This window comes from Brucella pituitosa (assembly GCF_003049685.1).
In the GTDB taxonomy this organism is placed as follows: Bacteria; Pseudomonadota; Alphaproteobacteria; order Rhizobiales; family Rhizobiaceae; genus Brucella; species Brucella pituitosa.
Window position 1 is genome coordinate 634,387 of the sequence record NZ_PYSY02000002.1, and the last position, 57,671, is coordinate 692,057.

The following is a 57,671-nucleotide window of genomic DNA, read 5'->3' on the forward strand; positions in this document are numbered from 1 at the left end:
AAATGGCGTTCGATGTAATATTGCGCGATCGACAGCACCGTCATGATGATCAGATACCAGACGGTTGCGACCATCAGCAGGGGAATAACTTCGAGGTTGCGGCGGTAGATGACCTGCACCGTGTAGAAGAGTTCCGGCAGCGCAAGCACGTAGACCATCGATGTGCCTTTAGCGAGACCAATGATCTCGTTGAAGCCCGTTGGAAGGATCGTACGCATGGCCTGCGGAAGCACGATGCGGAAGGCTTGTCTGCGTCGTGGCAAGCCGAGAGCGGCAGCAGCTTCGAGCTGACCCTGATCGACGGACAGAATACCGCCGCGGATGATTTCGGACGAGAACGCAGCCTGATTGAGACTCAAGCCCAGAAGGGCGGCAGCGAACGGACTGAGGATCTGAACGGTTGGATATTCGGCAAAAGTGATATCCGTGTAAGGAACACCAAGCCTAACAGTTTCATATAGATAGCCGAGATTGTTCAGAACAAGAAGCAGGACGATCAGTGGAATGGATCGCAGCAGCCAGATATAGGCCCAGGAAAGACCGGATAGTAGCGGCGAGCGTGAAACGCGCGCCAGTGCAAGGGCTGTGCCCAACGCAAAACCGAGAACTGTTGCGAGCGCCGTCAGCCACAAAGTCCGCATCAATCCTACAAGGACGGGCTCAGACAGAAACCATTCAGCAAAGACCGGCCAACCCCATTTCGGATTTGTCAAAACAGACTGGATAACCGCGATAATCAGTCCTGCGGCAAAGATTGTTCCAATCACGCGCGCCGGATAACGCGCCGGAACGATCTTGTAGTGCTTGAAGTCGCCCGGACTTACGCGGGAAGTATCTTCCCTATCTGTCCCTACAAAATCTGTAGCAATTGCCATGATCAACGTCGCTCCGAAATATCATTTAACTTATGATCCAATACAGACGCGTCTGCCATGGAAGTCACTGAACTCGATATTCGGAGAAGAGAGGATAAGTTTCAAAACAAATAAGTCTATTTAAACACTGTTGAATGGATGTTTTTTCCATTATTCGCGATCATCTGTCACGCATTGACTTAACCTGAAGCTGCCTTTTTCAATTCATTATCGACAGTGTGAAAATCGACTTCATGAATATTATGAAGGCTCTTCTCAAAAGGAAGTGTCCCATAAATTTCCGGATCAGCGGACACATCAAAGAGCGCCGTATATCCGTTTCTTAAGTAAAGCTCTTTGGCTTCCGGCTGCCGGAAACCGGTGGTCAGATAAACGCGCTTGTAACCCTGACGATGCGCCTGCGCTTCCAGCTCTTCAAGCACCCTTTTGGCCAACCCCTGTCGGCGCAAATTGCTATGCGTCCAGATGCGCTTGAATTCGGCTGTAACATCGTCATAGCGCATGAATGCACCGCCACCGATTGTCAGGCCATCACGGAGCAGCAGCAGGAAATTGCCGTGCGGAGGCGCGAAGGCTTCCGGCGGATATTTGTTCATTTCCGCAGCCGCACCTTCGTCACTGAAATAATTACCGTAGCGCGTGTCATACTCGATTGTCAGCGCCTCGATCAGCGGCACTGCACGAATGTCAGTCGTTGAAGTGTAGAGAAATTCATCCGCCATGATATGGACTTCCGTATCAGTTGAGAGAAGCTTCGGTCAGACGCACCCAGAACAGGGCTGCTGGCAGTAAGATATTATCGTTGAAATTATAGTCAGGACTATGCAAACCGGCGCTGTCGCCATTACCGATGAAGAAATACGTCCCCGGTTTCTGTTCGAGCATGAAGGCAAAATCCTCACTGGCCGTGCGCGGTCGGAAATCTTCGATGACAGTGCCGCTGGAGAAAGTGCCGAGCGCGACCTGTCGTGCAAAATCCGTCTCGGCTTTTGCGTTGATCAGCGCAGGAAAGCCCCACTGATAATTGACATCAGCAACAGCACCAAAACTTTCGGCCTGAGAACGCGCGACAGCTTCAATCCGCCGCCGCAACTCTTCACGTACAGTTTGCGAGAACGAGCGAATGGTAATGCCAAGATCGACATGCGCTGGAATGACATTCAACGCATCGCCGCCATGAATGGAGGCCACCGTCACCACACCCATATCAAGCGGATCGAGATTGCGCGCGACCACCGTTTGCAGGGCCAGAACAATGGATGAAGCAACCACAACCGGATCGACCGACTTGTGCGGCTCCGCACCGTGACCACCACGCCCGTTTACGCGAATTCTTGCACGGTCTACCGATGCCATCGCGGGGCCGGTCACAAAACCAAATTTTCCTGCGGGCACACCCGGCCAGTTATGCAGCCCATAAACGGCATCGCACGGAAAGCGCTCAAAGAGGCCGTCTTCGATCATGCGTCGGGCACCTGCCCCGATCTCCTCAGCAGGCTGGAAAATGAGATGCACAGTGCCGGAAAAACGACCGGACTGGGCGAGATAGCGAGCCGCTGCCAGCAGAATGGTCGTATGTCCGTCATGGCCACATGCGTGCATCACACCGGAATTACTGCTTGCATAATCGAGCCCGGTATCCTCGATGATCGGCAGGGCGTCCATGTCCGCCCTGATGCCGATGGTCTTGCTGGAGTTGCCACGCTTCAATGTGCCAACGACGCCAGAACCGCCAACGCCGGTTGTAACGTCGTAGCCCCACTGACTGAGATGGTCCGCCACCAGAGCAGAGGTCCGTGTCTCCTTGAACGCCAGCTCCGGATGGGTATGAATGTCGCGACGCAAAGCGATAAACTCGTCGATAAACGAGGCAAGACCTGCCTCGATTTCCAGTTTCCGGTTTGCATCTGGCGACCGTTGAATATTCATGCCGCACCCTTTCGGTGACTTCCGGCATCATTGTTTTCAACGGGCTTCGCATAACGGCTCTGCGGATGCTCCAACCCAAGATTTCTGCGCAGCGTATCGTGTTTCAGGCTGCCTTCATGATATCCGCGTTCTTCCAGAATTGGCAGAACATGGGCAATGAAATCATCCAGCCCTTCGGCAATCACCGGGAAACCAAGGATGAAACCGTCAGCAGCCTTCTGCTCTTTCCAGAGAATGATTTCGTCAGCAATCTTCTCTGCCGTGCCGATGAAGGACGTGCGTGGTGTGGCTACATTCAAGGCCACTTCACGCAAGGTCAGCTTATTCTCAGACGCGTCACGCTTGATCCGATCCGTTGTCGAACGGAAGCTGTTCTTGCCGACATCGCCAAGATCAGGGAACGGCGCATCGAGATCATAGGCGGTAAAATCATGATGATCAAAGAAACGACCGAGATAAGAGAGCGCCTCATTCACGCTCACCAGATTACGGATCGCCTGATATTTCTCTTCGGCCTCTGCATCGGTTCGCCCGACTATGGGACCAATGCCGGGATAAATGCCGACATCATCCTGCGAACGCCCATGCGCAACAGCGCTAGCTTTGATCTGCGCATAAAATGTCTGGCTGTCCTTGATGGTGCCCGCATTGGTGAACACGGCGTCCGCGTGTTTACCCGCAAGTCCGACACCCGCCTCGGAAGCACCGGCCTGAAAGATGACAGGCTGGCCCTGAGGGGAGCGCTGGATATTAAGCGGCCCTTCAACCGAGAAAAAGCGCCCCTTATGGTCGAGCCGATGGAACCCTTCAGGCTTGTAAAACTGCCCGCTCTCACGATCACGAACGAAGGCGTCTTCATCCCATGAATCCCAAAGGCCTTTGGTCACGTCGAGGTATTCATCGGCGATTTCATAACGCAGAGCGTGCTCGGGATGCGGTTTGCCATAGTTGCGGCCTGACCCTTCGAGCGGCGATGTCACCACGTTCCAGCCCGCACGCCCGCCTGAGATGAGATCAAGCGATGCGAACTGTCGTGCAACCGTAAATGGATCGCTATAGGACGTCGAAACCGTGCCTGCCAGACCAATGCGCTTCGTGTTCGCTGCGAGCGCCGAAAGCACGGTCAAAGGCTCAAAGCGATTGAGAAAATGCGGAATGGAAATCTCGTTGATATAGAGCCCGTCTGCGATGAAGGCGAAGCTGATGCCAGCCTCTTCGGACTTGCGTGCCGCATCAATGAAAAACTGGAGGTTCACACTGGCATCTGCCGGCCCGGATGGATGTTTCCAGGCATTCATATGTCCGCCTGCACCCTGCAACATCACACCGAATCTAATCTGCTTGGAACTCATTTGAGGTACTCCCTATAGCCAGTGGCTTTGATCAGGCGGCAATAGCCAGACGTTCGCCTGCGAGGCTTTCGATGGCAGCTAATCTTTGCTCATGTGAAACGGCGGGGAACTCGAGCACAAACTCGGTCACCCCATATTGCGCATGCAGCTCATCGAGCTTCTGCTTCACCTGTTTTGCTGAGCCTGCGAGCACATTTGGATGCTTTTCTTCAATGCGATAATCAGTCTCTCCAGCCTGACGCGCAAACTCGGCGGCGGCTTCCGGAGTGCCTACTGAAACCGATGTTCCAGAGGAGAGATGAACCTTGAAGATCTTGATTTTCGAGACTGCGGCATCAACCGCGTCTTGGCTCTCGGCAACCACTGCACCAAGCGCCAGCACCGGCACTTTTCCAGTCACATTGCGATAGGCGTCGAAGGTCTTTTGCAAATTGGCAGTATCGCCGTTCAAATGACCGGCATAGACAAAATCCCAGCCGGAATGTGCGGCAAGCAACGCGCTTTCAGGGCTTGCACCTAGCACAAATTTTTCCGCAGACGCCTGTGGTTTGGGGGTTGCGGCCAGTCCTTCAAACGGACCGGAAGCGATCTTGTCACCACCAAGAAATGCGCTGAGCTGTTCAAGCTTGCTGTTAAAATCGAGCCGCTTTTCGCTGCCTGTTTCCTGCTGCAAGGCCTTGGTTGACAATGGAAGTCCGCCCGGAGCCTTGCCGACACCGAGATCAACGCGGCCGCGCCCAAGGGCGGCTAGAAGGTTGAAGTTTTCGGCAACTTTGTAGGGGCTGTAATGCTGAAGCATCACGCCGCCAGAACCAATTCTGATCCGCTTTGTCGATGCCAGAAGATAGGAAACAAGCACCTCGGGCGAAGGTCCGGCCAGCTCATCCGCGTGATGATGCTCCGCAACCCAAAAGCGTTTGTAGCCCGCTTGCTCCGCAGCCTGAGCATAAGACACAGTATTCGCAAGGGCGGTTTCCGCATTACCAGCCTGTGCTACCGGGCTCTTGTCGAGAAGGCTTAACTGATAGGGCATTGGCGCATCCATTTTCGCTGAGCATCAGATTTTTGAGGCGGAGCCTTCTGTGCAGCGCGCACGAGCACAGACCAGCCGAGCATAGTTTCTCGACTTCGCGACAAAATCTCAAAGATCAGGCGACTGAAATATGCAGTGTTGAGGCAAATTTATTCTTTGTGGATGGAATATGTTGAAATGGACAGCTTGGTGACTGTCGCTCCACCGGTCTTGATAAAAATGATAGATAGACTCTCGCAGCGGCTAAAATGCACTGCCGCTGCGATCCATTCTCGTGTCGAACTCAGAGATAACGGCGTGGGTTGGCTGCCAGATAGAAAGTATTGATCAGCGTGTTGATGTCGAACACCGGTAAACCGGATTCAGCAGCCACATAGGACGAAAACGGGCACATATTTGTGCATTCAAACAAGATCGCGCCCGGATTTTCACAGCTCACCATGAACTCCCGCGTCATTTCCAGCATCTCTTCCTTCAGCACTTCTGTGTCGAGATAATCGCGGCCTTCGATATAGGTTTGCGGAAATTCAGCATTCTGCTTCATGCCCTGCACCTGCACAGGAATAACCTCAGATGACCAGCCAACACCTTTGAAATGTGCGTCATTCATATGATGCGCGCGCTCGGTAAAGACGCCGATGACTTTGCCAGGAGCCAGCATTGCATGAATAATCGGTGCCTGCATCAAGGACGAAGTGAAGACCGGAATGTTGACCGCTGCTGCGATATCTTTCTGAAACGGCCCAAGAAAGCCGCAACTCGTGGTAATGGCGCGAACGCCTTCCGCTTCCAGCTCGCGCGCGGCTTCGATAAAAGGCTCAATCAGCTTGGGATCAGGATTATTGCCCATAATGCGTGTGGCATGAGCACCTTTCACCGTCTTGTAGCGAACGGGAAAATCATAGGACAGGGCATTGCCAATATCGCCAGCCGGACGAGGGAAAATCGTATCCAGCATAAGAACGCCGATCTGCTGGCCATAATTGGTGTAGCCACCTTTGAGCATCATTGTTTTATTCCTTTGGATTAAGAAAACTAGTGACCGAAGCGAGAAGGCGAGAAGACGCGAGCGCTTTCGGAAGGTAGGTTGTTGATTTCATCGAACACCATATCGGCGGTCTTGGGGGCTGCAGCGATCCCGATATGACCATGACCGAAAGCTGCTATAATTCCGGGATGGCGTGTGAGTTTTCCAATCACCGGAATCCCATCGGCAGGCGATGGCCGGTGCCCCATCCAAAGTTTCATATGCTGCAAATCATGCTTTGCCAGATTGGGATAACTCGCCAGCGCGTGTTTCAGCAGCACTTCTGAACGTCTCCAGTCGGGAGCTTTCTCTACAGTTGCCAGTTCAACCTGACCGGAAAGCCGCAATCCCATATTGGTCGGCGTATTGCCCATTCTCCCGGTGCTCGGCATGATCGGGATATCGAAGGGGACCTCTGTCATCGGCAGGGTTACGTGATAGCCGCGCTCGCTCTGCATAGGCACATGCATGCCGAGATCGTGCATAATACGCCCCGAATGGATGCCTGCTGCCAGCACAATATGATCGGCGGCAATACTCTCATCATTATCGAGCACAACACGCGGCGAAACACTGGTGAGAATTCTCACGATATTCCTTCGGATGAAGCGAACACCTGCCTTTTCAGCCTGCGCTGCGATACCTGCGACATAACCTCCAGTATCGAGACAATGTGCGCCTTCTGTCACATGTATGGCAAAGCGATAGTTGCTCCCAAGCGCCGGGATACGTTCACGCAGTTCCGCTTCCTGCCACTCGTCGAACAGGATGCCGTTATCGCGACGCAGCTTCCAGCTAAGTGCTTCGACCTCAAATGCAGCCCTGTCAGGATAGGCGTAAAGCAAACCCTTCTGCACAATGAGGTGTTCCTGCCCGGTCTTGCTGGCCAGCTCAAGATGCCGTTTTGGTCCGTCATTGAGCAACCAGTTGAGCTTGGCCGCAGTTTTCGTCACGCGTGATTTGGTTGCGCCTGCAAGCAAAAACCGCATCAACCACGGCGTCAGTCTTGGAACCGATTTCCAATCAAGGGTCAGCGGCCCATTGCGATCAAGCAGAAAGCCCGGCACCTGCCGCCATAGTCCCGGCATACTCATTGGAATGATCGAAGCTGGGCTGATCCAGCCACCATTCCCGTAGCTTGCACTTTGCTCACCACCCGGCTGTGAGCCATCACACAGCGTAACCTTCAGGCCTGCCTCAGCAAGCCGCAAGGCGGTTGTGGAGCCGATAATGCCAGCCCCAACGACAATAACATTGCCTGTCATGACATTTATCCGTTCTGCACGTGCATTTATGCGAGGCCGCCATGGAAATGGCTTAAGAACTCACGGGTTGCAGCTTCGCGCGGTTCATTGATCACCTGACGAGCATCGCCGGTTTCAACGACGTAACCGTCCTGCATAAAGATGACTTTGTCAGCGACATCGCGCGCGAAAGCCATTTCATGGGTGACAAGGATCATCGTCATGCCCTGCTCGGCCAGTTGCCGGATGACCGCCAGAACTTCACCGACCAGCGCCGGATCGAGTGCCGATGTCGCTTCATCAAACAGCATCACGTCGGGACGCATTGCGAGTGCTCTCGCAATCGCCACACGCTGTTTCTGACCGCCGGAAAGCTGCTCAGGTCTGGCGTCGGCACGAGCTGCAAGCCCAACCTTCTCCAGCAGTTCCATAGCCAGTTGACGCGCTGCCCTTTTGTCCTGCTTGAGAACAGTGACCGGCCCGATCATCACGTTATCGAGGACACTCATATGCGGAAACAGGTTGAAGTTCTGGAACACCATCCCGGTATTGGCGCGGAATGCCGCGAGATATTTGTCTTTAAGCGACACGTTCCCGGACGAGAAATCTATCTTCTGCTCACCAATTGCGATGTAACCCCCATCGGGCAGCGAAAGCAGATTGAGACTGCGCAACAGCGTTGATTTGCCGGAGCCGCTTGGTCCGATAAGCGCTACTACCTGTCCTCGCTCGACAGTGAGGCTGATATTGCGCAGCACCTCGATGTCGCCGAAAGACTTTTTCAGCCCACGCACTTCAATCATCGGTTCAGCACTCATGGCTTATCTCCACAATGACGGTTCGCTCAATACGGTTCATCATTTCAGCCTGCCTTCCAGCCCATGGGCGAGCCGCGTCAGAGGGAAGAGAACGGCGAGATAAAGCACTGCAATCAGGGTGTAGGTTTCAAGCGGCCGGTAGGTAGCCGAGGTGACAAGCTGGCCCTGATAAAGAAGATCAGGCACAGCTAGAACCGATAAAAGCGATGTGTTTTTCAGCTGAAGCACAGACTGGTTGACCAGCGGCGGCACCATGCGGCGCAGTGCCTGTGGCAGAATGATCTTGCCCATCAGCTGACCGCGGCGCATACCGATTGCACGTCCTGCATCCCACTGCCCCGCATCAATGGAAACGATGCCGCCACGGATGATTTCTGCATAAAAGGCCGCGCCATAGAAGGTAAGCGTAATGAAAGCCGCCATGGCCGGCGAAATTTCAAATCCGATCAGCATCGGGAGTGCGTAGTAGCACCAGACCAGCTGCACCAGCACTGGTGTGCAACGAAATATCTCAACGACCGTCATGATGGGGACGGTGATAATCTTGTTGCCTGAAAGCCTACCCAGAGCAAAAACCGTTCCAACGAATATGCCCGAGAGTACGGTTATAATCGTGAAACCGACGGTGTAGGCCAGGCCCTGAAGGAATAAACCCCGATACTGCCAGAGGCCGGAAAAGTCCCATTGATAGTCCATTAATTCACTCTTTCTGACATCCCGGTAAAGGCGCGGGAAGACGTTGAGCTGAACAGCCAATGTCCAAGCGACAGAACATCGAACACAGGCAAGCCGCATGTTTTTGCAACGGCTTGAGCGAATGGCGGCATGTTCGTGCATTCAAGAACAACAGCACCAAGGTCAGGTTCGCGCGACTTCAACTCTCGCGCCGCATGTGTGATTTCAGCTTCAAGCGCAGCGCAATCATAAGTTCCACTGCCTTCAATCAGTTCACGAAATGCGCCGCCGTCTGGCATGCCAATCCGTGGCGTCCTGATGTCGGCACCACAAGCAGCAAAGATCGCATCATCGAGGCTCGCTTCATCATAGGTGATCACACCCACTTTGCGTTGCGGTCCGATCAGTGTGCTTACCATCGACAACTGAAGCAGGCTGGAAGTGGCAATCGGCACCGAAAGCTTTGCACTCAGCGCGCTTTGGTGGCGTGCCATGAAACCGCAAGACGTCACCAGCGCGCTACAGCCTTCAGCAATCAAGGCTTCACCCGCAATGACGAAGTCTTCGATCAGTCCGGAGCCACCCTGACGAATGATCTTATCAGGCGATGCTCCTGTTACCTTTTTGAAACGCACTGGCATCTCCCAGGATGCCGGATTGCCGACATCTCCAGGCGGACGCGGAAAGCCGGTGTCAAGCATGATGACACCGAGTGATTTTTGCTCGAGCTGCATGATGGTGGACGCGTCAGAACTTCAGAGTTGGCGGCAGGTCAGATGGCTGCACGCCAACAAGCGAAAGGCTGCTGACGATCCACTCATTGACCTTGCCCTCCTCGCGACGCTTTTTGAGCCAAACATCAACGTAGTCGCGGAATTCGCCCTTTTCGTCTTTACGCACACCAATCGTCGTTGGCTGGCTATCCAGCGGCTCCGGAACAAAAACCTTAAATTTGCTGCCAAGCTTGTGCGCCGTTACCACAGACATCAGCGCAACCTGCACAATCGCATCTGCCCGGCCAGACTGTAGTGCGATAACTGTTTCATCCGCACCCTTGAGCGCAACGAGCGTGCAATTGGGTAAGGTTTTGCGGGCGAAAAGATCCTGGGTTGATCCGAGATCAACCGTGACGCGGATTTCCGGCTTGTTCAATTCTTCCCAATTTTTGATCTCGCGGTCCGCACTGGTGATGACGGTGAAGACGTTATCCATCATGGCTTCGGTGAAATCGACGGATTTCGCGCGCTCAGGATTGTTGCTGAGGGCAAACATGATGTCGATTTTGCCGCCCTGAAGGTCCATGACGGAATTACCCCAGGTGGTTTCGACCATTTCGAGCGGAACGCCAATATATTCAGCCAAGTCTCTGCCCATGGAAACGCAGAAGCCATCCCATTCACCAGTGGCGAGATTTTTCTGATAATAAGGTGGCGTGCCATTAAATACACCGATGCGCAGAGCGCCCCGGTCCTTGATGGATTTCAGTGTCGCACCTTCTTCGACAGCCCACGAAAAGCCGGGGGCAAGCATGACGGCAGCACCACCCAAAAGCGTTGTCTGGATAAACTTACGTCTATTCATTGTTGTTTCCCTCTTTTTGAATCGAGCATTACTGTGCGCTTGAATGCGACAGACTGCTTTCTCTATTAAACTTATTGGAAAGTACCACCGAGTAACTGACGTTCTCGATACCTTCGATTTGTGCCAGCTCCTCGATGAGTGCTTCCAGATCTTCGAGAAACCCGACATGAACCCGGCACAATATGTTGGCCGGGCCACTAATAGCATCAGCGGTCAGGATTTCCGGATAGGCGCGCAAGGCTGTAAACAGGCGCTGCACAATCCGTTGTGAGGCCGTGATGAACAAATAGGCGGAAATGCTGTTATCATCCTTCGCCCGGCGAACGATAGCCCGATATCCCAATATGACGCCGCGACGCTCCAAACGGCCTATCCGCTCCTGAACACTTGATCGGGCAAGACCCACGCGCCGCGCCAGTTCGCTCGCCGGGAGACGTGCGTTTTCCTCCAGGATACTGACCAGATTTCGGTCGATACTATCACCGTAGTCCATCGTGTTCCCTTATGTTTATTTTTAATGAGAATGCGGCGCTTTCTCATCAAATAAAAGCATTGAAAATTGGATTAAGCATGACTTAAACTCATGATTAAACTCAGAGGTATCCAATGCGCCGCTTTCTTCCATCTCTTTCGGCTCTGCACGCTTTCGATGCTTCGGTACGCTATCTGAGCTTCACGCGCGCATCGGAAAATCTTGGGATGACCCAAAGCGGAGTGAGCCGCCAGATACAGAATCTTGAATCTTTTCTTGGGCTTAAACTGTTTGAACGCGCTGGACCGCGACTGGTTCTGACCGAAGAGGGGCAGAACTATTACGAGGAAGTTTCGCGCATTCTGGCAAAGCTTGAAGAAGTGTCGATGGATGCAGTCCGTGGGTATAAAACGCAAAGCCTGCTCAAAGTGGGCTTGCCGCCAACACTGATGCGGAAATGGGCGCCGGGTATTATCAGCACCTTTGCGAGATCTCATCCGCAAATATGGTTTGAGGTGTTTCCCTGCTCACATGATCTTGACTGGGGGAAGTCCGATCTCGATCTTGCCGTACTGCGCGGCATCGGCAATTGGGCCAATGTGCGTAGCCATTTGCTTTTCGATGAAGAGCTCGTCGTGATCGGATCGCCTGACATTGTGCCCCAAAACGGACTGTCCGGAGATGTCGAATTGCTCGATTTCCCACTGATCCAGAACTCAAACAGACCCAGCCTGTGGCTGCATTGGCTGCGCGGCGCGGGTATCCATTACAACAAGCGCATTTTTGGTCCGCGTCTACCAACGCATGACGTTATTATCGAATGCGCCGTGGCGGGTATGGGGCTCGCCATCGCGCCCAGAATTTTCGTACAGGAAGAATTGCGTTCCGGAAAACTCAAACTGGCACTTGAGCGCGTGCAGACATCTGGCGAGAGCTATTTTCTTTGCTCAGCGCAGGCGCGTCAGGGTTCGAAAAATGTCCGTCTGTTCCGCGATTGGTTTATCACTGAAGCAAAACGCCACAGACATTCTCTGCCTGTGGCGCCGTAAACTACGGTGTTCAAAAACGGCTTAGACGTATGAGCGTTCAACCGGCTTCAGATTGAGCGGGTCTTCGCCGCGCTTCAAAAGCCATGAATAGACCGGCGGCACACGGTCAGCGATCGATTCAACATGAATATCGACAAAGCAAGGACCGTCCTTCCACGCGAAAGCTTCGGCCAAGGCTATATCAACCTCCGCAGCGGTTTTGGCAGTCCACGCTTTCAGGCCGTAGGCTTCGGCAATGGCTTGCCCCTTTGGCGCAAGAAAATCGACGCCAAAACATTGATTGTGCCCCTTCAACCTGTGCAAACCTTTGATCCAGCCAAATGTCGCGTTGTTGAACAGGATCAGAATGGCCGGCACCTGCAAGCGCACCAGCGTTTCAAGCTCGCCTACCGTCATGCCGAAAGAACCATCACCGAACAGTCCGATGGGACGCTTGTCCGGATCGGCACGCCATGCACCCACTGTGGCTGGAAGTGCTGATCCAAGACCACCAAAAGCACGCGGAATAGCAAACCGTGTTTCCTGATCGTTGATCTTGAGAAAGCGTGTCATATAGGGCGTTGGTGTACCTGCATCAGAGTAAATCAGGGCTGGCTGTCCCGATTGACTCAATGCATCATTGAAGGAACGAACAACCCGTTCAGGACGCAACGGCACACGCTCATCGTTCAAAGCTTCCTCAGCATGTTCCCAGAATATGCGCCTGCGAGCATTCAATTCCTCGATCCAGCCATCGTGCTTTTTCGGTTCAATCGTCAGCTCGATCTGCAGTAATTCTTCAAGAACCAGCAATGCATCGCCCTGAATGGAGAGCAAATTCTCATAGTTGTTGGCCATGATTTCAGGCGAAATATCGATCTGTGCAAGGCGCCGATTGAGCGTGATTTTGGGAAAGGTCCAGCCAATAGTCACGACAGAGCCGATGCGTGATCCGACAAACAGGGTAAAATCAGAATGTTCCAAAGCCCAATTGGCATGGGGATGATAACCATTGTCGCCGATCACCCCGATGGCCAGACGATGATCGTCATCAATCGCTCCCTGCCCCGTCATCGTTGTGCACATTGGAATGTTGTATTTCTCGGCCAGCCTCGAAATCTGATCGCCCGCTCTGGCACGATTGACGCCGCCACCGGCAACGATCAGAGGTCGTTCTGCTTTCGCAATCAGTTCGAGCAGTTCATGCAGCTTCTGTTTTGGCGGCAGTGTCGGGAAAGCCGGGAAGGTTTTGCACTCTTCTTCAATGTGCAGTGAAATGCGTGCAGGATCGACCTCAGCGAGAAGCATGTCCTCGGGGATCTGGAGATGCACCGCACCCGGTTTTCCGGAACAGGCGACGCGAAACGCACGACGGATGATTTCCGGCAATTTCTCCGCTGACTTCACCTGAACGGACAGCTTGGTCACAGGCTCAAACAGTTTGGCGCAATCGAGCTCAGTGAGAACACCGCGCCCTTCTCCCGGCAAAGGAATATCAATGGTCAGGAGGATTACAGGTATCGACGATCCATTCGATTCAGCGACAGGCGGCAGCGAATACATAGCGCCTGCACCCGACGGACACTCAAAGACACCGGGCTTATTGGTAAAACGACCATAGGCATCCGCCATATAACCGGCAGAGCGTTCATCACGCGCCATGATATGACGAATTTCGCCTTCTCGCTGTTGCAGAGCTTCATAAAGAGGCACGTTGGTATCGCCCGGCACCCCGAAGATTGTCTCCACACCATAGCCAATCAACATTTGGACCAAAATATCTGCGCCGCGCATTCTTTACTCCTTTGGAATCGTGTTGGCGCAGCTTAGGAGCAATTAATTGCGGGCTGGACCGGCGGATCGGCGGCTTTATCGTATGAGCGCCGACGAAACGCAGGCATTCAACGGCGATACCGCACTTTTACAGCGGTTCCATCGGACAAGTTGGCGTGATATTTACGAGGTTATATTCCTGCGCCCCTAAGCAGATTGAGCCGCGATTTACGCTTCTTTGGTGGCTCTGGTTCCTGAAACCGTAGCGAACGAGCCAAAGCACTCAACAAGTCCGTCTGCGAAATTAGCCCCTGAACGACATTATCCTGATCCGTTACGATAACGGCATGGGAACGGCCATCTGTCAGCAGCGGCACCAGTTTCACAACCGGTTCGTCTCTCTGGGCTGTTACAGCCTCAATCATCAGCGAACTGACATTTGCCGCAGATTGGCCCAACTCGCGCAACCCCACAGTACCAAGCAGTTTTCCCTGCTCGCCAACCACAGGCAAGGTGCGGATATTGTGCTCAAGCAACAAGCGCCGCGCTTCGTCTGTGCTGTCGTGCTCCGCAATGCTGATAACATCGCGCGACATGATATCTTTGGCCGTTACAGTACCATGGGTGCGGATAAGCGCCTGCAACTCGACCTGCCTCAGCAGTCGATCCAGATCACCCGGATCAATATCAAACGTCTCATCGACTTCCTTCAGCGCCGAGGCAATATCATCGGATGTAAAGCCTACGCGCAAAGGTGCGGGAAGATCGTTTGTCTTATGGGTATTGGCCGGAGCTGCAACCGGCACATGGGGATATTTTCGCCCAGCCAGTTTGTGAAAGGCGATACCGAGGGCGACCAGCAATACAGAGTTGAGCCCGACAGGTATGAGAGCAAAGTGATAGCCCAGGTCAGTCACGCTCGAACCGCCAATAACAGCTGTCAAAGCGGCAGCTCCACCGGGGGGATGCAGGCAACGCGAAAGCGACATGATCGCAATAGCAAGAGCAACGCCAACCCCGATGGCAATCAACGGATTACCTATGAAACGGGCAACTGCGATGCCGACAAGCGCTGAGATCACATTTCCACCGATGACCGACCAGGGTTGCGCCAGTGGACTTGCGGGAACTGCAAATATCAGCACAGCAGAAGCGCCGATTGGTGCCACGATCAAAGGAAGTTCGATCCCCCTGCCCACAATGAGAGCGGTTATCAGACCCGTCAGGCATATGCCGATCAATGCACCCAGACTGCCGATCAGCCGGTCACGCAGACTGGCACCAGCCAATATGGGCACAAAAAGCCGAAAACCGTTGAACATCATCGGTTCCTATTTCTAACCGTGAGCAAGAATATCTATCGATCCCAACAATTTCAGTAACCGGAACGAGGAACGATGTCGCGCAGGCTTATATCAAGTTGTTCTCGATTACGAGAATGCTTTTTCGTCGGTGACACAAACGTTAGACCAGCCACCCTGATCGAAGAGACCTCGATTGATCCAATAATTTACGGCTCTAAGCGTCGCAAAAACAAACAGATAGCGATAATTTTGAGAACTCGCTAAAGAGCTTCTGCCTGTTTCAAGTATCAAGGACGACTCGCATGAAATCGCGCATCATCACTTCTCAGGGCCGTGTAGCAGATCGTACTCCCGGCGCCATTCCGGGCGCTCTGGCCGTCGCAAAAGCTCTGGCGGCGCGCTATGATCTTTCCGTCAAGACTGTAGGCACACCCGCACCTGCTGTCTCCGATGACTGGCGCGAAGCGCTGCCGCAAGCTCATGAAACGCTTAAGGGTCTTGCTGCGGCTGTTTCAGAAGAATTGACTGCTGGACGTCGACCTCTCCTTGCCACCAACACCTGTTCGGCGAGCCTTGCGACGATTCCACAAGCAGCAAGCCAAATAAATGGACTGACCGTCCTGTGGGTCGATGCGCATGGTGACTTCAACACACCTGAAACAACAGATTCTGGTTACATGGGCGGAATGGCGCTTGCTGGTATCTGCGGACTTTGGGATAGCGGATATGGCGGCAATGTTGCGCCGGAAAAACTCGTGATTTTCGGAGCGCGTGACATCGATCCGGAAGAAATGGAAACGCTTGAGCGCAAAAAAGTTACGGTAATTAAGCCTGAGGCAGCCAATGCACAATCGCTTTTAGCGGCAATCGGCACAGGGCCGCTTTGGATTCATATTGACTGGGACGTCATGGAGCCCGGGCTAATTCCAGCAGCTTACGCAATCGAAGACGGACTACTTGCGCCACAACTGCGCGATGCGCTGGCCGCAATTCCCGCCTCTCAAATTGCAGCAATCGAACTTGCAGAATTTGAATTGCCCGAAGACAAGCAAGCTGCTGATCACGCGCTTGACCTGATCCTCGAAATCACCGCACCGCTTTATGAAAGCATCGGTGTCTAGTGCATTTCCAGCAAAAGTGCGAAGCGGTTTTGCGTCGGATAATGCGAAAAACCAAGAGATAGAGCATAATTCCTTAAACTTGGATCAGTTTAAGGAATTATGCTCTGATTTTAAAGGGTTAGAGCGACCTTTGGGCGTCCAATAGGACGCCCGGCGCTCTAGTGCAAATTGGAGCGCCAGAATTGAACAGGATTCAGCTCTGGCGCTCTTTTTTAATGATGATCAGAAGATGGAAGCAATGCGTGCGGGCTTGGCTGATGACGACATGCTCGTGACAACGATCATCTTATCAAATTCGCCACGCTTGAATGCGTTTAAGAACCGCTTGTAGTCCTTGAAGACCACACAGCCATTTGAATCGCCGGCGCGACGAAGCATGTAGGTATGAGCCAGCAGTCCATCCCGATTATACGGGTTACGTCCATCGGCGGGGAGTAAGCGCACAGCTTCGACGCCATGGAAAAGGCTTTCGCGCATACGAAGTTTATAGGTGCTCGGCGGTGTCGCACCCCGCATCTTCTGATCAACATAGCGCGGGTTGTCACGCATGTGACCCATGCCCGAATGCGCTTCCAGTTTTTCACCGCTCGGCAGATAAACCGTTGCTGCGGAAATATCATAAATCGCAGTCTTGTTGCGGGCTGCCTGACCAAAGAGCCGACCAAAAAGCCCGCGCTGAATATTTTCGGTTTGGCCGCTTGGAGGCGCATAAGCCAGCTGTGTTTTTTCCTGCTTTTCAGGCTTTGCAATAGTTGGTTTATCAATGATGGGCTTCTGGCCAGGAAACGGCACTTCATCAGGCAGGAAGCTGTCTGTATCGTTTTCAATTGGCGCGCGCGCTATTTGGGTATCCGGTGCAGCCATCGGAACGGGGACCGCATCGCCGGATGGCAGCGTATCCCGCAAACGGGCGCTATAATCTTGTGCTGCGGTCTGCGCCGCAATAGAGGCCGAGGCGATCACGGCGGGAGAAACAACATCCTGGGTGGGTGCAAGTTGTGCCACGCGCTCTTCGCGCGGTTCAACCACCTCGGTCGTTGCCACGGGCTGATCTTCTATGACCGATTCAGGACCGACATCTGCAATGATAGGTGCATCCGCAATTGCCTTGTTGCGCCGCCAGTCAAGATTGGAATATGGCGCATCAGCAGTATAGGCTTCGATGAACCGCTGGCGGATAACGTGACCCATGCCGATTTTTTGATCCACAACGGCCAATTGATGTGGTGTCGACGTCGGAAGACGGCGCATGACAGGCGCTAAAGGCACGAAGGCTGGCAGCACGGCTTCCACAGTACCCAAGGCAGTCATAAGGCAGCTTCCCGCCAGAAGGCCCGCGCCCAAAAGACCTGCAACACGCAAAACACCTTTAAATACAAAAGGGTTAGGAATGTTAATCCCACGCGGCAATGCAAAATCATACGGTTCTGTGACGAACGCCATACTACTCGTCCTGGAAAATAACTGGTTTTCTCGCTGTCGCTTTGCATGAAAGTTCGGCGGAAAAGCGAAGCAATCATGGCAAAAGTGCTAACTTGAAAGTCACGCTAAGCATGGAGAATTATGGTAACTAAATTCTTTACAATCGCCCGGCTGTAGCAAAGAAAGTATGGCTGCTGCTCTCAGACGGGCTCTCTATGCCGTGAGCAAATAGCCAACATGGGTGGTGTTTTGAAACTCAAAACCCTCGAACGCCACGCGGTTACGTCCACGACGTTTCACCCTTAAAAGGGCAATATCTGCGCGTTCCGCAGCATCCCAGATGCTCTCGTTTTTGCGCATGAGAGCCACGCCAAAACTACTGGTAAGTTTGCGCCCATTCGGCAACATTGAGAAACTATAGCGTGCCACATGATTGCATAGGCGATTGGCAAAGACTTCACATTGTTGAGCGTTGCCTTCCACAATCACGATGAATTCTTCGCCGCCAATCCGACCAACAATTCCTCCTTTTTCGGTCATTGATTGCAGCAGAGACGAAAACTCAACCAAAACCTGATCACCGATAGAGTGCCCAAATTCATCGTTAATCGCTTTGAAATGGTCGATATCCGCGATGATGATAGCGCGTTTGTTCGTATCCGAGACGATGAATTTCCGTTTAAAAGATCGCTCCAACCCACGGCGATTAAGGGTACCGGTGAGCGGATCTGAATCCCGCTCTCCTTGTAATTCGTTGATCACGTCAGCGGTCGCGACGACCAGAATGACGAGGCCGAGTAAGACCCCGATGAAGGAGACGGAAATCGTAACAAGGGCCCAATACTGGGAGTTGATCAATTGTTCACTGCTTTTAACGCCGTCAAGCATATTGAAGGTGAGTACACTTCGAAGATAAAAATGCATCGCAAATATCACAAGAACACTGTGCAATGTTCGCTCGATCCAATTACCTTCAGCCAGTTTCCGGGACTTTATACAAAGAACAGCAATCATTGTTCCAAGCCCGAAGTTCGAAGCAATCGCCATATACTTGTAAGCGATGCCAGCTTGCGCGAAATAAGCAATTATCGCCAGTGTGAACACACTGATCGATGCCCCGACAAACGGAGAAAATGGCCTGCCAAGACGAACCATGACAGCTTCACAGAAGAACAGTCCGGCCAGAAGATAGAGGGCAGTTGCAGCAAATACCGCCCCATTCAAACTCGGAAACAGATGCAAAACCTGAAGCAGTAAGCCAGTCCCAAAGGTAGCGAAGCCCAATCCGAACAGCAATATGTGTCTGCGTTTTGTGTCGAGCATCCAGACGCCCGACATCGTCGTCGCAAACAACATAATCAGAAGGGGCGGAACAAAATTCACGACAGAAGATACCGTTAAATTAAAAATTATACTAAAATCGAAATTGAACATTCTTCAAACGATAATAACTAATTTAAATCAAGTGTAATTACAGTATTAATAGCTAGGCGTTTTATATAATTACTTTATTATAAAATAATGATTTACTAATAATTATCTACAATCAACAGGATGCCAGCGCTGACAGCAGCGTTTGAATTTTAAAGACCTGTAGTTATCCCCAGATACTGATTTCAAAAATTCACCAAAATAAGGCGATGAAAGCCAAAAATACCAACATTACCTGTTACTAAATTTATTGAGGGCTTGGTGACGAGGCTCTGAAATGTCATTTTATCAGCAGGCACAGCCCCAGCGGAGAAAACATATGCGCCATCAGTTCGACCTTTTTGCTCCTCCCGCAGTGGACGGAGATAAACAGGCGGAACTGCGCCCTGCCCGCACCAAACCTGGCAAGACGACCGGTATTGATGAAGCTGAAATGATCCAGCGCCTCAAGGATAGTGGTCGTTATAGGATTTTGCGGCGGCTCGACCCGACACCGATTGTGCCCAATGCCGACAAACTCGCTTTCCCGCGTCTTGGCATGGTGGTCGATACGGAAACGACCGGGCTTAATCCTGCGCAAGAAGAAATTATCGAAATAGGTGCGGTTGCCTTCCGCTATGCAGATGATGGGTCTATCGGCGATGTCTGCGCCACTTTTGGTGCGTTGCAGGAACCATCGAAACCCATTCCCGCCGAAATCACGCGCATCACCGGTATCACTGATGAGATGGTGGCTGGACAGATGATCCCGCGTGCGAAACTCGACGCACTGATCGCGGACGCTGATCTGATCATCGCGCATAATGCAGGTTTCGACCGGCCTTTCCTCGAGCGCTTCTCACCAGCCTTCGCAAACAAGCCATGGGCCTGCTCGGTTAAGGAGATCGACTGGACGGCACGCGGCTTTGAAGGCACAAAGCTTGGCTACCTGATCGGCCAGAGTGGATATTTTCATAATGGTCATCGCGCCGAAGATGATTGTCAGGCGCTGCTGGCCGTGTTGCGCGAAACATCAGGTCGCAAACAAACCCCATTTTCCGAGTTGCTCAAGGCCAGCCGCAAATCGCGTCTGCGGATCTATGCTGAAAACAGTCCCTTTGAAATGAAGGACAAGCTGAAAGAGCGCCGCTATCGCTGGTCGGATGGCACCGATGGTAGCCCGAAATCCTGGTGGACGGAAGTCGATGAGGAAGAGTTGGACGCAGAACTGGAATATCTGCGTACCGAGATTTACGGCTGGCGTGATGCCGATCCGCTTATCGTGAAGCTGACGGCAACCGAACGCTACAAAGAGCGAACGCCGCTCAGATAAAAACAATGAAAAGGCCGCATAATGCGGCCTTTCTATTATGCGATGGTAGGCCATGGCCTTTGAGCCGGCCGCATGTCCTCATAGGCTTTTGCCAGACGCAACACGCCAAGATCATCAAAACGCTGGCCGAAAATCTGCAAGCCGATTGGCAGTCCCGTCGACGTATAGCCGCAATTGATTGAAATCGCAGGTTGCTCGGACATATTCATCGCCACGGTGAAAGCGATATGCTCGAACGGACGCTGGGGATCGTTGACCGGCGATGCCCATTCCGCCGGATAGGTCGCCATCGGCGAGGTTGGCGAAATGATGAAATCAAAACCTTTCGATGCGGCAAGCGCCGCATTGCGCATGGCATCAATCTGGGCGAAACCCATATAAACTTCTTCGCCTGACAGGCCTTCGGCGGTTTCGGTCCACTGATAGATATATGGCAGGATTTTCGCGCGATTTTCGGGCGTCATCTTCTTGATATCTGACCATGAACGCGCACGCCAGAAACGATCAAGACCGTCGATCATTGTGCGATTGAGGAACGGCGCAACCGGCTCTATGATAGCACCAGCATCGGCGAAAAGCTTTGCCGCAGCTTCCACGGCAGCGCGGGTTTCATCTCCCGTCGGCTCGCCAAAACCGGCATCAAGCCATAGACCGATCTTCAGGCCCTTCACATCGATATCGAGGTTCATCCAGTCGATATCCTGCGGAGGCAGGCTCATGCCATCGCGGCGATCCGGTTGGGAAAGCACCGACATATAAAGCGCGGTATCGGCAACATCACGGGTCATTGGCCCGGCAACGCGACCGAGAAACGCCGGATCAATGGGAATGCGCCCGAAAGACGGCTTGAGGCCCACAAGACCACACCAGCCAGCAGGTAGACGGACCGAACCACCAATATCAGTACCGACATGCAACGGACCATAACCGGCAGCAGCGGCACTGCCTGCACCCGCACTCGACCCACCCGGATTTGTGCTCAAATCCCACGGATTGCGTGCAAGCTTGTGGAAGCTCGACAAGCCCGACGACAACATGCCGAGATCGGGCATGGTCGTCTTGGCGAGGAGAACGCCGCCAGCTTCGCGGGTGCGGGCGGCAGCCGGAGCATCGGCAGTAGCGGGCTTCAGCGGCAGCGCCGCGCAGCCAAGCGGAACCGGCAGACCTTCCGTTGCGATATTTTCTTTCAGCGTCAGCGGCACACCGTCAATTGCGCCCGCGGGTTCGCCCTTCACCCAACGCGCTTCCGATGCTTTTGCCGATGCACGCGCAGCGTCCGGATCATAGGCCCAAAGTGCATTGAGCTTCGGCTCATAGGCTTCGATGCGCTCTATCACCGCTTCGGTCACTTCAACTGGAGAAAGCGTCTTCGCTTTATAGGCATCGACAAGCGCAACGGCCGACAAATCCGCAAGATTTGACATTTAAGTTCCCTTTTTTCATTCCGGTAATTGAAGATTGGCGGTCTGCCGTGGAGCGCGCTTACGCCGCCCCGAGAAAGGCTTTGGCACCGCATCGACAAGCGCACGGGTATAGTCGTGCTGCGGATTGTCGAAGACTTCGTTGGTCAGCCCCTGTTCGACAATATTGCCGTGATAGATCACGGCAACGCGGTCAGTAATCGCACGTACCACGCCAAGATCATGGCTGATGAAGAGATAGGAGAGACCGAACTTCTCCTGCAAATCCATCATCAGGTTAAGCACCTGCGCCTGAATAGAAACATCAAGCGCAGAAACCGGCTCGTCGGCAACGATGAGTGCTGGCTTTGTAATCAGCGCGCGCGCAATCGCGATACGCTGACGCTGGCCGCCGGAAAACTCATGCGGGTATTTGTCTGCAGACGCCGGCGGCAATCCAACCGCCGCCAACACTTCCGCCACACGCTCATTGCGTTCAGCCGCGCTTGTTCCTCGTTCCAGAGAAACAATAGGCTCGGATATAATCCGCCGCACTGTATGACGCGGATCAAGCGAACCATACGGATCCTGAAAAATCGCTTGAAAGCCTTTGCGTGCTTCGCGAAGCCCGCCACGATCAAGCGCATAGATGTCCTGCCCGTTGATGAGAATTTGCCCCGATTGCGGGCGTTCCAGCCCCATCACCGCGCGAGCCAACGTGGATTTTCCCGAACCGCTTTCGCCGACAATGCCAAGACTTTGCCCTGCTTCAATGTCAACACTGACGCCATGGAGCACCCGGAGACTCTCCTGCTTCGACAAAAACGAAGCACGCGGCAGGCGGTATTCGCGCACAACGTTGCGCACTTCCAGAATGTGCTTCGTCATGCCATCACCTCGCCTTCGCAAGGATGGAAACAGGCAGCGCGATGCGTAATCCCGTTGTTCTCACCCAGCATATCAAGCGGTGGGATTGTCTGACGGCAATCATCCTGCACAAAGGCACAGCGATCTGCAAATGTGCAATGTGCCGGACGTGTAAGCGGATCAGGCACAACGCCCGGAATAGCCTTCAACCGTTGGCGCCCGCCGGAGCTTGGACGCGCCAGTGCTACACCATGCGGCGAAGCCGCAAAGAGACCACGCGCATAAGGGTGCGCCATGCGGCGAAACACGGCCTCGGTTTGTCCCGTTTCCACAATTCGTCCGGCATACATGACCGCAATACGATCAGTCATTTCCGAAACCACGCCAAGGTCATGGGTGATCAGCATCAGAGCTGTGCCAGTTTCGTCGATCAACTCGTCCATGAGATCGAGAATCTGCGCCTGAACAGTTACATCAAGTGCAGTTGTCGGCTCATCGGCAATCAGCAAATCAGGCTCACAGGCAATCGCCATGGCGATCATCACACGCTGGCGCTGTCCACCCGAAAGCTGATGCGGATAGAGAGCAAGATTAAAACGCGGCGCGGGCAATCCAACGCGGTCGAGAAGCTCGCGGGCTTTTCGTTCTGCATCCGCACGGCTTTCACCAAGATGCAGACGGCGGCCTTCCGCAATCTGCGCGCCGATGGATTTCACCGGATTAAGCGCCGTCATCGGCTCCTGAAAGCTCATCGCCATACGGCGCCCACGCATTTTGCACAATTGCGCTTCCGGCAAAGACGCAAGGTCCTGACCGTCAAACCGGAGTGTGCCCCGCACGCGCATGCGATCAGGAAGCAGGCCCATAGCCGCAAGCGCGGTAATGGATTTGCCGCTGCCCGATTCACCCACTATACCGAGGCGTTCGCCGCGATTGAGCGTAAGCGTGATATCGGACACGATATCCGCGACCTTGAGACCGATCGGCAGTTCGACTGACATATTTGTCATTTCAAGCAAAGGAGCGGTCATCTCTGCCTCCTTACGCGCGGGTCGAGCACATCACGCAGCCCATCTCCGAGCATGTTAAGCCCCAGAACGGCAAGCGTGATGGCTAGGCCGGGAAAAATGGCGAGCCATGGCGCGTCATAGATAAAGGTCTGTGCATCGTTGAGCATCTTGCCCCAGCTTGGCATCGGCGGCTGGGTGCCAAGCCCGACATAGGAGAGGCCCGCCTCGGCAACGATTGCCAACGCGAACTGGATCGTCGCCTGCACGATCAGCACGTGATTGATATTTGGCAGCACATGCAGAATTGTGATCGAAATATCGCCACGACCTGCGCAACGTGCGGCCTGCACATATTCCCGCTTCCAAAGTCCAAGTGATGCTCCGCGCGTTACACGCGCAAACACCGGGATATTGAAAATGCCGATGGCGATCATCGCATTGACGGCACCCGGACCGAAAATAGCGGTAATGATGACAGCGGTCAGAAGTGCCGGAAACGCAAAGGCCAGATCGGTCATGCGCATGACAAAGCCGTCGACCATCCCGCCACGCGCTGCAGCAAAAGCCCCAAGCGGAATACCAAGACCCGCACCGACCAGCACGGCAATGATCGACACGGCAATCGAATTGCGCGCGCCGACCATAATCATGGAAAACACGTCGCGCCCAAAATTATCCGTACCGAAGAAATGGCTGAAGCTCGGTCCCTGCAATTTATCGCGGAAATTCATCGCTGTTGGCGAATAAGGCGTCCAGAAATAGGACACCAGCGCCATAGCTACCAAAATGACGGTAATCAGCGATCCGATAAACAAGCTCCGGCTTAAAAACAGCGTTCGGAAGCGGTTCGGTTTGGCGATGGTCTGAACGTCGCTCATCGGCTACCTCCCGTCGAAAGGCGCGGATCAATGAAGCCATAGACCAGATCGACAACAAAATTGACCGCAATGACGGAGGCAGCAAGCAATGTCACCAGCGACTGCACTGTAATGAGATCGCGCTGCGCAATAGCCTGAAACACCAGCCTTCCAAGACCGGGCAGATTGAAGACGTTTTCGATGATGATGGTTCCTGCGAGCAGAAAGGAGAATTGCAAGCCGATGATGGTGACAACCGGGATCAGCGCATTGGGCACCGCATGACGCCAGAGTGCGGCGTTACGTGTGAGCCCCTTGGCGCGTGCAGTACGCACGAAGTCTTCGCCGAGTGTTTCAATAACAGCCGAACGTGTCACGCGAGCAAGAATTGCAGCAAGTGGCAAGGCAAGGGCGAGCGCAGGAAGAAACAGCGAACGAATACCTGTCCAGAAGCCATTTTCCCATCCGGCAAAACCAGATGCCGGAAACCAGCCGAGCTGTAACGCAAACAGAAGGATCAAAAGCAGGCCAAGCCAAAAATTCGGGATTGCAACGCCCACCTGCGCCACGCCCATGGACAACACATCGCCGGTCTTGCCCCGCTTGGAAGCGGCGTAGACACCAACCGGAATAGCAACCGCGACTGACAGCACCATGGACAGAAGCGCTAGTGGCAACGTCACCATGATGCGTGGTCCGAGCAATTCGCTGATCGGCACGGAATAAGTATAGCTCGTTCCGAAATCACCTTTCAGGAAACCGCCAATCCAGGAAAGATAGCGCCACCAGAGCGGCTGATCGAGCCCGAGCTGCTTGTGAAGTGCTGCCAGCGTTTCAGGCTGCGCATTGATGCCGAGGATGACTGCTGCGGGATCACCCGGCAGTACCTGCATCAGCAGGAAGACGATGACGGAAGCCGCAAGCGTCGTAAGCAGGAGCGAAACCAATCGCCCGGATATATAAGCCAGCAAAGCGACCTCCTTGAAAAGACGGATACCCGCTTTCCACATTCCAACTCACCGCACGCCCTCCCCTTATCTTTATGGGGTGCACGGCCATTCGTGTTGTTTCCCGCCCCTTTGCCTGCGCGCCGGGGCGGAGTTCTTTTTATTCAGCCCAATAGGCTTGCGTCAGGTCGTCAGCCGGAATCGGCATATTCTTCCACAGACCCTTGACGTTCTTGTTCCATACGCCGATTTTCGGCAGCGCATAGAGGAAGATGTTCGGCTCGTCAGCAGCAAGTTTTTCCTGCAGCTTCTTTACGAGTTCGAGCTGTTCCTCATCACTTCCAGCCTCGGCATAGGCCTTGTAGAGCGCCTTATATTCCGGGTTGTTATAGTTGAAGTAGTATTTGTCGCGGGCATAGATATCGAGATCGCGTGCTTCAGTGTGCGCGATGATCGTCGCATCGAAATCCGAGCGTTTGAACACCTGATCCAGCCACTGCGCGAACTCGATCGGCACCAGATTGACCTGAATGCCGACCTCAGCCAGCATCGCCGCAATGATCTCGCCGCCGCGACGCGCATAGGCCGGTGGCGGAAGCGTGATGGTGATCGACGTGCCAGCCGGAACGCCAGCCTCTTCCAGCAACTGCTTCGCCTTGGCCGGATCATACGGATAGGTTTCCGACAGATCTACATAGCCCGGATCGACCGGCGCATAATGCGAGCCAATTGGCGTACCGAAACCGGAATAAACGCCTTCGATCAGCGCCTTGCTGTCGATTGCGTGGGCCAGTGCCTGACGCACTTTCACATTGTCGAAAGGCGCCTTGGCATTATTGAGCGACAGCAGAACCTTGCCTGCCGTATCACCCACTTCGACCTGCAACTTGTCGTCGCTCTTGAAGCGGCTGATCAGCTCCGGTGCCTGGAACATCGGGAACACATCGATGTCACCGGCAAGGATGGCAGCGGCAGCTGCCGACGGATCGCTCACGAAGCGGAACGTGACGGCTGAAAGCTTTGCAGGCTCGCCCCAATAAGCCGCATTGCGTTCCAGCTCCACGCGGTCGCCCTGCACCCAGCGCTTGAACTTGAACGGGCCCGTGCCCACAGGCTTGGTCTTGTTGTCGGCAGCCGAATTCGGCGCGACCATGACCGCGTCACCCCACCCCATATTGAACAGGAAGTTCGAGGTAGGCCGCTTCAGCGTGACAACGGCAGTTGCGGGATCAGGGCATTCCGTGCTCGCAATCGGTTCAAACAGCCCCTTTTGCGCGTTGGTGGAATCAGGTGCCACCGCACGCTCATAGGAGAACTTTGCGACCGAGCAGTCAAACGGCGTGCCGTCATGAAACTTCACGCCTTGCCGCAGCTTGAACGTATAGGTTTTCTTGTCGTCGGAGACAGTCCAGCTTTCGGCCAGAAGCGGCTTCACCGTGCCGTCTTCGACAATGCGCACCAGACCTTCATAAAGGTTGGCATAGGTAACCTGCCGGATACCGGCGGCGGCATTGGCCGTCGGATCGAGGCCCGGCGGTTCCAGCACTTCGCCAACCACCAGCGTATCTTTTGCAAATGCACCGTTGATCGATGCCAGCATCGCGGCTGTTATCAGCCCGGCTTTCAGCAGTTTACCCATTGTTCCTCTTTGGCTCCCCTTGCCTCTTTTTTAAATCGAACGCCCACCATCCACGTCGAGCGCAACCCCGGTAATCATAGAGGCAGCGGGCGAGCAAAGGAAAGCCGCAGCTTCAGCCAGATCGTCGGGTTTCAACAGGCGGCCCATCGGGATGGAATCGCGGAACTTCTTGCGGATTTCCTCGGTGTCTTCGCCCATGAAGGTGGTGAGAAGCGGCGTTTCACCGGCAACCGGGTTCAATGCAACCACGCGAATCTTCGCTGGAGCAAGCTCGATAGCCAGCGCCTTTGTCACCGACACGACCCAGCCCTTGGTGGCATTGTACCAGGCGAGGTTCGGACGCGGGCGACCGGCACCAGTCGAAGCGACGTTCAGAATGACGCCTTCACCGTTCTTTTTCATATGCGGGATGAGTTTGCGTGTCATCAGATAGACGCCGCGCACATTGACGCCGAGAATGCGGTCGAATTCTTCCGGCTCAACCAGTTCGGCATTTTGCGGCTTGTGACCGATACCGGCATTGTTGATGAGAATATCGACCTTGCCGAATTTCGACAGAGCAGCTTCCACTGCTGCATCAACATCGGCTTCCTTGGAAATGTCGGCAGCCACAGCCAGCGCCGCATCACCGATTTCGCCTGCGACACGCTCAGCGCCTGCCTTGTCGCGGTCCACGATGACGACCTTCGCGCCGCCACTAGCGAAGCGCTTCGCCATGCCTTCGCCAAACCCAGAACCTGCTCCCGTGATGAGCGCGACCTTACCTTCAAGCGACACTGTAATTCTCCCGAATGCTATTTCCAGCGCATTTTCGGACGGGAAACCGGTTCCCACTTTCCCTGAAAATGCTAATTTCAGCCATGCCAGACCGAGATGGTTTTCAACGAGGCAAACCCGTAGAGCGCCTCAAAACCCTTCTCGCGACCATGGCCGGATTTCTTCACGCCGCCGAATGGCAGCTCGATACCGCCACCGGCACCGTAATTGTTGATGAACACCTGTCCTGAATGGATCGCATGAGCAAGTCTGAACTGTCGTCCGCCATCATTGGTCCAGATGCCGCAAACAAGGCCGTAAGACGTGCCATTGGCAATCGCGATGGCTTCTTCCTCAGTGTCGAAAGGCAGGATGACCTGCACCGGACCGAAGATTTCTTCCTGCGCCAGACGATGATCGGTAGGAACATCGCGGATCAAGGTCGGTAAAACATAAGCGCCGCCTTCCGGCGCGTTATCGGCAAGAACACCTTGCGCAGCGATGGCCAGACCATCTTCTTTAGCGACATCAAGATAGCCTTCGATAATTTCTTTCTGACGCTGCGAGACAACCGGACCGACTGACAAATCTTCTCCTGCCGGGCCAACCTTCAATGCGCGATAGCGTTCGCTCATCCGGGCGACGACATCCTCGTAGATGCTGCGTTCGACCAGAATACGCGACGACGCCGAGCAGGTCTGACCGGCATTTTGGATACCTGCGTTCACAAGGAATGGAACAGCGCGCTCGATATCAGCATCAGCAAAGACGATCTGCGGAGACTTGCCACCAAGTTCGAGCGTAACAGGCACGGTGTTTTTCGCAGCCGCGGCCTGAATGAGTTCACCAGTGCGCACCGATCCGGTGAACGAGATGTGATTGACGTCAGGATGTTCGGAGAGCGCCGCACCGGCTTCCGAGCCAAGCCCGGTCACCACATTGAGCGCGCCGACCGGCAGACCAGCCTTTTCGGCAATCTTCGCGAATTCCAGAATCGTCAGGCAGGCTTCTTCGGCAGGCTTGACCACGGCTGCATTGCCCATAGCCAGCGCTGCGCCAAGGCTGCGGCCCAAAATCTGCATCGGATAGTTCCACGGAATGATGTGCCCCGTGACGCCATGCGGCTCATAGATCGACAGAACCGTAAAACCATTCTGATAAGGCAGCGTGTCGCCATGCACCTTGTCGGCAGAAGCGCCATAAAACTCGAGGTAACGCGCCAGCGCCACCACATCGGCACGCGCCTGTGTGACCGGCTTGCCGACATCTTTCGATTCCAGATCGGTCAGGAGATCGATATTCTTCAGCACTTCTTCCGAAATGCGGTGCAGCACACGACCACGCTCGGTCGCCGTCAGCTTGCCCCACTCGCCAGAAAGCGCGCTACGGGCCGCAGCCACCGCCAGATCGATATCGGCCTTGGTGCCACGCGCAATCAGCGCAAGATCGCTGCCGTCGGAAGGATTTCGGAGCGTGATATGCTCGCCACCAACGGCATCCTGCCATTCGCCCGCGATGAAATTGCCATAACGGAGCAAGCCGGCTCCTCCCGTCTTGTTCTCATGCTTCATTTTCATTCTCCCGAAGAGGCATTTCCGCCTCAAGTCTCGCGGTTGTGGCGCGGATATGCGCCCGCGCCAGCCGCTCGGCTTCTTCGCCATCGCGCGAAGCAATGGCTTCGACAATGGCTCCATGTTCACGAATTGCATCGCGCGCCCTGTCCACGGACAACGAGAACGAAGGCGCAAAAACCTGCGATGTCATCCGCAGAAGCGGCACGAAGGCGATCAGCGACGCGTTGCCCGCCGTGCTCATCACCGCCATATGAAAATCGACATTGGACTGGGTATAGGCTTTCGGGTCCCACGGATCGACGACCGTGCCCTGTCCTGCAACATGGGCGCGCAGCTTTGCAATATCCGCATCGCTCGCCCGCTCGGCGGCAAAACGCGCGGCCACACCGTCGAGCACTTCACGCACGGCATAGGCATCGATCAGGCGGGTAAGATCGGCAGAAGCCACGCGAACACCACGACCGGGAAGATGAACAACCAGTCCGTCACGCTCCAGAACACGCAAGGCTTCCCTCAAGGGCGTCCGACTGATGCCAAACTCAGCGGCCATGTGCTCCTGTCGGAGTATCGCGCCCGGCGCATAGACGCCCGCATAGATTCGCTCGCGAAGTGCCTCTGCAACTTCATCCAGCAAACGGGTCTGACTGCGCCATTCAAAAGCCGCCAATAGAAAAGCCTCCCAACTTTTCTGGACACAATATCCTGGATACAAAATCAGTCAATCCGAAATTGAAGCCTATTCCGAAAAGTATCCAAGGGGGTTTGGACAAAGGCCACCAGCATCAAAAATAGCCTCAAACTGAAGAGGATACCTGGCTGCAACAAGGGCGAATGGAACAAAACGCAATCAACGCCGCTATCGAAGAGCTTTGGCAAATTTGAGAATTTTCTTACGACATGATCCAGTGCTAGCCAATCGAGGCTAATGCAAACTATATTTATCCTATGGATAATCTCGTATCACGACAGTATAGGTCAGGCGACTTTTCTGCCTGTATGGCGATTTTCGATAGCAATGTGCCAACCTTTTTTGCCCTGCAAGAACGCAAGGATTTTTGCGAGTATTTGCAAAGCATCAACACCGCAGGCATGCCTTTTCTGGTATTTTTGCACAAAGGCTCAATCGTTGCTTGCGGAGGGCTTACAATCGAACCAGACAAGCGGCAAGCGTCTCTATCGTGGGGAATGGTCGGCAAGGCATTTCACAGACAGGGGTTGGGTACCCATTTGGTGGAAGCGAGGCTGACTTTGGCACGTTCTATACCAGAAATCGATGAATTGGTGTTGGCGACCAGCCAGCATACCCACGGTTTCTATGAGAGATTCGGCTTCGTAATTTCTAAAATTACACCTGATGGTTTCGGTTCTGGATTGGACCGCTGGGATATGACCCTGCGTTTCGAATAGAGCCCGCTTGTAAAATCGGATTTTCAAAACCGAGATATTTAAACATCAATACCCAACCGGATGTGAGCCGCATAAAAACGCCGCGACAAGCGCGGCGTTTTTTCTGCATATTTCGATTTACAGGAAGCTCTCTGGAATTGGCTTCCACTCGCCATCTTGATTATCGAACTGCGGAATATGCGCGAGACTTTGAAGCAGCTTCACATCATCGCCAAGCACTTCCTGCCAATCCCTGGCTTCAGTGAGGATAACGCCAACACCGACAACTTCGCCGCCTGCCTTACGCACCAACTCAACCGAACCCTTGAGGCTCGAACCGGACGCAACCACATCATCCACCACAACTACGCGCTTGCCTTCAAGCAGCGGAATTGCCTGACGGTCGAGAAGCAGACGCTGCTCACCCTTCGACGTGATGGACGAGATTGTCTGCACCAACGCATCGCCAAGATGAATCTTTGGTGACTTTTGCAAGATCACATAATCATCAAGACCAAGAGCACGTGACACTTCAATCGCTACCGGAATACCAAGTGTTGCAGCGCCGACGATCACATCTGGCTTCAGCGGTGCAAGCTTTTCGGCCAATGCCTTGCCCACATGCTCACCAAAACGCACACCGAGATCAATGACCATCATCAGCGAAATAGCGCAGTTCGGATTGATCGGCACGATCGGCAGATCAACCTTGCTGCCCGCCACATCGACGGTCCAGACCTGACCGTTTCCAGAGAGTTTCGCGCTGTGTTCAGTCATCGTTTTGCATCCTTGAGATTGAAGCATTTCCAGCAAAAGTGTGAAACGGTTTTGCGCCCGGAAATGCGTGAAAACAAACAGTCAGAGCGGTTCCAACTATTCATCTTTTGTGGGCACCGCTCTGAGTCTCGATTCGACCAGCAGGCCGACATTACGCCATGTGGTACGCTTGCGCTTGGTGTCAAAGCCATAAATAGCAAGAGACAGCGAAATAGCGTGGGCCATACGGATCGCCTGCACCAGAAGCGGCACTCCGCGCGCCAGTGCAAAACGCAGACGCATGGGGAACGAAACGTCGTCAATTTCCATACCGCGTGCGCGCTGCGCATCAGCGATGCGCTCGAAATCCTCACGCAACATCGGAATGATACCGAACGTCAGTGACAAGACAAGCGTCACCATTGGCGGCAGACGTGCAGCGCTGGCCGCAGCCAGAATGGAGCCGGGTGTGCTGGTTTCCATAACGAAATAGAAGGCTGCGGTGGTCGTTACCAGACGCGCCGCCATGCCTGCTGCAATAGGCAAAGTATCAACGAATGCCATGCCTTGCAGCACGAGATTGAGAATCCAGCTTGCCATGACGAGCAATGTCAGAAGCACTGCACCTTTGAGATAGCCGCGAAGGCCCGGCACCTTGACCAACACCAGAAAACCGACCGTGACCAGCGCAAGCGGTAAACCATATTTCCAGCCCGGCACCAGCCAGGCTGCAAGCATGACCAGAAATGCTGCTGCAAGTTTTACGAAGAAGTTGAGGTCATAGAAGATTTTCATGCCGCTTCTCCGGTCTCGACAACACGCGGCTTCGGCCAGCCAAGTGCACTGTATGCCTCTGAACTCCATGATGCATCCACATCGCCGTCAAAGGTGACATGGCCACGATCCAGGATCATGACGCGAGATGAAACATCATCCACGAGTTCCAGATCGTGAGAGATCAACATCACAGCACGGTTTTCAGCGAGCGCTGTTTCCAGGAACAGCTCCAGCATGCGCCGACCGTTTAAATCACGCGCCAGAAGCGGCTCGTCGAGAATTGCAACTGAAGCACCGGCTGCCTCTGCACAAGCAAGCCCAAGCAAAGCCTGCTGACGCGACGAGAGAGCAAACGGGTTGGTTTCCTCGTGTCCACCAAGGCCATATTTTTGCAAACAAGCGGTCGCACGTGCCGTAACCACATCGTCTTTTGGTGCGCGCGTGGCAGCGGTAATCGCAAACACCACTTCTTCCAGCACTGTCATATTGAACAGGATACGGCGCATATTCTGTGGCAGATAGGCGATGGAACGTGCGCGCTTTGCAGCCGTCCATTTGTCGGCATTCTCGCCGCCAATGGTAATGGTGCCAGCCGCAATTTTCTGAAGCCCCAGAATAGACTGAAACAGCGTGGTTTTGCCCGCACCGTTTTTGCCGATCAGTGCAACAACTTCACCAGCACGAATTTCAAAATTCACGTTTTCCAGAACCGGTTGACCATCACGGCGCTGAAGCTGGGTCTTGATCCCGGAAACAGAAACAAGCACTTTGCCATTTTCTTTGGCGCCTGCAAGACGCTTGCGAACGCCAATGGGCGGAAGAATGCCTGCATCTTCCCAAGCCGCAGCATCATTGATGATTTCGGAAAGCGACACCAGAGGCGCCAACTTTCCATCTTTCAACAAACCGACATTCGTCACCACAGCCTGCAAAGACGCCGGGTCTTGTTCTGCGATCAGCAGAGCTGGGATTTCCGCGCCGAGCTTCTTCAAAACGCGTACAAGACGCTGCCGTGCAGCTGGATCGAGACCCGTGGTCGGCTCATCGAGAATAAGCAGCTTCGGCTCTGCTGCCAGTGCCGCAGCCATCGCAACCATCCGGCGCTCGCCGCCCGACAGCGTCAGCACGCGACGACCACGCAAAGCGTTAAGTTCCAGCTCATTCAGGAGATCGTCGATCCGTGCACGGATGACGTCTCTGGCGAGGCCCCGATTTTCCAGCGGAAATGCGACGAGGTCTTCAACGCTCAGATCCCATAGCTGGTCTTCGACATTCTGCGACACCACCCCGACCATGCTGAAGAGTTCGTCCTTCGGCATGGAGGAAAGTGGCTTACCATTAAGCGATATTTCGCCAGCGAAAACCTGAGGCGTGATCAGACGCGGCACAATGCCGGACGCAGCGTTGAGCAGCGTGGTTTTACCACTACCGCCCGCGCCGCAAATAAGAAGGCGTTCGCCATCACGAATATTCAGGCTGGCTTCGGCGATGCCCAAAACGGAATCGCCAAAGCCTACTTTTACATTCTGTAGTTGGAGCACTTTTTTAGGCTCGCAATCAGAAACGGGTAAAGCCGGACGGATGAGCGCCCTTGAGGATCTTCAGAGCTGGAACGACCAGCAGTGGCGTACCAATGAGCATTGGTACAATATCAGAGAGGCCGAGATACATAACCGCCCACCAATATGGGAAAATGCCGAGATAGGCCAGGCTGGCCGAAACAGCAGCCACCATCAAAAGACCAACAACAAGGCAGGTTGCCGCAATTTTAATCAGCGTTGCGCGATTGAATGTGGTGGTCTTTGGATCAAACAGCATGCCCGGGATCAAGCCAGTCAGACCGACCATGATGCCATCGATGATAAGCGAATGCGCAGGAATGAATGTTCCAGCAAGCAACGACCAGATAACGGTGCCGAGATAACCGCAGATAAAACCGCTTTTACGGCCAAGAAGAATGCCGACGAGCGGCGGAAGGAAAGCGAAGATACGCCACTGGATAACACCAGGCACGAGCTGGATAGGGTTCGCATAGGCCCAGAGAACGCCTGTTGCAGCAGCAGCAACGATTGAAAGAACGATTGGAAACAAAGTGTTTCCATCATTGTGAGTGATGGTGGTGTTGGACATTATCATAATCCCGTAAAGCGCCTCCCGCTTGCAATAAGCAAGAACCATGCCGTTTGGCTGTCGCAGCGAGCGAAAGGAACTTTAAGATGGTAAAAGTGGGGGCTATCCTGTCGGCATATCTGTAGCGCTATGAACAGGCAAAAACACTGCGCTTGCAGTAGAGTCAAGCAGTCTCGCGGTGTTTGACGCAATGAGTCACATTAAATCGGCCTGTTAAAGCAATATTCGATCATTCCCCCACAATTTCGGAAAGCATTTCGACCAATTGCCGTATCTGGTCGGGGCCATTCTCCATATGTCGGATGACGATTTCCATAGGATCAACAGCAGGCAAACCCGCTGCAGCAGGCACAATGCGGTGCACAGGCTGCGCGACACGTGTAGGGAGAAGGCTGACGCCCAATCCTTCTGCAACTGCACTTTGAACACTTGCGAGACTGGAACTGGTAAAAACGACATGCCACGGCCGTCCGATGCGGTCGAGCGCTTCCATCATATCACTGCGGTAAAGGCCATTTGGCGGGAACACGACCAGCGGCAAAGGATCAATATCCGAAACCGGATAGTCCGCACTTTCCAGCCATGACAGTGGTTCAGGCCAGTGCATCGTCCCCACAGTCTCTCCACGTTTCTGCTTGATCATGACAAGATCAAACTCGCCCGTTTCAAAGCCCTTCTGTAGCTCGCGACTTAACCCACTGGTCACTTCCAGCTTCATGTTGGGATGTGTACGCAGGAAAGCTGCGAGCGCCGGCGTCACGAGCCTTGCCGCAAAATCCTCAGCCAATCCAAGTCGGAAAACGGCGGTAAGCGCGTTACCGGTCATGGCTGCAGCCGCCTCATCATGCAAATGCAGCATGCGTCGTGCATAGCCGAGCAGCTTTTCGCCAGCGTCTGTTGGGCGGATATCATGGCGTGCACGCTCCAGAAGAGATTGCTCCGCTGCTTCTTCAAGGCGGAGGATTTTCTGGCTTACAGTCGATTGCGTGGAATGCAACTGTTGTGCGGCGACCGTGAAGCTCCGGCTATCAACAACAGCCACAAAAGCACGCAGGAGATCGAGACTGAATACGTTATTCATAATCTGAATGAATACCAGTTGAACATTTAATTTCTAAATATGACTTATAGCTAGTATTTAATCAATAAATTAGGAGCATGTCTCCCAAAAGTGAGAACCGGTTTTGGGATAAAGACATGCATAAAAACAAAGAACTAAAGCGTACTGGGTGAATACGATAAAACGCTAAACGCTTTAGGAGCACCGCCGATGCGTCAAACGATACTTAGCTTGAGTGCCTTGGCATTGATTGCAGGGACGATAGTCGTGACCGAACCAACTCTGCCGAGCCACCACGCCGCAGCACGCGCGCAAAGCTCGCTCATTGACGCCGCCACAGCGGGCAATCTTCCCGCTGTAAACGATGCCATTAAAGCAGGTGTTGATCTGGACGCGCGTGGCAACCGGGGCGAAACCGCCTTGCTGGCTGCCACCCATGCCAATCATGTCGATGTCGCTCGCTCGCTTATTGAAGCGGGCGCGGACGTCAACGCCAAAGATGCGATCAAGGATAGCCCTTATCTTTATGCGGGCGCACGCGGTCATCTCGAAATCCTGAAACTCACGCTCTCTCACGGGGCTGACCTCAAAAGCACCAATCGCTATGGCGGCACAGCACTGATCCCGGCGTCAGAACGTGGTCATGTGGAAACCGTACGGACGCTGATTGAAGCAGGCGTGAAGGTCGATCACGTCAATAATCTCGGTTGGACCGCTCTTCTCGAAGCCATCATCCTGGGTGATGGTGGGCAGCGTCATGTCGATATCGTGAAATTACTGATTGATGCAGGAGCAGATATAAATCTTGCCGATAATGATGGCGTTTCGCCATTGCAGCATGCACGTCAGCGCGGCTTTGCGCCCATGGTGGCGATGCTGGAAAAGGCTGGCGCGAAATGAGTATGAACAGCGCATTTCTTGATCAGGCAATTGCGCTTGCGTTTGAAAATGTCGAGCAAGGCGGACGCCCATTCGGTGCAGTCGTCGTAAAAGACGAAAAGGTCATCGCCACGGGCGTCAACCGCATGCAGGCAGATTGCGATCCAACTGCCCATGCCGAATTACTGGCATTGCGCGCAGCAGGCAAAATATTGCAGTCCCCGCGTCTCGACGGTTGCAGTGTTTATGCAAGCGGCCAGCCCTGCCCCATGTGTTTTGCTGCCATGCGCATGTCAGGTGTTACCGAAATCGTGTTCGCCTACTCAAACGATCAGGCTGCCCCCTACAATCTCTCGACGGCAAAAATTGCCGAAGAGCTTTCCAGGCCTATAAGCGAGCAAACGGGCATCAAGGTTGAGCATTGCTCCCCTGACGATGGCGAACGGCTCTATCGCACATGGCAGAAAAAAGAACAGTCAAAGCGCTAGATAAAATGCATCCCACCACAACCGCGCCAGCTGGCAAACAGGCCAGTTCAGTCGCTCTTATAATACTCGTCGTCTTGATCGGCCTTAATCTCCGGCCTTTCCTCACGGCACCGGGGCCCGTTCTCACGGATATCGCGAACGATACCGGAATGGGCTTTGGCGCGCTGTCATTGCTCACGTTTTTACCAATGTTATTGATGGGGCTTGGTGCCTTTGTCGCGCCACGCATTCAATCATTGATCGGCACGCGCCGAAGCATGTTCGCAGCACTCGTGATACTCGCCGCCGGTTCGGTCTTGCGCGGTTTCGTACCCAACGGTTTCTCATTGGTGCTTACCGCCGTCCTCTGCGGTGCAGGCGTTGCTATGATTCAAGCAATCATGCCCGGGCTCATCAAAGCGAAATTTCCTGCAAGTATTGCAGCCGTTACAGGCCTTTATTCAGCAATGATTATGGGCGGCGGGGCGCTTGGTGCCCGTTTGACACCTTGGCTGGCAGGTTCGGAACACAATTGGCGCCTTGCGCTCGCAGTTCTCGCAATTCCTGCAGTCGTGGCTTTGTTCGCAGCAATACCAATCCTGAGTGAAACGGCCTCATCCGGTTCGAAATCGGGTATAACGATCAAACTTCTTCGACGCCCACGTACATGGGTTTTGATGGCGGCCTTCGGACTGGTGAATGCAGGTTACTCATCAATGGTAGCCTGGCTTGCACCTTATTATCAGTCGCTCGGTGTCGAAGCTTCCGCGACGGGCAATCTGGTGGCGATCATGGCAATTGCTCAGGCGCTCTCGGCCTTCGGCCTTCCACTTCTTGCACGACGCAGTATCGACCGTCGGCCCTGGCTTTTTCTGACATTGGCTATGCAGGGCTTAGGATTTGCAGGCCTCGCCTTCGCCCCGCAGCTTTCTCCACCGTTCTGGTCTGCTATCTGTGGAGCTGGTCTTGGCGGCAGTTTTGCACTCGCGATGATAACGTCGCTCGACCACCTTCCAAAACCGGAAGAAGCTGGCGCACTGGCGGCCATGATGCAAGGCGGCGGCTTTCTGATTGCCGCCCTCGGCCCGATTGCAACAGCTTTCCTGCACAATCTGACTGGCAGCTTTGCTTCAGGCTGGATTATGCATCTTGTTCTGGTTGCAAGTATCTGCCCGCTTTATCTGAGCTTCAATCCGCGACACTATGCACGTGTGATGAGTTTCGTAATGGCTACTGAAAACAGCACACAATAGCGTTACCTGACCCATTTCATGGATCAAAGCCGGTGTTTTGCGCGAAATTTTGGAGTAGATGCCTTGCTGACCTTACCAATCCGGATAAGGTTGGCAGAATTCTTTCGTTTATTCGCAGCGCAACGCTCTGTCGCTCGTCACCCATATAATTGGTCGATGAAATGAAGCATGAAACGGTCGTCAAAGAAGGGACATTCGTAGCACCGGATGGCCTTCCCAAGCCACGTATCTACTGGGCTTGGGCAACGCTCATGGTGGGGCTTACCCTTGCCGTGATTGATGGCACCATCGCCAATGTTGCACTTCCGACCATCGCTGCCGACTTTTCTGCGGGACCGGCCGCATCGATCTGGATCGTCAATGGTTATCAGCTGGCAATCGTCATCACACTTCTGCCTTTAGCGGCATTGGGTGAAATTTACGGCTACCGGCGCGTCTATCTTATAGGCGTATCATTGTTCACGCTTGCCTCGATCGCCTGCGTGTTTTCCCGTTCCCTGGAAGCACTCACAATAGCGCGCGTCATTCAGGGCTTTGGCGCAGCGGGCCTGATGAGCGTCAACACTGCATTGTTGCGCTATACGGTTCCGCAGGCCAAATTCGGCACGGCCATTGGCCTCAACGCACTCTTTGTTGCAGTTTCCTCGACCATCGGCCCAACACTTGCCGGGATCATCCTGCATTCACTGAGTTGGCCGTGGCTTTTCGTGATAAACATTCCGCTTGGAGTGCTGGCTGTCGCGATGGGCCTCAAAAGCCTACCAGACAATGAGCGCTCGTCACGCCGTTTCGACTATCTGAGTGCAGTTCTCAGTGCGCTCGCGCTCGGATTGCTGGTAACGGTGATCGATAGTGCAGGCAATGGCGTCGATGCTGGCTGGCTTTTACTGCAAGCTGCGGCCTGCGTGTTCGCTGCAACCTGGCTTATCCGCCGCTCGCTTCGCACCAGCGATCCGCTATTACCGCTCGATCTGTTACGGATTCCCGTTTTCAGCCTGTCGCTTTGCACATCCATCATGTCATTTCTGGCGCAGATGATGGCCTTCATCTCTCTGCCATTCCTGTTTCAGAGCGTTTACGGCTTCACACCCATTGAAGTCGGCTTCCTGATAATGCCATGGCCAATTGCACTGGCTATCATCGCCCCGCTATCCGGTAAACTTTCAGATAAATACTCGCCCGCAACACTTGGTCTTGTTGGATTGATTATCTTTGCGACAGGCCTGGCTCTGGTTGGCCTTTTGCCGGAACAACCGACAATTCAGGATATCTGTTGGCGCATGGCGATTTGTGGCATCGGATTTGGCTTCTTCCAGGCACCGAACAACCGCATGATCATAACCTCTGCTCCTCGCGCCAGAAGTGGCGCTGCAAGTGGTATGCTCGGAACTGCAAGATTGATGGGACAGTCGCTCGGCGCGGCCTTTGTTGCCTTCCTGCTAGCCCATTGGGGGATCGCTAATATCCCCAACATCTTGCTCATTGCTGCGGGCTTTGCCGCATTCGCCTCCATCATCAGCATTGCGCGGCGCAAGCGTTAACGACTGAATGGATCAGCCTGTGAATCTTTGTAAATATCTTAGTCGAAACATCAAATTCCCTGTTGCAATCCTGAAATCATTAGTCCATATAGCGCGTGCCTAACGGAAACGACTTCTCTCAGAGAAGACTGGCGCGAGCGGGTGTAGCTCAGGGGTAGAGCACAACCTTGCCAAGGTTGGGGTCGAGGGTTCGAATCCCTTCGCCCGCTCCAGTTTTCCGAGGCTTTCCAGAACAGTACAGAGAATTAACGCCTCCGAGCGCGTTTCTATCTTTGGAAATTTTATTCGCAATACGCAAAACCTGCGCTGCGTCCGAAGATTTCCGCCAACCTCATTTAGGCCTTTCCCATGATCCGTAGTATCTGTTTGTTAATCGTCGGCATCGGCGCGCTCATTCAGGGCATTTTAAAACTGGGATATCCGGCTCAGGCAGTTGAAAAATCGGGCTGGCTCTATCAGCAGTTTGGTGATCAGGGTGTCGCCTTCGGAATGATAATTCTTGGTGTAGTTGCTTTCATCATCGGTGCTATAATGTTCAATAACAGCTGGATCAAAGCTATTCGCGAACGCACGCAGCGTTGAACTTTCAAATCATTGTTGAAAAATCGAAAGTATCAGCGGGCGAGACATGCCCGCTGTATTATTTCAGCATCCAGCGAACGACTAAAAGCGGGTCAACGCTTAAGCGTCATCTGCAGGTTCATCAGCACCAGATTTGATATCTCAGCATGAATATCTTTGCGCGCTCTGCCGGTCTCTTCACAGATCGGATCAACTTCTCCAACTGAATCGAGAAACTCAGTCGCTCCTTCCTTACACTCAGGCAAGAAGCTGAAATGGTCTGAATCTTTGACTGTGACATAGGTGCTGTTTGGAACGAGTGCCGCCAAATGGTCCGCTTGAACCGCGGTTGGAATATCTCCTTCGCTGCCCAGATTGATAAAGCTCATTGGAATTTTGATTTCCTCGAGACTCTGAGCCACATAGGCTTGAGCCAGACCCGGATCGATCATCACAGCAGCCTTGATGCGCTGATCGAGATTTGACTGTTCAAAACGTGCCTTGTCGACACGACGCAGATCAAGCTTTTCAACATTCACCGCTTCATCATCGGCATAGCCCCGACCGCCCGCATACCAGGCGCAATCCCATTTCGTGTAAGTGTCGCAATAGCGCGCATATGCTTCCAGATTGACCCGAGCACCGGCAATTTCCATTGCAGTTGAGCCGCCAAGCGAAAATCCGACAACGCCGATACGATCTGCATCTATATGATCCTCCCAGTTTGAGTTGCCGGTCAGATAATCGATGACGGTCGAGAGATCCTGTGTACGCTCCCAAAGCTTTGGTGTTTCAGCAGGCAAGGAGTCACCAGAAGTCGTGCCGGGATGATTGGGGCCTGCAACAATAAAGCCAGCCTTTGCAAGCTCTACGGCAAGCCAACCCGCCGCCTCGGCGCGACCACCCGAGCCATGCGAAAGCATGATGAGCGGAAACCGCCCGTTACCGAGCGGCGCGTCTTTTGATGCCGCACTGCCTTTAAATATCCTGTTATCACCGAACAGTACGGCAGCCCCCGCACCCGTCGCAGGATACCAGAGTGTCACAGCGAGATTTTTCCCGCGCGCTTGTGATGGCACTTCAACTGTGCGGACACCCACATCAGCAGCAAAAGCATTGGAAGCGGCAAGCGTTGTGCCAATAGCAAAGGCTGAAAACAACAGATTAAAGCGGCTCATCGTGTATCTCCATATTTCATACGATGAGCCATGCTTTCCAGAGAACGTATTATCTGGCGTTCTAAATCACGATTCAGGTCGTTCAGAATCGCGATATAGATCAATGATCGGCAACATATCGCCCATCAGATTGCGAGACCGCTTTTGATTTTCGTTCCTTTGCCCTTTGTCGTTGCGCTTTTGCTGCTCATCCTTCTGGTAGTGATGTGGCGTCGTCAGGAGAATGCTGCCTCCAATCACCCATTCCAATTGCTGATCGTATTGTGTGCGGCGCAATCCGTGGCCGTGGGCCTTCGCTGGGGCTATGGGCTGGCAGAAGTTCGCTATTTGCTTCCCATTATCGCGAGCTGCCTGCCTCCACTCGTATATGTAAGTTTTCGGAGCCTGATACGTGGAGACAGCAAGGTTCGAACCCGTCATATCTGGTATGTTGCAGCTTTTCCGGTTGTGACTACAGCCATCCTGCTGACTGTTCCCGTTCTCTTGGATGCTGGCCTTATTGTTCTGTTTGTGGGATATGCACTCGCACTTCTCTATCTTGGCAGAACCGGCCCAGACGGGCTTGACGATGCGCGTTTCGACAGCGCGATTTCGGCGCATCGCGCGCTTATTATTGCTGCAGTATCGCTTTGCCTGTCGGCCTTTTTTGACCTGGCCGTTTTGATGGACTTTGAATGGACGAATGGTAAAAACGCAGCGCTGATCGTCAGCAACGCCAATCTGCTCGGGCTGCTTTTCGTGGGCCTGACAGCGATGGTTGCAAGCCGCGCAAAACCTTCTGCACCCGTTCCGCTTGAAGAAAGCGAAAACGAGGCCCGCAACGAGCAGGATCGGGATAGTCTCGCGCGTGTAGAACATGTCCTCATTCAGAACCGGCTGTATCTGGACGAGAATTTGACTCTTATAAGGCTTGCGCGAAAAGTGGGCCTGCCAGCGCGCCAGATTTCGAGCTCCATAAACCGGATTACCGGTAAAAACGTATCCCAATACATCAATGATTATCGCATCACTGAAGCCTGTCGACTGCTGCAAGAAACTACACTGCCCGTTACGACGATAATGTTTGAATCAGGGTTTCAGACCAAATCCAATTTCAATCGGGAATTTCGGCGTGTCACCTCGTTAAGTCCTGCAACTTGGCGCGACCAACAGGGAGCAGCATGATAGAAAATGTGGGATATCAATAATATTTTCTTAGGGTTGCTCACAAAGTTCTGCCCCGCGAATTGCGAAGCAGAACTTTGTCAGCTCTTTAACCGAAAATAGTTTTACCGCCGGAGAAACCGCCGCCCGGCACGGAGATTCTACCCACCCGATTTGGTCCTACTGCCAACTGGATCTTGGTGCCCTGTTCCTGCTTCACTGTAGTTGATGTATCAACCTGACCGCTGGTTGGGGCTGCGGCGAAGGCTGCACTGGCAGTCATCAATGAACCGGCTGCAAATAACAAAATAGTCTTCATCTTTTCCTCCGATACTGGCAAAGGCCAGAAAGCACCATGAACCAAAATACAAGGGGATCATGCTGGCGCTGCTTCACAATCCAGCATGACACTAATCGGAGGGGATAGATCGGCACATACGTCAGATGTCGTATTTCGTCATAGCTGGAGGCTAGAGCACTTCCAGTTCATAATAAATCATAAGAAACTCTCTATCTTTTTGGTTTTACACATGTTTTTATCAAAAAGCCGCTGCACATTTTTGGGAGACATGCTTTAGTATGATTTAGAAATGAAGTACCAGCCCCAGTATCGGTCCTTTTTGCACCACATCGTAAACGAAACCATCGTGACTATAGTCGACACCAAGCGCACGATAGCCTGCAACGGCAGATAGATTGTCCCTGAACTGATATCCGAGTGTTCCGGCAACATCCCAATCCATTTTTGCCTGCCCCGCACCCACGATGCCCCAACCACTGAAGTAAAGATCATTCGTCAGGAAGTACTTACCGCGTATTCCGGCAACGGCATCGACCCATGCAGCGCTGTCACGCCCGCTGTGCCCGTCCAATAATCCACCATCAAAAGAGATTTCCGTACTCGCGTACCAGACGCGCGCGCCTGCCACTACATCCAGCCGGCTTCTCCCTTCTTCTAGAAGACTATAACCTCCGCCGAAAAAGCCGGAAAACGTCTCGGATTTAATATCGACGCTGTTGCTCAACACACCGTAAGGGGTCTGACCACCTGTCGATATTTTGGTATAAATGATATCGCTGAACAGACTATAACGATCATAGTGCCCTTCAATGACACCCATGAACGAGAAGTCGAGTTCTTTGAAGAGGCTCCCGAAGTCAGATTTCATTTTTGCGGGTGGCAACCCAAATTGGCCCGCAGTGCCACTGATACCGGCTGCCCAGAAATATGGGCTTGCACTAAAGCGCCATCCATCCGGTTTGATCTCTTGCCTTACAGGCTCCGAGACAGTGGATGCCGACGGAATATCAGCAGCGACGGCCATATGCTGACAGCCGATCAAAGCAGTCAGCGCAATCGCGAAAAATCTATAGTGATACATTGTCCCCCCGAAATTCCGCTTCGGTGATCAGTTGAGGGAAAGGGCTGTCATTGCATTTGCTCTGAGAGCGCCCGCTCCTCAACAGCGCAATCGACAGACGGTCTGCTCGCGGCTTCCAGTTCTTTGCGCGCTGCCTGAACATCAGCAAGGAATTCGGGATTGCTGTGCAGTTTAGCAACTGTCGCTGCGCCCATAATGCGTCCCGCATCAACATCGCTTTGCCAGTGCGCATTACAGATCACCCGGCTTTGTCCAAACGACAATCCGCGCTTGAACAGATCATCGGCGCGCTTTGGATTGACTTCTGCCAATGTGAGCGCCCATGCCCATCCTGCAGCTGTGTGTCCCGACGGATAGGAGCCATCCTGACGCAACACAGCTTCCTCATCTGGCTGGCATGTGCCTTCGTTGTGCACGACGAAAGGGCGGGTTCTGTTATACTTGTTCTTGATGCCATAGGTGGAAAGCCCTGCATCGGTAAGAACTCGCTGCATCAAATTGTAAAGATGCGGGGTCTTCTCTTCACTAATATCAACGCCCATGGCGCAGGAGAAATTCTTCGCAGGCTGTGGGAACTGCAAATCAGCATCCGTCCGCGCCTGATCCCAACGTGCTTTTCCGCGGAGCGCAATGGTAGCCTCTCTTGCAGCCTCATCACGTGCCAGTGCCGCACTTCCTTCCGCTGGAGGTGAACCAAGCAAAACAAGACTGTTGGGAAGCTCACTCGGTTGCAGATAGCCCGGTGCGAGATGAAAATGCGGATCCGTTACCTTCGGGCCAACGGCATTGTCGGCCAGAGCGAAACTCGCTACTTGGCCAGACAATACGACAGAGCTGATCAAGACCACCCGAGAAATGTTCGAAAACATTCCAGTTCTCCTCAAAATGGGATTCAGGCTGTTTACTGGCGGGCGTCAGTCATACTTCCACAGATAGCGGACGGATAAACGGACACCTCATCACTGCATAAACACAAGTGGAGGAGCGGCCAAAACCCACATCCCATGGGACAAGACCGCTTCGCCAGGCATTCAGCCGATGTGACTTAGTTCAAACGCGGCTTGGCCTCGGGAAACTTCCACTCGCCGCTAACAACGGATTGATCTGGACGATAAAGTCTTACGGTGTAGTTCCAGCCTTCAACAACGGGCAGGCAGTTTGGAATTTTGCCGTCACAACCACCAAATTGCGCAGTCACCGACCCGTCAGCATTTTTCTTTGCGGTGATACTATTGAGCGAATAGGCACTATACTCATTCTTTTCGAAGAAGCCTTTGGCGTTATAAACGCTGATCGACCAGAAGGCCTGCACAGGCACATTCTTTGGCACATCCAGCGTATAGACAGTCTTTCCATCATTTTTCTCAGGCGTAAAACTCGGATACATCGCATCCTTTTCCGGAATGCCACCCCATCCAGAGGCTGTACCAATCAGATGCCGGATCGGATCGACGTGACCACGGGCTCCAAAAGAACCGTTATAAGACGTCTGATGCTTTGCTAATGAGAGCAGCGCATTACGGATGTCGGTCAGGCTTTCGTCATCCCAGTTTGGCAGATCAAGTTTGCCTGAATCCTTCTGGCTGACCTTGATGGCATCCTGAAGCTTATGGACCTCGTCAAGATCCTTTGGATCATTGGGGTCAACAAGTGTGCGAACGGCGACGAAAGCATATCTGCTACCAACCGATTCCTGCGTCAGCGTAACCGGCTTCGTGCCATATGCGACAATGGGTAGGTAGTGATCCTGATCGACGACCATCATCGACATATAGCGCTTGCCCGTATCAGGCAGAGAGAGCGTTACCGGCCCAGCAGCAAGATCAAATACGGCAAATGAATAAAGCGTATCGCGGTTCATACGGATGACGGTCTGCTTATCGATCGCCACAGGTTCCCGAGAATGCTTGAACTGGCCCAGTTTGCCTATGTCCTTAACATTGGCTGCAAGGTAATGATCGGTCTCAGCGCGGACAAAATTGTCAACGGTGACTGGTATCTTGCTGTCTGAGGTCTCAGCATACGCTCCTCCGACCCAAACAGCCGAGGCGACGGCAAGACTGATCCCAACCGAACGGAACATGGAATACCTCTTCATTCAATCAAACTAACAACCACGGTGTCCCTCCACAGGATGCGGCAGGGATCAATCCAAACACCGTCAGCGGATCATTCCTTGATCAGCTGACAAGTTCATCCAGATCGCTTCTAGCATTCGCGAATTTCCAGTCTTGCCATTTCGTGCCATTTTCCGTTTGGCGTTTCCGTTTCGCCTATTCGGGGAACATAAGGGTCAGGGTCGTACGCAGTCCCCACTCTGGAGTACCGGCAGGACCATCGGCGTAGTAGCGCCCGCCCACCTGAAGGCTCATAGCCTGATCATTCACCTTGAAAACCTGAGTAGCGCCCAAGTTAATTGGCACCAACCACTGTCTGGCCTCCCAGTCATAGGTTGAATCGACACTGAGCGACATCGATCTTCCCTGGCCAAAATTATAGGAAACAAACGGCTGCAACAGACTGGCACTCACATCTTGCCGGCCCGAAGGACCAGCAACAGACCAAACATGATTACCCAATGCGCCGACCGTCCACGCTTTTTCCTGAACAAGCGCTACCGCTGTCGGACCAAGCCCGAATTTGCCACTACCAAGATATTCATCGGTGGCCGTAGGAAGAAGAAACACCGGACCGACGCCCCATATCAAACCACCGGGCCCCGGTTTTGTGGGAGACAGAAAAAAGCTGGCATTTATATCGCCTAAACCGGAAACGCTGCCACCGGGCATATAATCCCGATAAGCGATTGGTATGATCGTGCGCGATATAAGATTCCACTCATCGTTTAAACTGAATGGAATAACAGGCTGAATGTTGAGGCCGTAGGCAAAGCCGTCTTTGTTCGGGCCTGCCTTGAAATCAAAATTATTTTGCAAGGGAACGCTGATCAGGCTGGCGAGAGGATTGGCTAGCTGTTGCGACAGATCATCAGCAGAAGATTCGGACCATGCCAAACCAGTATTAAAGGTTATAAAGCCGGTGATCGAGATAATCATGGCACATGACCGCTTAAGCCCCTTGAACAGACCATTCATGAACTTCATTCCCCCGTAAACAAATACTGAAATTGTCTTACATCAGCAAAAAGATGCCATTCCGCAGAGCGTGATCTGGCCAATGCTAACGGCAGCTAGCCGATCATTGCGTGATGGCCGACAAATTCCGATCAAACCGTTTCTAGCGGGGGCAGATCATCAATCTTGCCATTTAGTGCCAACTTCTGGCTGGCAACGGTTTTCTTGCACTGAAAATAAATAATGTAATGCACCTATATGCAGGAAAAACTACATCTATCGCAACTGCTCCTGTTCACGAAATTGGCGCGGTGTAACTCCTGAAATCCGGCGAAATGCTCGCGTAAAATGAGCGGGATCAGAATAGCCGGATGCAAATGCGATATCGATTATCTTGGAATTTGACTCGCACAACAAATGGCTTGAGCGCTCAAATCTCACAACATCCAGAATATCTGAATATACAAAGCCAATATTCGCGAGTTTACGTTGAAAGGTACGCGTACTGACGCCAGCCATCTCCGCAATCTCAGCAAGCGTGGGAACCCCTCCATCAAGATAGGATGGCAACATCAGTTTGAGAAGTTCCACAACATCGTAGCCAGAAGGCCCATCCTCCTGATCCGGAACCGGATTAAATGATCCAGTCAAACAGTTGGAGAGACTGAGACACGAAATCGGTATGCTGATCCAGGCGGCGTGCTGCCCAGATAGGAAGCGCACATTTGGCCAGAAGGATTGGGTCGCTTCACTCGGCGTATACTGCGCTTCAAAAGCCATTGTCGGCGGCGTCCAGTTGGGACCAGTGAATTGCCGCACGATATAGATCGAGAAAATATTCTGAAGCCATTGCGCATGCTCAAGATGCTGAAGCTCTTTTGTTATTGCGAGTTTGCTGCAAACCCGCACGTGATCGCTATCGTGTTCGATCCACATGCTCAGGATCGTATCTTCCCTTGAAGCCTCGCTGCAGGCATGTCGCAACGCAACGAGTAATGTCGGAGAATGAGCGATCAATGCTCTCGTTTTTTCTCTCAGATGAGAAAAATGGAGCCGCTGGCTGGCCAGAAAACCGAAATCTGTGATGCCCTGAGAGCTTTGGGCAGTTTCAATAAACCGAATTGCTGGCAATACCGGAACATAGAGATTGCTCTTTGCCTCAAGAGAGGATGGCAGTCGAGCTTTCTTCAAAAGCGAACTCGTGGGCGCACCCAACTCATCAAGTATACCCATAAAAGGAAGAAGAAATTGGCTACGCGTTAAAGGAATATTGGCCATAGCATCTTTTCTCCCTCGCTCAGCTGATGTTTTCTTGCAAGAAATTGGGCGAAATACAACGACTATATTGTCGAGCTGGAGAATTGAACTCGAAGAAAGCATCCTGCTTGCCGATATGCGCTGCGACGATTTCAGTATTGAGGCCTAAATTAGCCAATCACCTTCCCCGAGTGATAGCGCACGAGGAAATTGCACACGTCTGGTGCCACGCCATCCGGTAACTTCGTTACCGAGTTTTCTGTATTTGAACTAGGACGAACGCTCCAGCGGCCACACTTCAACGACACCACGAGCAACAGCGCAGGGAGTTCGTGACACCATCTCGATGGCTTCATCCAGATTAGCAGCTTCAATTATTGCAAATCCGGCCACTGGTAGCGAAGAACTCATGAATGGACCGCTCATCGTTTCAACCCGGGCAGAGTCAAGATTGCGTACCTGCACCGGGTTCCCAGCGATCCCCATTAAAGCCCCATCTTTCTGCAATTTTGCATCATGGGCATGAGCTGCGTCTCGAATGGGTTTCGGAGTTTGATCGTAGCCCTTCCGATCTCCATATCCAATTGTTACGAATTTAGGCATAGCTATACTCCTCATAAGATGCGCGTAAAAACGAACACTTGTTGCGCCGATCTGATTCAATCAGATCGGCGTTATAGGATAGCTATGCTTGCCTGTTTCTATTTCAACAGTTTCATCAGTTCACTAATGATTATGACGCGGTGGTGTTTTGGCCAGTTGGCGGAATTTATCAGCATCGCGGATCGTAGCTCCATCGGCCAGCTGCGTTACCGTCTGTCGATAGATCATCTGCCAAGGCGTTGCATCTGCCGGTGTCTGCGGAATACCTTCTGCCTTGCGACGTGCGATTTCCGCCTCGTCCACCAGCATATCACACCGCCCCTTGTTGAAGTCTATGCGAATGGTATCACCGTTGCGCACCCAGGCCAGACCGCCGCCCGCTGCACTTTCCGGTGAAGCATTGAGAATGGACGGGCTATCGGCAGTGCCCGATTGGCGGCCGTCGCCGATGGTTGGCAAACTTGTGATTCCACGCTTGATCAGATGATCCGGCGGCTGCATGTTTACGACTTCGGCAGACCCCGGCCAACCGAGCGGACCAGCGCCCCGAATGACCAATATGCAGCGTTCGTCAATGTTGAGCGCAGGATCGTTGATGCGCTTATGATAATCTTCCGAGCCATCGAAAACGATAGCCCGTCCATCGAAAATCCCTTCCTGTCCCGGCTCTGACAGATAGCGATCACGAAACTCCGGTGAGACCACACTCATTTTCATAATGGCAAAATCAAACAGATTGCCCTTCATAACGAGGAAGCCAGCGCGCTCCTTGAGTGGTTTGTCATAAGGGAAAATGACGTCACGATCTGATGATTCCCGACCTTCGAGATTCTCCGCCATTGTCTTTCCGGTGACACTCGCGCAAGAGCCGTCGATTTTGCCTGCGGATAGCAGTTCCCACATAATCGCTGGCACACCACCTGCGCGATGAAATTTCTCGCCAAGATATTTGCCAGCCGGCTGAATATTGGCAAGCAGTGGAATATCAAAGCCTTCGTCCTGCCAATCGTCAGGCTTCAGCTCCACACCCGCATGTTTTGCCATTGCCATAAGATGTGGCTGGGCATTGGTCGAGCCACCAATGGCGGAGTTGACCTTGATGGCGTTCACGAACGCCGCTCGTGTCAGAATGTTTGAAGGGCGGATGTCTTCGAGTACCAGCTCCACTGCACGGCGACCGGTGCGATACGCCATCTGACCACGCTCACGATATGCAGCCGGAATGGCAGCGCAACCTGTGAGCGACATGCCTAAAGCTTCGGCCATTGCGTTCATTGTGGAAGCCGTGCCCATTGTATTGCAATGGCCGACCGAAGGCGCGGAACTGAGTGCCGCTTCGAGGAATTCTTCCTTGGTGATTTCACCAGCCGCATATTTGCGACGCGACTGCCATATTACCGTGCCGGAACCGACGAGCTTGCCTTCATGCCAGCCATCAAGCATCGGACCACCGGAAAACACGATAGCCGGAATATCCACGGTGGAAGCCGCCATCAATGCGGAAGGCGTAGTTTTGTCACAGCCAGTTGTGAGGACAACACCATCAAGCGGATATCCATACAAGATCTCGACAAGCGCCATATAGGCCAGATTGCGGTCGAGCGCTGCGGTTGGTCGCTTGCAGTTTTCAAACAGAGGGTGGCTCGGAAACTCGATAACAATTCCGCCTGCATCGCGAATGCCATCGCGGATGCGCTTGGCGAGATCGAGATGGTGACGATTACAGGGGTTAAGATCGCTACCAGACTGCGCAATGCCAATAATTGGCTTACCCGAACGCAGCTCTTCTGGCGTCGTGCCATAGTTCATGAAGCGCTCCAGATAGAGCGCTGTCAGGTCAAGATGGTCGGGATTGTCGAACCAGTCCTGCGAACGCAGGCGGCGCGGTGTGTTTTGATCATCACTCATTTATCGTCTTCCCGCTGGCGATTATTGATCTTTTCAATATGCAGCAAAATGCCCGAATGATCTGTTTCCGCATGTCCGGCTTCTACAAAAGTGCGGAATTCGTCGCGAATTTCTTCAGTCAACGGCAGCGTGAGCGAAAGGCTCTCAGCCATCGCAGCCACGGCATTCAGATCTTTCAATTGCAGACCAGAAGGACCGCCCGGTTGGAAACTACGATCCACCATGCGTTTCCCATGCAATTCAAGAATGCGACTTTCCGCAAAGCCACCCCGAATGGCATCACGGAACTTGCCACGATCCGCACCACCAGCTTCCACCAGCATCATTGCTTCAGCAACCGCGCCAATCGTGATTGCTACAATCTGCTGGTTAGCCAGTTTGCAAATTTGCCCTGCACCCGAAGGACCGACATGCGTGACGCGGCCCAGCGCTGCAAAAACATCCGCCAGTTCTTCGATCAGGGCTGCATCGCCGCCAGCCATTAATGCCAGCGTTCCGGCTTCCGCACCAACAGTGCCACCTGACACAGGACAATCGATGTGACGAATGCCGATTGAACTAAGCTTTTCAGCATGTTCTCTGGCAATTGGCGGCGCGATCGAAGAGGTGTCGATAACGACCGCGCCAGCTTTCAGTGCCTCTGCGACACCGCCATCAAACAACACTGAACCTACCGCCTTACCATCGGACAACATGGTGAAGACGATATCGGCGTTCGTGACGGCTTCAACAGCACTCGATGCCACTTCCGCGCCGTCTTTGACCAATGCTTCAGCTTTGGATGAGTCACGATTCCACACGCTAACGCTGAAGCCAGCATTCAGAAGGCGGCGCACCATTGGTGCACCCATAAGGCCGGTGCCGAGAAATGCGATTTTACGTGTCACAGCGAACCTCCAAGCTCATCCTCAATATGGGCACGGATGATTTCGTCAAACGAGGTTTCGGCGGTAAAGCCCAACTCGCGCGCGCGTTTGGCTTCAAAACCGGGAGCCCAGCCCGCGCACATGCGCATGATCATCTCATCCGGTTCACGACGGATGAGAGCAACGGCCTTATCACCCGCTATACGGTGGAGCGCTGCAATCTGCTCTCCCACAGTAGCAGACAGGCCGGGCATGGACAGATTGCGACGCGAACCCACACGCTGGAGATCCATAGTCGCTCCATGGATCAGGAAGCCAACTGCAGAACGTGGCGACGTGTGCCAATGGCGAACATCATCTGAAACCGGCAGGACAGCTTCCTGACCGACCAGCGGTTCGCGCAGGATATTTGAGAAAAAGCCTGATGCAGCCGCATTGGGTTTGCCGGGTCGAATGCAGATCGTAGGCAGTCGAATACCGATGCCATCGAAGAAGCCGCGGCGGGTATAATCGGACAGCAAAAGCTCGCAAATAGCTTTCTGCGTGCCATAGCTGGTCAGCGGTGTCAGGTGGAACTCGTCGGGAATTGGGAAAGGCAGTGGTGCGCCGACAACTGCAATCGATGAGGTGAAGACGATGCGTGGGAAATACCCATCTTCATTGTGGGCAATACGGACAGCATCGAACAGGTAGCGCGTACCATCAAGGTTGATGCGGTATCCTTTGTCGAAATCGAGCTCAGCTTCGCCCGAAACGATGGCGGCCAGATGAAAGATAACGTCAGGGCGTCGGGCGATCAGCTTTTCAGCCGTACCCGGCGCAGAAAGGTCACCAGTTTCAAGCGTTACCTGCCCGGTAAAACCCGCAGGTGCCTGCGGTGTCACCACATCCACCAGCGTAAGCGCTTCAATCGGCTTACCATCGAGCGAACCGTCTTTCGTGAGACGTTCAGAGAGTTTGCGGCCAACCATACCTGCCGCGCCGATGATCAAAATGTGCATTTGTTTCTCCTCCACCATGTACCGTATTCGATTTCACCCTCGTAAAAACAACGATTGTGAAAAAGTATTTGTAAGGTTGTCTGATAACCTTATATCATGCGATTGAAAACCAAAATAATGCAGTTGCCACCCACTTCGCATGGGAAGCAGGCAGCAGGAGGAAACATGTCCCAGGAACACGAGATGATGAGCGTCGACACCCAGACGCGTGAGCATGTACAGGCACTGGTCGACAGCCTTGGCATGGACCTTGTTCTCTCGGGCGAAGAGATCGCGCACTATTGCAGCGACTGGCACGACGATGTGAAGAGCAATGCAGTTGCAGTGCTTCGTCCCCGTTCCACGGCAGATGTGTCCGCTTGCGTGAAGGCTGTACGCGCGCGCGGCCTGTCGATTGTTCCGCAAGGCGGCAACACTGGGCTTGTGCTGGGAGCAACGCCCGATTCGCCCGAATCTCAGGTCGTGATCAGCCTCGAACGCATGACTGCAATTCACAGTATTGATGCGGATGATTTTTCCGCTGTGGTGGATGCAGGCTGCATCCTTTCCGAATTCAAAGACAAGGTGGAAGCAGCGGGAATGTTCTTTCCGCTGGCGCTCGGCGCACAGGGTTCTTGCCGCATTGGTGGCAACGTTTCGACCAATGCGGGTGGCATCAATGTTTTGCGATATGGCATGACACGTGAACTCGTGCTCGGCCTTGAAGTAGTTCTGCCTGACGGGTCCATTTTCAATGGTCTTTCCACCTTGCGTAAAGACAACCGCGGCATCGACCTCAAACAGCTTTTCATTGGCGCTGAGGGAACTTTGGGGATTGTTACAGCAGTCGCCGTAAAGCTTATGCCGCAACCGGAGCAGGTTGCGACTGCATTGCTTAGCCTTAATGCACTCGAAGACGCCATCGCGCTTTATCGCCGTGCGCGGCGCGACTGTTGCGACTTGATGTCGGCATTCGAATTCATGCCGCCACTCGCTTTCACGTTAGCGCGAGAAGCAATGCCGGATTTGGCCATGCCGATGGATGGCAATTATTCAGCCTATGTTCTGATGGAAATCTCCGGTTCCGGATTGATCGACATCGAAGATCTCATGGGGCGCTTCCTTGAAAAGGTTATGGAAGAGGGACTGGTGGCTGATGGCGTCATCGCGACATCGCGAGACCAATCCCGCAAGTTGTGGCTGTTCCGTGAAGGCATGAACGAAGGCCAGGCCAAGCGGGGCCCTCATTTGCGCACCGACGTCTCCGTGCCCCTATCGCGCCTTGCGGATTTTGTGCGTGATGCAGAGGCTGCGGTCTATGCTGGCCTGCCAGATTGCGTCTGCGTATCTTATGGCCATGTAGGCGATGGGAATGTTCATCTCAATGTATTGCCGCCGAATACGCTCGACCGTGCGGAGGTCGATGCTCGTATCTACAAAGCAAAAAACATTATCAACGATGTACTTGATGGTTATCGCGGTTCCATGAGCGCAGAGCATGGAATTGGTCGGCTCAAACGACCGGATTTTGAGAAGCGCATGCCAGACGTACAACGCCAATTGCTATCCGCAATCAAGCTTGCGATAGACCCTACCCTTGCGATGAACCCCGGTTGCCAAATGAGCTTGCTACCTTGTCCAGAGACGAGCAATTAAAAGGACGTAACATGTCGACGGATTTTGGCCATATAAAGCGTAGTGAGCACCTCCCTGCGCGGATCGCCACCCAGATCGGCAGCGACATCCATGAAGGACGGTTGCAGCCTGGCGACAAGCTGCCAACGGAACACGTTCTGTCAAAATCCTTTGGTGTGAGTCGCTCAGTTGTTCGGGAAGCGATTGCGCAGTTACGCAATGAAGGCCTCGTCGATACGCGTCAGGGCGTCGGTGCCTTCGTAACGGAGCGACAGGCACGATCGATCCGAATAAATGAGGATGAGTTGTTCAGCCGCGATAGCTTTCGCGACCTGTTCCAATTGCGCTTCCCTCTGGAGATTGAAGCGGCAGGATTGGCTGCAGCCCATCATACAGCCGATGACTTAGCGCGGCTTGATGAAGCCCTCGAGCAAATGACCGGGGCAGCAAAATGGACGGACCAAGGTATCGTTGCAGACCTCGCCTTTCACAAGGCAGTGGCCGATGCGACCGGCAACGAATATTTTTCCACATTCGTTGGGTTCATCATTGAGCGCATCAGCCATGCAATCAATGTCGCCCGCTCAAAAGCCATTCTGGAGGAGATCGTCAATATAACGATTGAGGAGCATGTCAGCTTGCGCGACGCCATCGCCAGCCGCAACCCGCTGGTAGCGCGCGATGCCATGCGCAAGCATCTTATGGGGGCAGCAGCCAGAATCGGACTGGCACTCGAGTCCTATTAAATTTGGTCGCTGTTCTGTGGTTCAGAGAAGGCAGATATCTGTATTTTTCTGAACAACCAATTTCGGTTCTGGACAGCGATAAATTCTCGAACTAAAACGATACAAATGGTTGTCAGACATCCTGACAATAAGGCAAGTTGGCTTTGGAGGGGCGCTGCCTGAACAGTGGGAGACGCCGAAATTGGCGAGAGGGAGCAGATAAACCAACGGGTTAACCCGTGGGAACCGTCGACCTTCAGCAACCACTGCGCCGAACTGGAGCGATATAATTGCGGCTCTCCATTTTGATGGAGGCTGCCGGGAGGAGGATAGCTTGACTTCAAAGCATTCGTTGAGTGCACATCAAATTTTGCCTGATGACGCCAAGAACGCCATTCTGGTAGGACGCGTCTGGTCTAAAGTTGCAGACGGCCCCTGCCCTGTTCTGGTGCGGGATGAACGTGTACTCGACTTGACAGCTATTGCCGCAACCGTGTCGAGCCTGTTTGAGATCGATGGTATTGCAGCGAAGCTTGCTAGCACCACAAATCTGCCTGATCTCGGCTCTTTGGACGATTTTCTGAGTGGCACGACAGGCCATCTTCTGGCTCCGATTGATCTGCAAGCCGTCAAGGCTGCTGGAGTGACTTTCGCCGACAGCATGCTGGAACGCGTTATTGAAGAGCAGGCGAAGGGTGATCCTTCACGCGCTCGTTCCATCCGTGAAAAGCTTGCTCCCGTCCTTGGCGACAGCCTGCGCGGCGTTACAGCTGGCTCAGAAAAAGCGGCCAGCATTAAAACCCTTCTTCAGGACATGAACCTCTGGTCACAATATCTCGAAGTCGGCATTGGACCGGACGCCGAGATCTTCACCAAAGCACAGCCGATGTCCTCGGTTGGATGTGGCGACAAAGTTGGCATTCACCCGATTTCCGAATGGAATAATCCGGAGCCGGAAGTGGTTCTGGCAGTGCGTTCCGACGGCGAAATTCTTGGTGCTGCACTCGGTAACGATGTCAATTTGCGTGATGTGGAAGGCCGATCAGCACTGTTGCTCGGAAAAGCCAAGGACAACAATGCTTCCTGTTCTGTTGGCCCGTTCATCCGCCTGTTCTACGATACCTTCACGCTCGACGTTCTTTCCAAGGTTCGCGTTTCACTGCTGGTAAAGGGAGACGACGGCTTTGAAATGACCGGCGAAAGCCCGATGGAAGCGATCAGCCGCTCACCTGCCAATCTCGTATCGCAGCTTCGCAATCGTAATCATCAGTATCCCGATGGTGCTGTCCTGTTTCTGGGAACCATGTTCGCCCCCGTCAAAGACCGGCGTGGCGTCGGCCAGGGGTTCACGCATGAAATCGGCGACCGCGTGGAGATTGCAACGCCTCTTCTGGGCCGTCTTGTCAATTGGGTTGATCGCACCGATGCGTGCCCGGAATGGACTTTCGGCACAACGGCACTCTTCCGGAATCTTGCCGCTCGCGGCCTTCTCGAAAAGGTATGATCCTATGATTCAGAAGCTGATCGACCTGTTCTTCCGCTTTCTGGCACTGCTCATGATTTTGGCCCTGGCAAGCATGGCACTGATGGTATTCGTCAATGTCGTCCTTCGCTATGGCATGAATTCAGGCATTGCCATTTCCGATGAAATGTCACGATACTTTTTTGTCTGGCTGACCTTTATTGGCGCTGTCGTTGCGCACCGTGAAAACCTGCATATGGGTGTTGAAACGGTCGTTTCCCGCTTCGGGCGCAAGGGCCGAATTGTCCTCATGGGCGTTTCCAATCTGGTTATTCTGGGCGTTTCCGCAATTCTCTTTCTGGGAACCTGGCAACAGCTGCCGATCAACTCATCCATGGTTGCACCCGTGAGTGGCCTTTCCATGGGCTGGGTCTACGGCATCGGACTGTTCACTGGTGCCGGTATTTTCCTGATCTCGCTTGAAAGACTGTTTCGCATTTTGACAGGTCGCGTCACCGATGAAGAGATTTCGGCATTCGCCGGAGAACACATGAGCATTGAACAACTTTCGGAGCGTGCCTGATGACTCTTCTCGTATTCATTGGATCGCTCGTCGGCGCTATGGCCATCGGCGTTCCAGTCGCTTTCGCTCTTATGCTCTGTGGTGTCGCGCTTATGTGGCACATGGACATGTTCAATGCGCAAATCATTGCGCAGAACATGATTGCAGGCGCAGATACATTCACGCTGCTGGCAATCCCGTTCTTCATTCTTGCTGGTGAATTGATGAACTCGGGCGGTCTGTCCCGCCGTATTATCGACTTCGCGATTGCCTGTGTTGGTCATATTCGTGGTGGACTTGGCATCGTCGCAATTTTTGCCGCGATCATCATGGCGTCGATTTCCGGCTCCGCAGCCGCAGACACCGCAGCCCTGGCCGCCATCCTCATTCCGATGATGGCCAAAGCGGGCTATAATGTTCCGCGCTCTGCCGGTCTTATCGCTGCAGGTGGCATTATTGCGCCGGTCATTCCACCTTCGATGGCCTTCATTGTCTTTGGCGTGGCCGCCAATGTCTCCATCACCAAGCTGTTCATGGCCGGTGTATTTCCCGGTATGCTGATGGGGGCATCCCTCATCATCACCTGGCTGTTTGTTGTTCGTAAGGACAAAGTTGAAACTCTTCCACGCGTTTCAGGCA

At 53.4% G+C, this 57,671-nt stretch carries 56 protein-coding genes and 1 tRNA gene (2 of these 57 only partly in view); 16 read left to right on the forward strand and 41 right to left on the reverse strand.

All coding sequences use genetic code 11. The features are described 5' to 3' along the window. From C9380_RS28345 to C9380_RS15275, 12 genes are all read right to left on the reverse strand, one after another. Nucleotides 1-875, reverse strand: the beginning of a protein-coding gene (locus C9380_RS28345; protein WP_128093925.1) for an amino acid ABC transporter permease/ATP-binding protein. The gene continues 928 nt to the left of window position 1, outside the view; 875 of the gene's 1,803 nt are visible here — the first part of the coding sequence; the start codon lies at nt 873-875; its stop codon lies beyond the left edge, outside the window. Nucleotides 876-1,054: 179 nt separating this feature from the next. Continuing rightward, complete coding sequence (locus tag C9380_RS15225) at nt 1,055-1,597, reverse strand: GNAT family N-acetyltransferase (RefSeq protein WP_111787373.1); 543 nt, start codon at nt 1,595-1,597, stop codon at nt 1,055-1,057. Nucleotides 1,598-1,613: 16 nt separating this feature from the next. After that, nucleotides 1,614-2,804 carry a M20 aminoacylase family protein gene (locus C9380_RS15230; protein WP_111787374.1) on the reverse strand — a complete coding sequence of 397 codons (1,191 nt, stop codon included), beginning with the start codon at nt 2,802-2,804 and terminating at the stop codon, nt 1,614-1,616. Continuing rightward, nucleotides 2,801-4,156, reverse strand: a complete 1,356-nt coding sequence (locus C9380_RS15235) for an LLM class flavin-dependent oxidoreductase (protein ID WP_100557081.1) — start codon at nt 4,154-4,156, stop codon at nt 2,801-2,803. Before C9380_RS15235 ends, C9380_RS15230 begins: the two co-directional genes overlap by 4 nt. 31 nt (nt 4,157-4,187) lie before the next feature. After that, nucleotides 4,188-5,189: an MsnO8 family LLM class oxidoreductase gene (locus tag C9380_RS15240; protein WP_128093926.1), complete on the reverse strand. Its 1,002-nt coding sequence runs from the start codon at nt 5,187-5,189 to the stop codon at nt 4,188-4,190. A gap of 283 nt (nt 5,190-5,472) precedes the next feature. After that, the gene (locus C9380_RS15245; protein ID WP_100557082.1) at nt 5,473-6,198 is read right to left on the reverse strand and encodes an aspartate/glutamate racemase family protein; all 726 of its coding nucleotides are present in this window, start codon (nt 6,196-6,198) and stop codon (nt 5,473-5,475) included. A gap of 26 nt (nt 6,199-6,224) precedes the next feature. Continuing rightward, nucleotides 6,225-7,481 (reverse strand): NAD(P)/FAD-dependent oxidoreductase, encoded by a 1,257-nt coding sequence (locus tag C9380_RS15250; RefSeq protein ID WP_128093927.1) that lies wholly within the window; start codon nt 7,479-7,481, stop codon nt 6,225-6,227. 26 nt (nt 7,482-7,507) lie between these two features. Further along, nucleotides 7,508-8,278, reverse strand: a complete 771-nt coding sequence (locus C9380_RS15255) for an amino acid ABC transporter ATP-binding protein (RefSeq protein WP_094538886.1) — start codon at nt 8,276-8,278, stop codon at nt 7,508-7,510. Between the two features lie 39 nt (nt 8,279-8,317). Continuing rightward, the gene (locus C9380_RS15260) at nt 8,318-8,974 is read right to left on the reverse strand and encodes an amino acid ABC transporter permease (RefSeq protein WP_012093406.1); all 657 of its coding nucleotides are present in this window, start codon (nt 8,972-8,974) and stop codon (nt 8,318-8,320) included. Beyond that, nucleotides 8,974-9,687, reverse strand: coding sequence for an aspartate/glutamate racemase family protein (locus C9380_RS15265; protein ID WP_105534625.1), 714 nt, complete (start codon nt 9,685-9,687; stop codon nt 8,974-8,976). Before C9380_RS15265 ends, C9380_RS15260 begins: the two co-directional genes overlap by 1 nt. A gap of 13 nt (nt 9,688-9,700) precedes the next feature. Then, a complete protein-coding gene (locus C9380_RS15270) occupies nt 9,701-10,534 on the reverse strand; it encodes a transporter substrate-binding domain-containing protein (RefSeq protein WP_128093928.1) in 834 nt (277 codons plus the stop codon). Nucleotides 10,535-10,562: 28 nt separating this feature from the next. Continuing rightward, nucleotides 10,563-11,027 (reverse strand): Lrp/AsnC family transcriptional regulator, encoded by a 465-nt coding sequence (locus tag C9380_RS15275; protein ID WP_111787378.1) that lies wholly within the window; start codon nt 11,025-11,027, stop codon nt 10,563-10,565. A 113-nt stretch (nt 11,028-11,140) separates the two neighbouring features. Here C9380_RS15275 and C9380_RS15280 point away from each other — a divergent pair, with 113 nt between their 5' ends. Next, on the forward strand, nt 11,141-12,055 hold the full coding sequence (locus tag C9380_RS15280) for a LysR substrate-binding domain-containing protein (RefSeq protein WP_128093929.1): 915 nt from the start codon (nt 11,141-11,143) through the stop codon (nt 12,053-12,055). A 21-nt stretch (nt 12,056-12,076) separates the two neighbouring features. Here C9380_RS15280 and C9380_RS15285 read toward each other — a convergent pair whose 3' ends face one another. Both C9380_RS15285 and C9380_RS15290 read right to left on the reverse strand, forming a co-directional pair. After that, entirely contained in the window at nt 12,077-13,828 is a 1,752-nt protein-coding gene (locus C9380_RS15285) for a thiamine pyrophosphate-binding protein (protein WP_111787379.1), read from the reverse strand. 170 nt (nt 13,829-13,998) lie between these two features. After that, on the reverse strand, nt 13,999-15,132 hold the full coding sequence (locus C9380_RS15290) for an HPP family protein (protein ID WP_111787380.1): 1,134 nt from the start codon (nt 15,130-15,132) through the stop codon (nt 13,999-14,001). 281 nt (nt 15,133-15,413) lie between these two features. On the opposite strand from C9380_RS15290, the gene C9380_RS15295 reads away from it, so the two are divergent. Further along, nucleotides 15,414-16,232 (forward strand): arginase family protein, encoded by an 819-nt coding sequence (locus C9380_RS15295; RefSeq protein WP_111787381.1) that lies wholly within the window; start codon nt 15,414-15,416, stop codon nt 16,230-16,232. Nucleotides 16,233-16,454: 222 nt separating this feature from the next. Here C9380_RS15295 and C9380_RS15300 read toward each other — a convergent pair whose 3' ends face one another. Together C9380_RS15300 and C9380_RS15305 are read right to left on the reverse strand one after the other, a co-directional pair. After that, on the reverse strand, nt 16,455-17,675 hold the full coding sequence (locus C9380_RS15300; RefSeq protein WP_128093930.1) for a DUF2778 domain-containing protein: 1,221 nt from the start codon (nt 17,673-17,675) through the stop codon (nt 16,455-16,457). A gap of 192 nt (nt 17,676-17,867) precedes the next feature. Continuing rightward, a complete protein-coding gene (locus tag C9380_RS15305; RefSeq protein ID WP_128093931.1) occupies nt 17,868-19,037 on the reverse strand; it encodes a GGDEF domain-containing protein in 1,170 nt (389 codons plus the stop codon). Nucleotides 19,038-19,404: 367 nt separating this feature from the next. On the opposite strand from C9380_RS15305, the gene C9380_RS15310 reads away from it, so the two are divergent. Beyond that, nucleotides 19,405-20,397: a 3'-5' exonuclease gene (locus C9380_RS15310; protein WP_128093932.1), complete on the forward strand. Its 993-nt coding sequence runs from the start codon at nt 19,405-19,407 to the stop codon at nt 20,395-20,397. A gap of 35 nt (nt 20,398-20,432) precedes the next feature. On the opposite strand, the gene C9380_RS15315 is transcribed toward C9380_RS15310, so the two are convergent. The 9 genes from C9380_RS15315 to C9380_RS15355 all read right to left on the reverse strand — a co-directional run bounded on the left by C9380_RS15315 (nt 20,433) and on the right by C9380_RS15355 (nt 30,114). Then, a complete protein-coding gene (locus C9380_RS15315) occupies nt 20,433-21,821 on the reverse strand; it encodes an amidase (RefSeq protein ID WP_128093933.1) in 1,389 nt (462 codons plus the stop codon). A gap of 15 nt (nt 21,822-21,836) precedes the next feature. Next, nucleotides 21,837-22,685: an ATP-binding cassette domain-containing protein gene (locus C9380_RS15320; RefSeq protein ID WP_128093934.1), complete on the reverse strand. Its 849-nt coding sequence runs from the start codon at nt 22,683-22,685 to the stop codon at nt 21,837-21,839. Next, nucleotides 22,682-23,695: an ABC transporter ATP-binding protein gene (locus tag C9380_RS15325; RefSeq protein WP_128093935.1), complete on the reverse strand. Its 1,014-nt coding sequence runs from the start codon at nt 23,693-23,695 to the stop codon at nt 22,682-22,684. The genes C9380_RS15320 and C9380_RS15325 overlap by 4 nt, the downstream gene beginning before the upstream one ends. Next, complete coding sequence (locus C9380_RS15330; protein WP_100557096.1) at nt 23,692-24,552, reverse strand: ABC transporter permease; 861 nt, start codon at nt 24,550-24,552, stop codon at nt 23,692-23,694. The genes C9380_RS15325 and C9380_RS15330 overlap by 4 nt, the downstream gene beginning before the upstream one ends. Beyond that, complete coding sequence (locus C9380_RS15335; RefSeq protein ID WP_100558007.1) at nt 24,549-25,502, reverse strand: ABC transporter permease; 954 nt, start codon at nt 25,500-25,502, stop codon at nt 24,549-24,551. The genes C9380_RS15330 and C9380_RS15335 overlap by 4 nt, the downstream gene beginning before the upstream one ends. Before the next feature lie 136 nt (nt 25,503-25,638). After that, nucleotides 25,639-27,117 carry an ABC transporter substrate-binding protein gene (locus C9380_RS15340; protein WP_128093936.1) on the reverse strand — a complete coding sequence of 493 codons (1,479 nt, stop codon included), beginning with the start codon at nt 27,115-27,117 and terminating at the stop codon, nt 25,639-25,641. 30 nt (nt 27,118-27,147) lie between these two features. Further along, on the reverse strand, nt 27,148-27,894 hold the full coding sequence (locus C9380_RS15345; RefSeq protein WP_100557098.1) for an SDR family oxidoreductase: 747 nt from the start codon (nt 27,892-27,894) through the stop codon (nt 27,148-27,150). 77 nt (nt 27,895-27,971) lie between these two features. Further along, nucleotides 27,972-29,444 (reverse strand): aldehyde dehydrogenase family protein, encoded by a 1,473-nt coding sequence (locus C9380_RS15350; protein WP_128093937.1) that lies wholly within the window; start codon nt 29,442-29,444, stop codon nt 27,972-27,974. Further along, the gene (locus tag C9380_RS15355) at nt 29,434-30,114 is read right to left on the reverse strand and encodes a GntR family transcriptional regulator (protein WP_128093938.1); all 681 of its coding nucleotides are present in this window, start codon (nt 30,112-30,114) and stop codon (nt 29,434-29,436) included. Before C9380_RS15355 ends, C9380_RS15350 begins: the two co-directional genes overlap by 11 nt. Nucleotides 30,115-30,443: 329 nt before the next feature. On the opposite strand from C9380_RS15355, the gene C9380_RS15360 reads away from it, so the two are divergent. After that, the gene (locus C9380_RS15360) at nt 30,444-30,854 is read left to right on the forward strand and encodes a GNAT family N-acetyltransferase (RefSeq protein WP_247877605.1); all 411 of its coding nucleotides are present in this window, start codon (nt 30,444-30,446) and stop codon (nt 30,852-30,854) included. A gap of 117 nt (nt 30,855-30,971) precedes the next feature. Here C9380_RS15360 and C9380_RS15365 read toward each other — a convergent pair whose 3' ends face one another. The 5 genes from C9380_RS15365 to C9380_RS15385 form a co-directional block, all read right to left on the reverse strand. After that, nucleotides 30,972-31,610 carry a phosphoribosyltransferase family protein gene (locus C9380_RS15365; RefSeq protein ID WP_128093940.1) on the reverse strand — a complete coding sequence of 213 codons (639 nt, stop codon included), beginning with the start codon at nt 31,608-31,610 and terminating at the stop codon, nt 30,972-30,974. A 96-nt stretch (nt 31,611-31,706) separates the two neighbouring features. Continuing rightward, nucleotides 31,707-32,384, reverse strand: coding sequence for an energy-coupling factor transporter transmembrane component T family protein (locus C9380_RS15370; RefSeq protein WP_105534640.1), 678 nt, complete (start codon nt 32,382-32,384; stop codon nt 31,707-31,709). Further along, nucleotides 32,381-33,907, reverse strand: a complete 1,527-nt coding sequence (locus C9380_RS15375; protein WP_128093941.1) for an ABC transporter ATP-binding protein — start codon at nt 33,905-33,907, stop codon at nt 32,381-32,383. Before C9380_RS15375 ends, C9380_RS15370 begins: the two co-directional genes overlap by 4 nt. Nucleotides 33,908-33,923: 16 nt before the next feature. Next, nucleotides 33,924-34,496, reverse strand: a complete 573-nt coding sequence (locus C9380_RS15380) for an aminotriazole resistance protein (RefSeq protein ID WP_100558008.1) — start codon at nt 34,494-34,496, stop codon at nt 33,924-33,926. Nucleotides 34,497-34,725: 229 nt separating this feature from the next. Beyond that, the gene (locus tag C9380_RS15385; protein ID WP_128093942.1) at nt 34,726-35,577 is read right to left on the reverse strand and encodes a LysR family transcriptional regulator; all 852 of its coding nucleotides are present in this window, start codon (nt 35,575-35,577) and stop codon (nt 34,726-34,728) included. Nucleotides 35,578-35,766: 189 nt separating this feature from the next. Between C9380_RS15385 and C9380_RS15390 the strand changes: the two genes are divergently transcribed. The 6 genes from C9380_RS15390 to C9380_RS15415 all read left to right on the forward strand — a co-directional run bounded on the left by C9380_RS15390 (nt 35,767) and on the right by C9380_RS15415 (nt 40,278). After that, the gene (locus C9380_RS15390) at nt 35,767-36,456 is read left to right on the forward strand and encodes an ankyrin repeat domain-containing protein (RefSeq protein ID WP_128093943.1); all 690 of its coding nucleotides are present in this window, start codon (nt 35,767-35,769) and stop codon (nt 36,454-36,456) included. Then, nucleotides 36,453-36,923: a nucleoside deaminase gene (locus C9380_RS15395; RefSeq protein ID WP_128093944.1), complete on the forward strand. Its 471-nt coding sequence runs from the start codon at nt 36,453-36,455 to the stop codon at nt 36,921-36,923. The genes C9380_RS15390 and C9380_RS15395 overlap by 4 nt, the downstream gene beginning before the upstream one ends. A gap of 5 nt (nt 36,924-36,928) precedes the next feature. Continuing rightward, on the forward strand, nt 36,929-38,155 hold the full coding sequence (locus tag C9380_RS15400) for a cyanate transporter (RefSeq protein WP_128093945.1): 1,227 nt from the start codon (nt 36,929-36,931) through the stop codon (nt 38,153-38,155). Nucleotides 38,156-38,316: 161 nt separating this feature from the next. After that, nucleotides 38,317-39,696 (forward strand): MFS transporter, encoded by a 1,380-nt coding sequence (locus C9380_RS15405; RefSeq protein WP_100558009.1) that lies wholly within the window; start codon nt 38,317-38,319, stop codon nt 39,694-39,696. 137 nt (nt 39,697-39,833) lie between these two features. Further along, a tRNA-Gly gene (locus C9380_RS15410) sits at nt 39,834-39,908 on the forward strand. 136 nt (nt 39,909-40,044) lie between these two features. After that, the gene (locus tag C9380_RS15415) at nt 40,045-40,278 is read left to right on the forward strand and encodes a hypothetical protein (protein ID WP_210249770.1); all 234 of its coding nucleotides are present in this window, start codon (nt 40,045-40,047) and stop codon (nt 40,276-40,278) included. Between the two features lie 92 nt (nt 40,279-40,370). On the opposite strand, the gene C9380_RS15420 is transcribed toward C9380_RS15415, so the two are convergent. Further along, nucleotides 40,371-41,435 (reverse strand): alpha/beta hydrolase family protein, encoded by a 1,065-nt coding sequence (locus C9380_RS15420; RefSeq protein ID WP_100557109.1) that lies wholly within the window; start codon nt 41,433-41,435, stop codon nt 40,371-40,373. A gap of 144 nt (nt 41,436-41,579) precedes the next feature. Here C9380_RS15420 and C9380_RS15425 point away from each other — a divergent pair, with 144 nt between their 5' ends. Then, the gene (locus tag C9380_RS15425; RefSeq protein WP_128093946.1) at nt 41,580-42,599 is read left to right on the forward strand and encodes a helix-turn-helix domain-containing protein; all 1,020 of its coding nucleotides are present in this window, start codon (nt 41,580-41,582) and stop codon (nt 42,597-42,599) included. 88 nt (nt 42,600-42,687) lie between these two features. On the opposite strand, the gene C9380_RS15430 is transcribed toward C9380_RS15425, so the two are convergent. The 10 genes from C9380_RS15430 to denD all read right to left on the reverse strand — a co-directional run bounded on the left by C9380_RS15430 (nt 42,688) and on the right by denD (nt 52,669). Continuing rightward, entirely contained in the window at nt 42,688-42,897 is a 210-nt protein-coding gene (locus C9380_RS15430; protein ID WP_100557111.1) for a hypothetical protein, read from the reverse strand. Nucleotides 42,898-43,162: 265 nt separating this feature from the next. Next, the gene (locus tag C9380_RS15435; RefSeq protein ID WP_128093947.1) at nt 43,163-43,960 is read right to left on the reverse strand and encodes a hypothetical protein; all 798 of its coding nucleotides are present in this window, start codon (nt 43,958-43,960) and stop codon (nt 43,163-43,165) included. A 47-nt stretch (nt 43,961-44,007) separates the two neighbouring features. Then, nucleotides 44,008-44,829, reverse strand: coding sequence for an acid phosphatase (locus C9380_RS15440; RefSeq protein ID WP_105534648.1), 822 nt, complete (start codon nt 44,827-44,829; stop codon nt 44,008-44,010). A gap of 176 nt (nt 44,830-45,005) precedes the next feature. After that, on the reverse strand, nt 45,006-46,043 hold the full coding sequence (locus C9380_RS15445; protein ID WP_247877606.1) for a DUF1254 domain-containing protein: 1,038 nt from the start codon (nt 46,041-46,043) through the stop codon (nt 45,006-45,008). 190 nt (nt 46,044-46,233) lie between these two features. Continuing rightward, nucleotides 46,234-47,055, reverse strand: a complete 822-nt coding sequence (locus C9380_RS15450) for a transporter (protein WP_247877607.1) — start codon at nt 47,053-47,055, stop codon at nt 46,234-46,236. A 255-nt stretch (nt 47,056-47,310) separates the two neighbouring features. Continuing rightward, nucleotides 47,311-48,312, reverse strand: a complete 1,002-nt coding sequence (locus C9380_RS15455) for an AraC family transcriptional regulator (RefSeq protein WP_128093949.1) — start codon at nt 48,310-48,312, stop codon at nt 47,311-47,313. 249 nt (nt 48,313-48,561) lie between these two features. Further along, nucleotides 48,562-48,894, reverse strand: a complete 333-nt coding sequence (locus tag C9380_RS15460) for a YciI family protein (RefSeq protein WP_128093950.1) — start codon at nt 48,892-48,894, stop codon at nt 48,562-48,564. Between the two features lie 123 nt (nt 48,895-49,017). Further along, nucleotides 49,018-50,802, reverse strand: coding sequence for an IlvD/Edd family dehydratase (locus C9380_RS15465; protein ID WP_105534651.1), 1,785 nt, complete (start codon nt 50,800-50,802; stop codon nt 49,018-49,020). Next, on the reverse strand, nt 50,799-51,689 hold the full coding sequence (locus tag C9380_RS15470; protein WP_282183928.1) for an NAD(P)-dependent oxidoreductase: 891 nt from the start codon (nt 51,687-51,689) through the stop codon (nt 50,799-50,801). The genes C9380_RS15465 and C9380_RS15470 overlap by 4 nt, the downstream gene beginning before the upstream one ends. Further along, on the reverse strand, nt 51,686-52,669 hold the full coding sequence (gene denD / locus C9380_RS15475) for a D-erythronate dehydrogenase (RefSeq protein WP_100557117.1): 984 nt from the start codon (nt 52,667-52,669) through the stop codon (nt 51,686-51,688). Before denD ends, C9380_RS15470 begins: the two co-directional genes overlap by 4 nt. 183 nt (nt 52,670-52,852) lie before the next feature. On the opposite strand from denD, the gene C9380_RS15480 reads away from it, so the two are divergent. From C9380_RS15480 to C9380_RS15500, 5 genes are all read left to right on the forward strand, one after another. Further along, nucleotides 52,853-54,304, forward strand: a complete 1,452-nt coding sequence (locus C9380_RS15480) for an FAD-binding oxidoreductase (RefSeq protein ID WP_128094444.1) — start codon at nt 52,853-52,855, stop codon at nt 54,302-54,304. An 11-nt stretch (nt 54,305-54,315) separates the two neighbouring features. Continuing rightward, on the forward strand, nt 54,316-55,029 hold the full coding sequence (locus tag C9380_RS15485; RefSeq protein ID WP_128093951.1) for a FadR/GntR family transcriptional regulator: 714 nt from the start codon (nt 54,316-54,318) through the stop codon (nt 55,027-55,029). A 313-nt stretch (nt 55,030-55,342) separates the two neighbouring features. Continuing rightward, a complete protein-coding gene (locus C9380_RS15490; protein WP_100557119.1) occupies nt 55,343-56,512 on the forward strand; it encodes a fumarylacetoacetate hydrolase family protein in 1,170 nt (389 codons plus the stop codon). A gap of 7 nt (nt 56,513-56,519) precedes the next feature. Continuing rightward, nucleotides 56,520-57,053 carry a TRAP transporter small permease gene (locus C9380_RS15495; protein WP_024900331.1) on the forward strand — a complete coding sequence of 178 codons (534 nt, stop codon included), beginning with the start codon at nt 56,520-56,522 and terminating at the stop codon, nt 57,051-57,053. Then, on the forward strand, nt 57,053-57,671 hold the 5' portion of the coding sequence (locus tag C9380_RS15500) for a TRAP transporter large permease (protein WP_128093952.1). 659 nt of this gene lie beyond the right edge of the window; 619 of the gene's 1,278 nt are visible here — the first part of the coding sequence; it begins with the start codon at nt 57,053-57,055; the stop codon falls past the right edge of the window. Before C9380_RS15495 ends, C9380_RS15500 begins: the two co-directional genes overlap by 1 nt.

Excerpts from the sequence above, each read along its gene's own strand:
- C9380_RS15225 (WP_111787373.1), bottom strand. The coding sequence starts at position 1,597 with ATGGCGGATGAATTTCTCTACACTTCAACGACTGACATTCGTGCAGTG.
- C9380_RS15230 (WP_111787374.1), bottom strand. The coding sequence starts at position 2,804 with ATGAATATTCAACGGTCGCCAGATGCAAACCGGAAACTGGAAATCGAG.
- C9380_RS15235 (WP_100557081.1), bottom strand. The coding sequence starts at position 4,156 with ATGAGTTCCAAGCAGATTAGATTCGGTGTGATGTTGCAGGGTGCAGGC.
- C9380_RS15240 (WP_128093926.1), bottom strand. The coding sequence starts at position 5,189 with ATGCCCTATCAGTTAAGCCTTCTCGACAAGAGCCCGGTAGCACAGGCT.
- C9380_RS15245 (WP_100557082.1), bottom strand. The coding sequence starts at position 6,198 with ATGATGCTCAAAGGTGGCTACACCAATTATGGCCAGCAGATCGGCGTT.
- C9380_RS15250 (WP_128093927.1), bottom strand. The coding sequence starts at position 7,481 with ATGACAGGCAATGTTATTGTCGTTGGGGCTGGCATTATCGGCTCCACA.
- C9380_RS15255 (WP_094538886.1), bottom strand. The coding sequence starts at position 8,278 with ATGAGTGCTGAACCGATGATTGAAGTGCGTGGGCTGAAAAAGTCTTTC.
- C9380_RS15260 (WP_012093406.1), bottom strand. The coding sequence starts at position 8,974 with ATGGACTATCAATGGGACTTTTCCGGCCTCTGGCAGTATCGGGGTTTA.
- C9380_RS15265 (WP_105534625.1), bottom strand. The coding sequence starts at position 9,687 with ATGCAGCTCGAGCAAAAATCACTCGGTGTCATCATGCTTGACACCGGC.
- C9380_RS15270 (WP_128093928.1), bottom strand. The coding sequence starts at position 10,534 with ATGAATAGACGTAAGTTTATCCAGACAACGCTTTTGGGTGGTGCTGCC.
- C9380_RS15275 (WP_111787378.1), bottom strand. The coding sequence starts at position 11,027 with ATGGACTACGGTGATAGTATCGACCGAAATCTGGTCAGTATCCTGGAG.
- C9380_RS15280 (WP_128093929.1), top strand. The coding sequence starts at position 11,141 with ATGCGCCGCTTTCTTCCATCTCTTTCGGCTCTGCACGCTTTCGATGCT.
- C9380_RS15285 (WP_111787379.1), bottom strand. The coding sequence starts at position 13,828 with ATGCGCGGCGCAGATATTTTGGTCCAAATGTTGATTGGCTATGGTGTG.
- C9380_RS15290 (WP_111787380.1), bottom strand. The coding sequence starts at position 15,132 with ATGATGTTCAACGGTTTTCGGCTTTTTGTGCCCATATTGGCTGGTGCC.
- C9380_RS15295 (WP_111787381.1), top strand. The coding sequence starts at position 15,414 with ATGAAATCGCGCATCATCACTTCTCAGGGCCGTGTAGCAGATCGTACT.
- C9380_RS15300 (WP_128093930.1), bottom strand. The coding sequence starts at position 17,675 with ATGGCGTTCGTCACAGAACCGTATGATTTTGCATTGCCGCGTGGGATT.
- C9380_RS15310 (WP_128093932.1), top strand. The coding sequence starts at position 19,405 with ATGCGCCATCAGTTCGACCTTTTTGCTCCTCCCGCAGTGGACGGAGAT.
- C9380_RS15315 (WP_128093933.1), bottom strand. The coding sequence starts at position 21,821 with ATGTCAAATCTTGCGGATTTGTCGGCCGTTGCGCTTGTCGATGCCTAT.
- C9380_RS15320 (WP_128093934.1), bottom strand. The coding sequence starts at position 22,685 with ATGACGAAGCACATTCTGGAAGTGCGCAACGTTGTGCGCGAATACCGC.
- C9380_RS15325 (WP_128093935.1), bottom strand. The coding sequence starts at position 23,695 with ATGACCGCTCCTTTGCTTGAAATGACAAATATGTCAGTCGAACTGCCG.
- C9380_RS15330 (WP_100557096.1), bottom strand. The coding sequence starts at position 24,552 with ATGAGCGACGTTCAGACCATCGCCAAACCGAACCGCTTCCGAACGCTG.
- C9380_RS15340 (WP_128093936.1), bottom strand. The coding sequence starts at position 27,117 with ATGGGTAAACTGCTGAAAGCCGGGCTGATAACAGCCGCGATGCTGGCA.
- C9380_RS15350 (WP_128093937.1), bottom strand. The coding sequence starts at position 29,444 with ATGAAGCATGAGAACAAGACGGGAGGAGCCGGCTTGCTCCGTTATGGC.
- C9380_RS15360 (WP_247877605.1), top strand. The coding sequence starts at position 30,444 with ATGGCGATTTTCGATAGCAATGTGCCAACCTTTTTTGCCCTGCAAGAA.
- C9380_RS15365 (WP_128093940.1), bottom strand. The coding sequence starts at position 31,610 with ATGACTGAACACAGCGCGAAACTCTCTGGAAACGGTCAGGTCTGGACC.
- C9380_RS15370 (WP_105534640.1), bottom strand. The coding sequence starts at position 32,384 with ATGAAAATCTTCTATGACCTCAACTTCTTCGTAAAACTTGCAGCAGCA.
- C9380_RS15380 (WP_100558008.1), bottom strand. The coding sequence starts at position 34,496 with ATGTCCAACACCACCATCACTCACAATGATGGAAACACTTTGTTTCCA.
- C9380_RS15385 (WP_128093942.1), bottom strand. The coding sequence starts at position 35,577 with ATGAATAACGTATTCAGTCTCGATCTCCTGCGTGCTTTTGTGGCTGTT.
- C9380_RS15390 (WP_128093943.1), top strand. The coding sequence starts at position 35,767 with ATGCGTCAAACGATACTTAGCTTGAGTGCCTTGGCATTGATTGCAGGG.
- C9380_RS15395 (WP_128093944.1), top strand. The coding sequence starts at position 36,453 with ATGAGTATGAACAGCGCATTTCTTGATCAGGCAATTGCGCTTGCGTTT.
- C9380_RS15400 (WP_128093945.1), top strand. The coding sequence starts at position 36,929 with ATGCATCCCACCACAACCGCGCCAGCTGGCAAACAGGCCAGTTCAGTC.
- C9380_RS15405 (WP_100558009.1), top strand. The coding sequence starts at position 38,317 with ATGAAGCATGAAACGGTCGTCAAAGAAGGGACATTCGTAGCACCGGAT.
- C9380_RS15415 (WP_210249770.1), top strand. The coding sequence starts at position 40,045 with ATGATCCGTAGTATCTGTTTGTTAATCGTCGGCATCGGCGCGCTCATT.
- C9380_RS15420 (WP_100557109.1), bottom strand. The coding sequence starts at position 41,435 with ATGAGCCGCTTTAATCTGTTGTTTTCAGCCTTTGCTATTGGCACAACG.
- C9380_RS15430 (WP_100557111.1), bottom strand. The coding sequence starts at position 42,897 with ATGAAGACTATTTTGTTATTTGCAGCCGGTTCATTGATGACTGCCAGT.
- C9380_RS15435 (WP_128093947.1), bottom strand. The coding sequence starts at position 43,960 with ATGTATCACTATAGATTTTTCGCGATTGCGCTGACTGCTTTGATCGGC.
- C9380_RS15440 (WP_105534648.1), bottom strand. The coding sequence starts at position 44,829 with ATGTTTTCGAACATTTCTCGGGTGGTCTTGATCAGCTCTGTCGTATTG.
- C9380_RS15445 (WP_247877606.1), bottom strand. The coding sequence starts at position 46,043 with ATGTTCCGTTCGGTTGGGATCAGTCTTGCCGTCGCCTCGGCTGTTTGG.
- C9380_RS15450 (WP_247877607.1), bottom strand. The coding sequence starts at position 47,055 with ATGAATGGTCTGTTCAAGGGGCTTAAGCGGTCATGTGCCATGATTATC.
- C9380_RS15455 (WP_128093949.1), bottom strand. The coding sequence starts at position 48,312 with ATGGCCAATATTCCTTTAACGCGTAGCCAATTTCTTCTTCCTTTTATG.
- C9380_RS15460 (WP_128093950.1), bottom strand. The coding sequence starts at position 48,894 with ATGCCTAAATTCGTAACAATTGGATATGGAGATCGGAAGGGCTACGAT.
- C9380_RS15465 (WP_105534651.1), bottom strand. The coding sequence starts at position 50,802 with ATGAGTGATGATCAAAACACACCGCGCCGCCTGCGTTCGCAGGACTGG.
- denD (WP_100557117.1), bottom strand. The coding sequence starts at position 52,669 with ATGCACATTTTGATCATCGGCGCGGCAGGTATGGTTGGCCGCAAACTC.
- C9380_RS15480 (WP_128094444.1), top strand. The coding sequence starts at position 52,853 with ATGATGAGCGTCGACACCCAGACGCGTGAGCATGTACAGGCACTGGTC.
- C9380_RS15485 (WP_128093951.1), top strand. The coding sequence starts at position 54,316 with ATGTCGACGGATTTTGGCCATATAAAGCGTAGTGAGCACCTCCCTGCG.